This window comes from Bradyrhizobium sp. Ken64 (genome assembly GCF_055807555.1).
Genome location: NZ_JBVVPA010000028.1, coordinates 1 through 57671, shown reverse-complemented (window position 1 = coordinate 57671; position 57671 = coordinate 1). Strand labels below are relative to the sequence as shown.

The following is a 57671-nucleotide window of genomic DNA, read 5'->3' as shown; positions in this document are numbered from 1 at the left end:
CCGCGCCCGGCGTCGACATCATCGTCAGGAATATCTTGCCCACGGTTGAGGCATTCCTTGGCACCATAGCTGAGCAACGGCGTTGAAAAGCAGGCAACGCTAACCGTAATTCCCAGGGTTTTACCGGAGTGAGGCGCGCGATGCTTCGCAGAGTCACACAACTGCGATAGGAATTAAGGTACCGGTGATTCGTCGCCGGCTCTAAAATTTGGATATGATCTTTCCCTGGGATCATACCCAAGCATCGGGAGTGCGAAACGATGCCGCGTTTGTTCACTGGTCTGGAAATTCCGGCCGAGATTGGCCAGTCGCTTTCCAATTTGCGGGGCGGCCTTCCCGGCGCCCGCTGGATCGATCCCGAAAATTACCACGTCACCCTGCGCTTCATCGGCAATATCGACGGCATGTCCGCCAACGAGATCGCCTCGATGCTGTTTCGCGTCGACCGCAAGCCGTTCGAGGTGAAGGTGCAGGGCTTGCAGAGTTTCGGCGGACGCAAGCCGCGCGCGGTGGTCGCCACCATCGTGCCGAGCAAGCCGCTGATGGAATTGCAGGCCGAGCTCGAGCGCCTGATGCAGCGGATCGGCCTCGACCCTGAAGGCCGCAAGTTCATCCCGCATGTCACGCTGGCCCGGCTGCACGACGCCACCGACCGTGACGTCGCCGATTATCTTTCGCTGCGCGGCTATTTTCCCAGCAAGGCGTTCACGGCCGAACGTTTTGTTCTGTTCTCGTCCCGCGCCTCAACCGGCGGCGGCCCCTATGTGGTGGAGGACGCCTACGAGCTGTGTGAGTAGGTTCTTCTTCACCTCTCCCCGCTTGCGGGGAGAGGTCGAATTCGATCGCAGATCGAATTCGGGTGAGGGGGTACAGGTCTTTACGACGCATCTCATGTGCGGAGAGGCCCCTCACCCCAACCCTCTCAGCGCGAGCGAAGCTCGTCGCGACCCCGTAAGAACGGGGCGAGGGAGAAAGCGCATAGCGCCCCGCCCCAATTGACGGCTTGCAATTTTCGCCCATCTCTGGCGGTAAGGAGCATGCTCTCGACCCCCAGTTCCTCATTCCGCGAGGCCTATCAGGCCCAGATCGCGTCCGGTGCGATCGAGCCCGACGCTGCGCAGGCCGAAATCGCCGACGCCTATGCGGCGCTCGACCAGCGGCTCGCCGATTACAAGCCGGCGCGCAAGCAGGGGCTGCTCAGCCGCCTGTTCAGCAGCGACAAGGACGAGGCGCCGCACGGGCTCTACGTCCATGGCGAGGTCGGCCGCGGCAAGACCATGCTGATGGATCTGTTCTTCCAGCACTCGACCGTCGAGCACAAGCGGCGCGCGCATTTTCACGAATTCATGGCTGACGTGCACGAGCGCATCTACGATTATCGCCAGGGCATCGCACGCGGCGAGATCGCCGATGGTGACGTCATCGCGCTGACCGCGCATGCGATCTTCGAGGAGAGCTGGCTGCTCTGTTTCGACGAATTCCACGTCACCGACATCGCGGACGCGATGATCCTCGGCCGCCTGTTCGCAAAGCTGCTGGAGCTCGGCACCGTGGTGGTCGCGACCTCCAACGTCGCGCCTGACGACCTCTACAAGGGCGGTCTGAACCGTTCGCTGTTCCTGCCCTTCATCCGGCAGATCACCGACCACATGGACGTGCTGCGGCTCGACGCGCGCACCGACTTCCGGCTGGAAAAGCTTCAGGGCGTGCCGATGTGGCTGACTCCTGCAGACGCTGAGGCTGACACCGCGCTCGATCGCGCCTGGTCGAGGATGTCAGGCGGCGCCAAATGCAAGTCGCGCGATATTTCGATCAAGGGCCGCATCCTGCACGTGCCGTGCTCGGCCCACGGCGTAGCGCGCTTCGCGTTCGCCGATCTCTGCGAGAAGCCGCTCGGGGCATCCGACTATCTCAGGCTGGCGCACGATTATCATACCATTCTGGTCGACCATATTCCAGTGATGGACATCTCCCAGCGCAACGCCGCCAAGCGCTTCATCACGCTGATCGACGCGCTGTATGACAATGCCGTGAAGCTGATGGCCTCGGCCGATGCCAACCCGATCTCGCTCTATCTTGCCAACGAGGGCAACGAGGCCAACGAGTTCAAGCGCACGGCGTCGCGCCTGATCGAAATGAGCTCGGAATCCTATCTGGCGCTGCCCCATGGCCGCAAGGATTCCACAGCCAGCGGCTCGACCAAAGGTTTGGTTGAGACTTAAGTCCTATACGGCCGTCATTCCGGGGCGTCGCGAAGCGACGAGCCCGGAATCCATACCCCGATCGTGGTTATGGATTCCGGGCTCGCGACTTCGTCGCGCCCCGGAATGACGGCTCGGGTATGCTGGCCGGATTTTCGGCAAGCCCGACAATTGGGCAACCCGTGACTTGAACGGGGGAGGCGAAAGGGATAACCACCCGTCTCAGTTTTCCCCTCCTTACGTGTCTAAAGGACAGGCTCACATGGCGCGCGACAAGATTGCTTTGATTGGCTCCGGTCAGATCGGCGGAACGCTGGCTCATCTCATCGGCCTGAAAGAGCTGGGCGACGTGGTGATGTTCGACATCGCCGAGGGCGTGCCGCAGGGCAAGGCGCTCGACATCGCGCAGTCCTCGCCGGTCGACGGCTTTGACGCGCACTACACCGGCGCCAACTCCTACGAGGCGCTCGACAACGCCAAGGTCTGCATCGTCACCGCCGGCGTGCCGCGCAAGCCCGGCATGAGCCGCGACGACCTCCTCTCGATCAACCTCAAGGTCATGGAACAGGTCGGCGCCGGCATCAAGAAATACGCCCCCGACGCGTTCGTCATCTGCATCACCAACCCGCTCGACGCGATGGTCTGGGCGCTGCAGAAGGCTAGCGGCCTGCCGCACAAGAAGGTCGTCGGTATGGCCGGCGTGCTGGATTCGTCGCGCTTCCGCTACTTCCTGGCCGACGAGTTCAACGTTTCGGTCGAAGACGTCACCGCCTTCGTGCTGGGTGGCCATGGCGACACCATGGTGCCGCTGGTAAAATACTCCACCGTCGCCGGCATCCCGCTGCCCGATCTCGTCAAGATGGGCTGGACCTCGCAGGCGCGCCTCGACGAGATCGTCGACCGTACCCGCAACGGCGGCGCCGAGATCGTCAACCTGCTCAAGACCGGCTCGGCTTTCTATGCGCCGGCGGCTTCCGCGATCGCGATGGCCGAGAGCTATCTGCGTGACAAGAAGCGCGTGCTGGCCTCGGCCGCCTACCTGAACGGCGAATACGGCGTGAAGGACATGTATGTCGGCGTGCCCGTCGTGATCGGCTCCAAGGGCGTCGAGCGCGTCGTCGAGATCGAGCTCGTCGGCAAGGACCGCGAAGCCTTCGACAAGTCGGTCGGCGCAGTGCAGGGTCTGGTTGACGCCTGCAAGAAGATCGCGCCGGATCTTCTGGGCCGCTAAACCCAACAATTCCCGCCGAAGACCGAAACCCGGTCTTCGGCGGTTTCACTTCCGGGCCCCGGCTGTTCAGGCGGGCTCGGATCGGCAGTCCAGAGATCGATGTCAGAGAATCCGGGTTGCAGTTCCTGTGGTATATGGTATGCCAGCCACAAGACTGAGGTGGGCCTACGAGGTCACCGCCCGCGGGTTCAGGGAGCGACCATATGAATATCCATGAATATCAGGCCAAAGCGCTGCTGAACGAGTTCGGCGTCGCGATCTCCAAGGGCGTTCCGGTCCTGAAGGCGGCTGATGCGGACGCAGCGGCAAAGGCACTCCCTGGCCCGGTCTGGGTCGTGAAGAGCCAGATCCACGCCGGCGGCCGCGGCAAAGGTAAGTTCAAGGAGGCCTCGGCGGGCGACAAGGGCGGGGTGCGCATCGCCAAGTCGGCCGCGGAGGTTTCCGAATTCGCCAAGCAGATGCTCGGCGCCACCCTCGTCACCATCCAGACCGGCCCCGCCGGCAAGCAGGTCAACCGCCTCTACATCGAGGACGGCTCCGACATCGACAAGGAATTCTACCTCTCGATCCTGGTCGACCGCGAGACCTCTCGCGTCTCCTTCGTGGTGTCGACCGAGGGCGGCGTCAATATCGAGGACGTCGCGCACAACAGCCCTGAGAAGATCGTGACCTTCTCGATCGATCCCGCGACCGGCATCATGGGCCATCACGGCCGCACCGTCGCGAACGCGCTGAAGCTCTCCGGCGATCTCGCCAAGCAGGCCGAGAAGCTCACCGCGCAGCTCTATGCGGCGTTCGTCGCCAAGGACATGTCGATGCTGGAGATCAACCCGCTGGTCGTGACCAAGCAGGGCCAGCTCCGCGTGCTCGACGCCAAGGTGTCGTTCGACGACAACGCCCTGTTCCGTCATCCCGAGGTGCTCGCGTTGCGCGACGAGACCGAGGAAGACGCCAAGGAAATCGAGGCGTCGAAATACGACCTCAACTACGTCACCCTCGACGGCAATATCGGCTGCATGGTCAACGGCGCCGGCCTCGCGATGGCGACGATGGACATCATCAAGCTCTACGGCATGGCGCCGGCGAACTTCCTCGACGTCGGCGGCAGCGCCAGCAAGGAGAAGGTCGCGGCCGCCTTCAAGATCATCACCGCCGACCCCAACGTGAAGGGCATCCTGGTCAACATCTTCGGTGGCATCATGAAGTGCGACGTGATCGCCGAGGGCGTCACGGCTGCGGTTCGTGAAGTCGGCCTCAGCGTGCCGCTGGTGGTTCGCCTCGAAGGCACCAATGTCGAGCTGGGCAAGAAGATCATCCGTGAGTCCGGCCTGAACGTGGTGCCGGCCGACAATCTCGACGACGCCGCGCAGAAGATCGTGAAGGCCGTCAAGGGAGGCTGAGGCCATGACCCAGGACCATCTTGCTGCATCATCCCCGCTGCCGGAGCACGCGCGTCTTGCCGCGTTCGCCGGTGAATGGAATGGCGAAGAGGTGGTCTTTCCGTCGCGCTGGACAGAGGGCGGGACGGCGACCTCTCGCGTCGTGGCCCACATGGATCTCAATGGCTTCTATCTGATCCAAGACTCGGTCCAGACCCGCGACGGCAAGCAGAGCTTCGCCACCCACGGCATCTTCACCTTCGACCGCGAAGACCGGACCTACAAATTGTTCTGGTACGATTCGCTCGGCTACACGCCGCCCTCGCCCGCCTCCGGCGGGTGGGTCGGCAAGACCCTGACGCTGGTGCGCGGCTCGCTCCGCGGCAATGCGCGCCACGTCTATGAAATCATCGACGACGATTCCTATTCGTTGAAAATCCAGTTCTCGCCGGACGCGGAAGGCTGGGCCGACGTGCTCACCGGCGTCTACCGCCGCATCCACTGACCTCTCACTCGTTAGTTTCGCGAAAGCAGACCTCATGTCCATCCTGATCGACAAGAACACCAAGGTCATCTGCCAGGGCTTTACCGGCAAGAACGGCACCTTCCACTCGGAGGCCGCGATTGCCTATGGCACCAAGATGGTCGGCGGCACCTCGCCCGGCAAAGGCGGCGCGACGCATCTGGGCCTGCCGGTGTTCGACACCGTGCGCGAGGCGCGTGAGAAGACCGGCGCCGATGCGTCGGTGATCTACGTGCCGCCGCCGGGCGCGGCCGATGCGATCTGCGAAGCCATCGATGCCGAGATCCCGCTGATCGTCTGCATCACCGAAGGTATCCCGGTCATCGACATGGTCCGCGTGAAGCGTTCGCTGGCCGGCTCCAAGTCGCGCCTGATCGGGCCGAACTGCCCGGGCGTCATGACTGCCGGCGAGTGCAAGATCGGCATCATGCCGGCCAACATCTTCAAGACCGGCAGCGTCGGCATCGTCTCGCGCTCGGGCACCCTGACCTACGAAGCCGTGTTCCAGACCACCCAGGAAGGCCTCGGCCAGACCACGGCAGTCGGCATCGGTGGCGACCCGGTCAAGGGAACCGAGTTCATCGACGTGCTGGAAATGCTGCTCGGCGACCCCAAGACCGAATCGATCATCATGATCGGCGAGATCGGCGGTTCCGCCGAGGAGGACGCTGCCCAGTTCCTCAAGGACGAGGCCAAGCGCGGCCGCAAGAAGCCGATGGTCGGTTTCATTGCCGGTGTCACGGCCCCTCCCGGCCGCCGCATGGGCCACGCCGGCGCGATCATTTCGGGCGGCAAGGGGGACGCCGGTTCCAAGACCGACGCGATGAAATCGGCTGGAATTACAGTGTCGCCATCTCCCGCGCGGCTCGGGCACACGCTTGCCGAAAAATTGAAAGCCTGATTCATACCTTCGTAATTTTCCGGGCGAAGTTTCGCAGCAAATAGGGTAAATGGTGCCTGTCGCGCTGGTCCTCTGCCGGGGAGCCCAGCGCCAGCGCCGTTTGTTATGCGCGAACCGAAATCGCCAGGAACTCAAGTATGTCTCGCCAAGACGCGAACGCAGCCTTTGCCCTCTCCTCCTTTTTGCAGGGCACCAACGCCACCTACATCGACGAAATCTACGCCCGCTACGAGAAGGACCCGTCCTCGGTGGATGCCGAGTGGCAGGACTTCTTCAAGAGCCTCAACGACCAGCCGGGTGACATCAGCAAGAACGCCCAAGGCCCGTCCTGGGAGCGCGCCAACTGGCCGCTGACCCCGCAGGACGATCTGACCTCCGCGCTCGACGGCAATTGGGCGGAAGTCGAGAAGACGGTCGGAGCCAAGATCGCGGCCAAGGCGCAGGCCAAGGGCGGCGACAAGGGCGGCGGCCTTTCCTCCGCCGACCTGCTCCAGGCCACGCGCGACTCGGTCCGCGCGCTGATGCTGATCCGGTCCTACCGCATGCGCGGCCACTTCCACGCCAAGCTCGATCCGCTCGGCATCGAAGCCCAGCGCAATCGCGAAGAGCTCGATCCGCGGACCTACGGCTTCAGCGAAGCCGATTTCGACCGCAAGATCTTCCTCGACCATGTGCTCGGTCTCGAATACGCCAGCTTGCGCGAAATCACCGCGATCTGCGAGCGTACCTACTGCCAGACGCTCGGCGTCGAGTTCATGCACATCACCAACGCGGCGCAGAAGGCGTGGATCCAGGAGCGGATCGAGGGGCCGGACAAGGAAATCTCCTTCACCCGCGAAGGCCGCCGCGCCATCCTGATGAAGCTGGTTGAAGCCGAAGGCTTCGAGAAATTCTGCGACACCAAGTTCACCGGCACCAAGCGCTTCGGCCTTGATGGCGCCGAGTCACTGATCCCCGCGCTTGAGCAGATCATCAAGCGCGGCGGCAATCTCGGCGTGAAGGAGGTCGTGCTGGGCATGCCGCATCGCGGCCGGCTCAACGTGCTGACCCAGGTGATGGGCAAGCCGCATCGCGCGCTGTTCCACGAGTTCAAGGGCGGTTCGGCCAATCCTGATGCGGTCGAAGGCTCGGGTGACGTCAAATATCACCTCGGCGCGTCCTCGGATCGCGAGTTCGACGGCAACCGCATCCATCTGTCGCTGACCGCCAACCCCTCGCATCTCGAGATCGTCGATCCCGTGGTGCTCGGAAAAGTCCGCGCCAAGCAGGATCAGCACGGCGATCCGCCGGATATGCGCATCTCGGTGATGCCGCTGCTGATGCATGGCGACGCCGCGTTCGCCGGCCAGGGCGTGGTCGCGGAATGCTTCGGCCTGTCGGACCTGAAGGGCTACCGCACCGGCGGCTCCGTGCACTTCATCGTCAACAACCAGATCGGCTTCACCACCTATCCGCGTTATTCCCGTTCGTCGCCTTACCCGTCCGACGTGGCGAAGATGATCGACGCGCCGATCTTCCACGTCAACGGCGACGATCCGGAAGCCGTCGTGTTCGCGGCCAAGGTCGCGACCGAGTTCCGGCAGAAATTCCACAAGCCCGTCGTCATCGACATGTTCTGCTACCGCAGGCATGGCCATAACGAGGGCGACGAGCCGGCTTTCACCCAGCCGGTGATGTACAAGAAGATCGCGGCCCATCCGTCGACGCTCGAGCTCTATGCCCGGCGCCTCATCAGCGAAGGCGTGCTGACCGAGGGCGAGGTCGAGAAGGCCAAGGCCGACTGGCGCGCGCGGCTCGATGCCGAGCTCGAAGCCGGCTCCGGCTACAAGCCCAACAAGGCCGACTGGCTCGACGGTAAATGGGCCGGCTTCAAGATCGCGGATCAGGAAGAAGATGCGCGGCGTGGCGTCACCGGCGTCGACATCGCCGCCCTGAAGGACATCGGTCGCAAGATCACCAAGGTGCCCGATGGCTTCCGCGTCCACCGCACCATCCAGCGCTTCCTCGAAAACCGCGCCAAGGCGATCGATGGCGGCACGGGTATCGACTGGGCGACCGGCGAGGCGCTGGCGTTCTGCACGCTGCTCAACGAGAACCACCATGTCCGCCTGTCCGGACAGGATTCGGAGCGCGGCACCTTCTCGCAGCGCCACTCGGTCCTGATCGACCAGGAAGACGAGAGCCGCTACACGCCGTTCAACCATCTCGGTCACGAGCAGGGCCATTACGAGGTCATCAACTCGCTGCTGTCTGAAGAGGCCGTGCTCGGCTTCGAATACGGCTATTCGCTCGCAGAGCCGAACACGTTGACCCTGTGGGAAGCGCAGTTCGGCGACTTCGCCAACGGCGCGCAGGTCGTGTTCGACCAGTTCATCTCCTCGGGTGAGCGCAAATGGCTGCGCATGTCCGGCCTCGTCTGCCTCCTGCCGCACGGCTATGAAGGCCAGGGACCGGAGCACTCCTCGGCGCGTCTGGAGCGTTATCTCCAGATGTGCGCGGAAGACAACATGCAGGTGGTCTATCCGACCACGCCAGCGAACTACTTCCACGTGCTGCGTAGGCAGCTCCATCGCGAGATCCGCAAGCCGCTGATCGTGATGACGCCGAAGTCGCTGCTGCGTCACAAGCGGGCGGTGTCGCGTCTCGAGGAGCTCGCGAAGGGAACGACCTTCCACCGCATCCTCTATGACGACGCCCAGATGCTGCCGGGCGAAGCGGTCAAGCTCGTTCCCGACGAGAAGATCCGCCGCATCGTGCTCTGCTCGGGCAAGGTCTATTACGACCTCTACGAGGAGCGCGAGAAGCGCGGCATGGACGACATCTACCTGATGCGCGTCGAGCAGCTCTATCCGGTGCCGCTGAAGGCGCTGGTGGCCGAGCTGTCGCGCTTCAAGAAGGCCGAAGTGGTGTGGTGCCAGGAAGAGCCCCGCAACATGGGTGCCTGGCACTTCATCGAGCCCTATCTGGAATGGGTGCTGAACCAGGTGAACGGTGCGAGCCGGCGTCCGCGTTATGTCGGCCGCGCCGCCTCCGCCGCGACCGCCACGGGTCTGATGTCGAAGCATCAGGCGCAGTTGAAGGCGTTCCTGGACGAAGCATTGAGCTGAAAGTTTTTTAGGATGCTGTCATCGCCCGCGAAGGCGGGCGATCGAGTAAGCCGTGACGGCCGTGATGACCACGAACGCCGCGGAGTACTGGATGCCCCGCCTTCGCGGGGCATGACACCTGTGAAATTCATGACCGCATTGGCGATCTCCTTAAGGAAAAGACCATGACTGAAATTCGTGTGCCGACCCTCGGCGAATCCGTCACCGAGGCCACCATCGGCCGCTGGTTCAAGAAGGCCGGCGATGCCGTCGCCGTCGACGAGCCCTTGGTGGAGCTCGAGACCGACAAGGTCACCATCGAAGTCCCAGCGCCGTCCGCGGGCACGCTAAGCGAGATCATCGCCGCAGATGGCACGACCGTTGCGGTCGGTGCGCTGCTCGGGCAGATCACCGAGGGCACGGCCGGCGTCGCAAAGACGCCCGCCAAGCCGGCTGCCGCGCCAGCTCCCGCCGCGGCGGCCCCAGCCGCCGCCCCCGCCGCGGCGAAGGCGCCGCCGGCCGACTCGCCGCTCGCTCCGTCCGTGCGAAAGCTCTCGGCCGAGACCGGCATCGACGCCTCGACCGTTCCCGGCTCCGGCAAGGACGGCCGTGTCACCAAGGGCGACATGCTCGCCGCGATCGAGCGTGCGGCCTCGGCGCCGACCCCGGTCAACCAGCCGGCCGCAGCGGTCCAGGTCCGCGCACCCTCGCCGGCCGATGACGCCGCCCGCGAAGAGCGCGTGAAGATGACCCGGCTGCGCCAGACCATCGCGCGCCGCCTCAAGGACGTGCAGAACACCGCCGCGATGCTCACGACCTTCAACGAGGTCGACATGACCAACGTCATGGCGCTGCGCGCCCACTACAAGGATGCGTTCGAGAAGAAGCACGGCAGCAAGCTCGGCTTCATGGGCTTCTTCACCAAGGCCGTCGTGCAGGGGCTGAAGGACATCCCGGCCGTCAACGCCGAGATCGACGGCACCGATCTGATCTACAAGAACTACTATCACATCGGCGTCGCCGTCGGCACCGACAAGGGTCTCGTCGTGCCCGTGGTCCGCGACTGCGACAACAAGTCGATCGCCGACATCGAGAAGGGCATTGCCGATTTCGGCCGTCGCGCCCGCGACGGCCAGCTCAAGATCGACGAGATGCAGGGCGGCACCTTCACCATCACCAACGGCGGCATCTACGGCTCGCTGATGTCGACCCCGATCCTGAACGCGCCGCAGTCCGGCATTCTCGGCATGCACAAGATCCAGGAGCGGCCGATGGTCATCGGCGGCAAGATCGAGGTCCGCCCGATGATGTATCTGGCGCTGTCCTACGATCACCGCGTCATCGACGGCAAGGAAGCGGTGACCTTCCTTGTTCGCGTCAAGGAGAGCCTGGAAGATCCGGCGCGTCTGGTGCTCGATCTCTGATCGCTGATGCTCTGCGAGCGCCGTCGCCTTTCGCGACGGCGCGTGTCGAACCATGGAGGCGCGCGTGACGGATAAAGTCGTTGTCATCACCGGCGGCAGCCGCGGCATCGGGCGGGCGACCGCGATTGCGGCGGCCGCGCGCGGCTTCCGAATCGTCGTCGGCTATGCCAGCAACAAGACGGCCGCCGACGAGGTGGTCGCGGAGATCGCAGCCAGCAACGGCAAGGCCATCGCGGTGAAATGCGACGTCGCCGAGGAAAGCGACATCCTGGCGCTGTTCAAGGCTGCGGACGCGTTCGGCACGCTCGGCGCGCTCGTCAACAATGGCGGCATTGTCGGGACCAGCGGCGTGCGGGTCGACGAGATGTCGGCCGAGCGTATCCAGCGCGTCATGGCGGTCAACGTCACCGGCTCCATCCTCTGCGCGCGCGAGGCGGTGAAGCGGATGTCGACCAGGCACGGCGGCCAGGGCGGCGTCATCGTCAATCTGTCGTCGGTTGCTGCCAAGCTCGGCGCGCCGAACACCTATGTCGACTATGCCGCGTCCAAGGGCGCGATCGATTCCTTCACCATCGGCCTCGGCTATGAGGTTGCCGGCGAGGGCATTCGCGTCGCGGGCATCCGCCCCGGCCTGATCGACACCGAAATCCACGCTGCCGGCGGTGAGCCCGACCGCGCCCATCGTCTGGCCCATATGGTGCCGATGAAGCGCGTCGGGACTGCCGATGAAGTCGCCAATGCCATTGTCTGGCTGATGTCGGACGAGGCCTCCTATGTCACCTCAGCCATTCTCGATGTGTCCGGCGGACGCTGACGCGCCGCGCGGACGCAGACACATCCGTCAACGATAAACTTACGGGACTTTCTCTCATGGCATACGATCTCGTCGTCATCGGCACCGGACCGGGCGGTTATGTCTGCGCGGTGCGTGCAGCGCAGCTCGGCATGAAAGTCGCCGTGGTGGAGAAGAACGCAACGCTCGGCGGCACCTGCCTCAATGTCGGCTGCATGCCGTCCAAGGCGCTGCTGCACGCCTCCGAAATGTTCGAGGAGGCCGGGCATTCCTTCGCCAAGATGGGCGTCAGCGTTTCCGCGCCGAAGCTCGATTTACCCGCGATGATGAACTTCAAGCAGCAGGGCATCGACGGCAACGTCAAGGGCGTCGAGTTCCTGATGAAGAAGAACAAGATCGACGTGCTCAAGGGCGCCGGCAAGATTCTCGGCACCGGCAAGGTCGAAGTCTCCGCCGACGGCAAGTCGCAAGTGATCGAGACCAAGAGCATCGTGATCGCCACCGGCTCGGACATCGCACGGCTCAAGGGCATCGAGATCGACGAGACGCGCATCGTGTCGTCGACCGGCGCGCTGTCGCTGGACAAGGTCCCCGGCAAGCTGCTGATCGTTGGCGCCGGCGTGATCGGCCTCGAGCTCGGCTCGGTCTGGCACCGTCTAGGCGCTGAAGTCGTCGTCGTCGAATTCCTCGACCGCATCCTGCCCGGCATGGACGGCGAGATCGCCAAGCAATTCCAGCGCATCCTGGAGAAGCAGGGCTTTGCCTTCAAGCTCGGTGCCAAGGTCACGGGCGTGGACACCTCCGGCAAGACACTGAAGGCGACGGTCGAGCCTGCCGCCGGCGGCGCTGCCGAGACGCTGGAAGCCGATGTCGTTCTCGTCTGTATCGGTCGTGTGCCGTACACGGATGGGCTGGGCCTGAAGGAAGCCGGCGTTGCGCTCGACAATCGCGGCCGCGTGCAAATCGATCCGCACTTCGCCACCAGCGTGAAGGGCGTCTATGCCATCGGCGACGTCGTCGCGGGCCCGATGCTCGCGCACAAGGCCGAGGATGAAGGCGTCGCGGTTGCCGAGATCATCGCCGGGCAGGCCGGCCACGTGAACTACGATGTTATCCCAGGCGTCGTGTATACCACACCGGAAGTATCCTCCGTCGGCAAGACCGAGGAGGAGCTGAAGCAGGCGGGCGTGGCTTATACCGTCGGGAAGTTTCCCTTTACCGCCAACGGCCGCTCCAAGGTCAATCAGACCACCGACGGCTTTGTGAAGATTCTCGCAGATGCGAAGACCGATCGTGTGCTCGGCGTGCACATTATCGGCCGCGAAGCCGGCGAAATGATCCATGAAGCCTGTGTTCTCATGGAGTTTGGCGGCAGCGCGGAGGACCTCGCGCGCACCTGCCACGCGCACCCGACCCGCTCGGAGGCCGTCAAGGAAGCCGCGCTTGCAGTCGGGAAGCGGGCCATCCATATGTAGGTCGCGCCCAGCGCCGAATCGGGCGGGAAACACATGCTACGCCGCCTGCTTCAACCGGTCTGGGTCCTGCTTGCGATCATCTTCCTGATCGAAGCCTGGCTGTGGGATCATCTCGAACCGATCGTCGCGCGGGTTGTCGCAATCATCCCGCTCGCCCGGTTCAAGCAATGGCTCACGGATCGCGTCGATGCGCTGTCGCCGGCGATGACGCTGATCGTGTTCGCCGTGCCCATCATCCCGCTGTTTCCGCTCAAGCTGGTCGGCCTGTGGCTGCTCACGCACGAATATTGGACCAGCGCGGTCTTCACCATCGTGTTCGCAAAGCTGCTCGGCGTCGGCGTCACCGCCTTCGTGTTCGATGTGACGCGGGACAAGCTGATGGAGATGGCCTGGTTCGAGCGGCTTTATGATCTGATGCTGAAGCTGCGTGCCAAGGCCGCCGAGCTGGTCGATCCGGTCAAGCGGCGCATCAGGGAGCTGATCGCGGGCAACGGCGAAGGCTGGTCCTCCCGCACGCTCCGCCTGATCCAGCGTTTTCGCAAGAGCGTGCACGAAGCGCGCTGATCGTCGCCACTTGTTCAGGTCCCGTAGCCCGGATGGAGCGCAGCGCAATCCGGGACTGTTGCCTGCGGCCCCGCATTCCGCTGCGCTCCATGCGGGCTACAAATCTCGCCTCGTCCCCTCAATGCAGTCGAGTAGCCCGGATGAGCAAAGCGATATCCGGGATTCCTTATTGTGGCTCCCCGCATGTCGCTGCGCTCATGCGGGCTACGAGTCTCAATGCAAATGCAGCAGATGCGGCAACCACAGACCAAGCCCGGTCATGATGAGCCCAGCGATCGTCAGCAGGCCGGCGACATAGGCGAGTGCGATCATGCCGGTGATGATGGTGGCTGAGGCGAGAACGATGCCGATCTGGAAGGCGGCGGACGCGAGTTCGAAGTGATGATATTTCGCAGTCGCCTCGTCGCGCTCATGCTCGGCGTGCTTGGCCTTTTCGGCCAGCTGCTCGGTGCCTTCGCCGGTCTCGGGCTCGGAGCGGTAGCGCTGCGCGGTCTTCTGCCAGTCCTCGATCTGCTTCTGCACGGCCACCTTGTTGGCCTCGTCGCTCGCCGCGCCGAGGATGAGCTTGCCCTGGTCCGCCATGCTCTGCACCATGGTGCGGCGGATACTCTTGGCTTGGAAGAACGCCCAGAGGTTGGAAGCCTCGACGTTCTTGCTGATCGATTCGGTCTGGGCGCCCTTGCCGAGCGTCTCCGAGATCGCCAGGAAAAGCGCCAGAACGGCGATCAGGAGCGCGATCTTCTTGTTCGAGCCGGACGCGTGTTCGGCGTGCTCGGCGTGCTCCATGCTTTCATGTGCGCTCATAAATCCCTCCTGCTCGGTTCCCCACGATTGACCGAACCGCGGGCGCCGCGCAAGAGGCATGCGCGCCGAGAGGCTTGCTATGACAGCTTCATGTCAGCATCAGCGCCGCGGATGCGCGCTGGCATAGACTTCCAGCAGCCGCTCGGCATCGATGCCGGTATAGATCTGCGTGGTCGAGAGCGAGGCATGGCCGAGCAATTCCTGGATCGCGCGCAAATCGCCGCCGCGTGACAACAGATGCGTGGCGAAGGAATGCCGGAGCGCGTGCGGCGTGGCGCTGTCGGGCAGGCCGAGCGCGCCGCGCAGCCGCTCCATCGCGAGCTGGATGATGCGCGGGCTCAAGGGCCCGCCGCGCGCGCCGACGAAGATCGGCCCCTCCGCCGGCAGCGGATACGGGCACATCGAAACGTATTCATGCACCAGTGCGAGCACGTTCTGGAGCACCGGCACCATGCGGGTCTTGTTGCCTTTGCCCGTCACGATCAGCACGTCGCCTTCGCCGGGACGCGGCACCTCGCGGCGCGTCAGCCCCAGCGCTTCGGAGATGCGCAGGCCCGAGCCGTAGAGGAGAGCCATCACCGCGGCATCGCGCGCCAGAATCCAGCTCTCGCGATCCTCGCCGGCGCGCTCGTCGGCGTCCGCAAGACGTTTGGCCGACGCCATCGGCAGCGGCTTTGGCAGGCTCTTGGCGACTTTCGGCGCACGGATTGCCGAGAGCGCCCCGACCTTGCCCTTGCCTTCGCGCTCCAGGAAGCGGCCGAACGAGCGCAGGCCCGCGAGTGCGCGCATCAGCGAGCGCCCGGCAATATCGTCGGCGCGGCGCATCGCCATGAAGGCCCTGATATCGGTGGCCTCCAGCGCGGCGAAACGCTTCAGCGTCACCCGCTCCCCCCAATGGCCGCAGAGGAAATTCAGGCACTGCCGCAAATCGCGGGCATAGGCTTCCAGCGTCTTCGGCGACAGCCGCCGCTCCGCACCGAGATGCGACAGCCAGCGCGTCATCTCCTGCGCGATGTCAGGATCGGCGCTGGCGAGCTCGATCTGTGGGGCGGCCGCTTTGCTCATGCGCTCTGGACGTGGTGATTCCACTCAGTATATCGCATCACACTCGTTTATCGTTCGCTAAGGCCGCCTCAGGGCGCTAGCCTTGAGGCCCCGGGTTCCGATTCCCCCTCCATGGATCACACGTCGCGCAGCAACGTCGTCTCCGCCAACGCGACCCGCATGGTCGACGTGCTGGTGCCGGTCGCGCTCGACCAGACCTATTCCTACAAGGTGCCGCGTGGGATGGAGCTGAAGGCGGGCGATATTATTGGCGTGCCGCTCGGCCCGCGCGAGGTGCTCGCCGTGGTCTGGGCCGAAAACGCCAATCCGGATCCGCGCCTGCACAACCGCCTCAAGGAGGTCAGCGAAAAGCTCGACATCCCGCCGTTGAAGCCCGAGCTGCGTGCGGTCGTGGACTGGGTCGCCAATTACACGCTGAGCCCGCGCGGCATGGTGCTTCGCATGTGCCTGCGCATGGGTGAGAACCTCGGCCCCGAGCGGGTGCGCGCCGGCGTGCGCCTGGTCGGCGATCCGCCAAAACGTCTGACGCCGGCGCGGCAGCGCCTGATCGAGGTGCTGTCGGACCGGCTGCTGCACGGCAAGTCCGAGGCGGCCAAGGAGGCCGGCGTTTCGGCAGGTGTGATCGACGGCCTCGTCGACGAAGGTACGCTCACGGTCGAGCCGATGCCGCCGTCTCCGCCGCCGCCCGCACCCGATCCGGATTTCAGCCGGCCGGATTTTTCGCCGCTCCAGCGCGCCGGGGTCGATGCGATGCGCGCGCTCGCGGCCAACGGCAGCTTTCACGTCGCGCTGCTCGACGGTGTCACCGGCTCGGGCAAGACCGAGGTTTACTTCGAAGCGGTGGCCGAGGCGATCCGCCGCGGAAAACAGTCGCTGATCCTGATGCCGGAGATCGCGCTCACCGGCCAGTTCCTCGATCGCTTCGCGCAGCGTTTTGGCGTGCGCCCTCTGGAATGGCATTCCGAGCTGACGCCGCGCACCCGCGCGCGCAACTGGGCGGCGATCTCCGAGGGCAGCGCGCCGGTCGTGGTCGGCGCGCGCTCGGCGCTGTTTCTGCCCTACGCCAATCTCGGCCTCATCGTCGTCGATGAAGAGCACGACCAGGCCTACAAGCAGGGCGAGGGCGTGCACTATCACGCCCGCGACATGGCGGTGGTGCGCGCCCATATCGCAAAGGTTCCGATCGTTCTGGCGTCGGCGACGCCCTCGGTCGAATCCGAGGTCAATGCACGCAAGAACCGTTATCAGCGCATCGCGCTGCCGTCGCGCTTCGGCGGCCAGCACATGCCGCATATCGAGGCCATCGACATGCGCCGCGAGCCGCCGGCGCGCGGCCGCTTCATCTCGCCGCGGCTGGCCTCCGAGATCAGGACCGCGATCGAGCGGCGCGAGCAGGCGCTATTGTTCCTCAATCGCCGCGGCTACGCGCCGCTGACGCTGTGCCGCGCCTGCGGCCATCGCTTCGCCTGCACCATCTGCGATGCCTGGCTGGTCGATCACCGCTTCCGCCAGCGCCTCGTCTGTCACCATTGCGGCTTCTCGATGCCGCGCCCGCAAACCTGTCCGCATTGCGCGGCGGAGGAATCGCTGGTCGCGGTCGGGCCCGGTGTCGAGCGCTTGCAGGAAGAGGCGGCCGCGCTATTCCCGGAAGCGCGCACCATGGTGCTGTCGAGCGATCTCATCACCTCGATCGAGACGATGCGCTCCGAGCTGAATGACATCGCGGAGGGCCGCGTCGACGTCATCATCGGCACCCAGCTCGTGGCCAAGGGCCACAATTTTCCGCGGCTCAATCTGGTCGGCGTGGTCGATGCGGATCTCGGCCTGTCCAATGGCGATCCGCGCGCCTCCGAGCGCACCTGGCAATTGCTCAACCAGGTGATCGGCCGCGCCGGGCGCGAGCAGGGCCGCGGCGTCGGCTATCTCCAGACCCACCAGCCCGATCATCCCGTGATGAAGGCGCTGATCGCCTGCGACCGTGAAGCGTTCTACGACAGCGAGATCGATTTGCGCGAACGCACGCTCTATCCGCCGTTCGGGCGGCTCGCGAGCCTGATCATTTCCGCCGGCGACCGGCCGAGCGCCGAAGGCTTTGGCCGCCACCTCGTTGCGCTCGCGCCGCGCGACGAGCGCGTGGTGGTGCTGGGCCCGGCGGAAGCCCCGCTCGCGGTCATCAAGGGCCGCTACCGCTTCCGCATCCTGGTGAAATCGGCGCGCGGGTTCGATCTGTCGGATTATCTGCGCAACTGGCTTGCCGTATGCCCGAAGCCGAAGGGCAATCAAAAGCTCGAAGTCGATGTCGATCCGCAGAGCTTTTTGTAGGCCCCACTGTCATTCCGGGGCGCGACCAAGTCGCGAACCCGGAATCCATTCTACCACCGACCCTGCTGTTCGATGGATTCCGGGCTCGCGCTACGCGCGCCCCGGAATGACGAAGCCCGCCGTCCCCCAAGACGGCGGGCTTGTTTCAGGCGTCGCGCCCCTTAGGAGACGACTTCCGCGGTGACGCGCCCGACGCCGGCGCCGGTGAGGCCGATGGCCCGGGCAGCGCCCGTGGAGAGGTCGAGGACACGGCCGCGAACGAACGGGCCACGGTCATTGATGGTGACGATGACGCTCGAGCCGCCATGGGTGACCCGCAGCTTGGTGCCGAACGGCAGCGAGCGGTGCGCCGCGGTCATGGCGTTCTGGTTGAAGCGCTGGCCCGAGGCGGTCCTGCTGCCGGACTCGTTCCCGTAAAAGGAAGCCATGCCGGAGAAGGAACGTCCGGTGCCCTGCGACGGCGTCATCGACGCATTGGCGTTACGCCAGTCGGAGGTCGTGTTGGCATCGTTCTGGGCGTGGTGACGATGATGATGGTGGGAATACCGGTGGTGATGGCGGGATTTGGCGGAAGCTTCGGTGGCAGTTCCACCGATGAGAAGAGTTGCGGCAACAAAGGCGATCGCCGTACGCGGCCGGGTCACAGAGCCCAGCGTCTTCAAACAAAGCATATATTGGTCCCTAAGCTAGTATTGCCACATATGTGGCAAGTGGAGCCCCCGTAAGTTTGCGAGCGGGACCGCGTTTCGATTCCTAATGAGGCGTGAATTGGGCAGTAAATCCGTTCTGTGTCGCCGTGTAATATCTTGTTACCGGCAGAGATATTCAGCCGACATTCCGTAATATTGGAATTTAACGATTCGTTAACCTATATATTACTAGTAAATACTGTAAAACGAAGTCATCGCTCCCCGCATTTAGATTTGGGAAAGTATTCGGCGAGTGAAGTCCGCCCGCCCGGAATCACGCCTCAGCGATCCGTGTTCATGGCCGCTATGCGCTGAAGGCAGGAACCAATTGCCGGCGTCGGCTCGGGGGTGGGCTTAGGAGCTGTGGCAATTCCGCGGCATGGCAGGCCGTCGTGGCGTCGTCGCGGACTGCGACGAACTGGCGACAGAACGTCATGCCTTTAATTTGGCGTCATGTTGCACGTGCGCGCCTGCTATGTTAGCAAAGCCGCGATTTTAACGAGCCCGGCACTTCCGTGCGGGGTCGAAAATCGAAGTCCCGCTTGAATTCCAAGGGCTTGGATCGCTAGGCGCCGCTTCGTGGCGACGGTTTTTCCCTTGCGAGTTTGACAGCAAAAAGAGCACGTCTGTGGCTGCAGAAGATACGTCCGTTTCCGGTGTGTCGGGCCGTTATGCAACGGCCTTGTTTGAACTGGCCCGCGACCAGAAAGTGGTCGACGAGGTCAAAGCCGATCTCGAAAAATTCGAGGGCATGCTGAACGAAAGCGCCGATCTGAAGCGCCTCGTCCGCAGCCCTGTGTTCGCGGCCGACGCCCAGTCCAGAGCCCTCTCGGCCGTTTTGGACAAAGCGGGCATCGCCGGCATCTCGGCCAATTTCCTGAAAGTGCTGACCGCCAACCGCCGCCTGTTCGCGGTGGCTGACGTCATCCGCGCCTATCGCGCCCTGGTCGCCAGGTTCAAGGGCGAGGCGACGGCCGACGTCACCGTGGCGGAGGCGCTCTCGGACAAGAATCTCGACGCCCTCAAGGTTGCCCTGAAGTCGGTGACCGGCAAGGACGTCGCGCTCAACGTGAAGGTCGATCCCTCGATCATCGGTGGCCTCGTGGTCAAGCTTGGCAGCCGGATGATCGATAGCTCGCTTCGCACCAAACTCAATTCGATCAAGCACGCGATGAAAGAGGCAGGCTGATGGACATCCGCGCCGCGGAAATTTCCGCGATCCTCAAGGACCAGATCAAGAATTTCGGCCAGGAAGCTGAAGTCTCCGAAGTCGGACAGGTCCTGTCCGTCGGCGACGGTATCGCCCGCGTTTACGGTCTGGATAACGTCCAGGCCGGTGAAATGGTGGAGTTCGAGAACGGCACCCGCGGCATGGCGCTGAACCTCGAAACCGACAACGTCGGTATCGTCATTTTCGGCGCCGACCGCGAGATCAAGGAAGGTCAGACCGTCAAGCGCACCCGCGCCATCGTGGACGCGCCGGTCGGCAAGGGTCTGCTCGGCCGCGTCGTCGACGCGCTCGGCAACCCGATCGACGGCAAGGGCCCGATCCAGGCCGACAAGCGCATGCGCGTTGACGTCAAGGCGCCCGGCATCATTCCGCGCAAGTCCGTGAACGAGCCGATGGCGACCGGCCTCAAGGCGATCGACGCCCTGATCCCGATCGGCCGCGGCCAGCGCGAGCTGATCATCGGCGACCGTCAGACCGGCAAGACCGCGATCGCGCTCGACACCATCCTCAACCAGAAGCCGCTCAACGCGCAGCCGGACGAGAACATCAAGCTGTATTGCGTCTACGTCGCGATCGGCCAGAAGCGCTCGACCGTTGCCCAGTTCGTCAAGGTGCTGGAAGAGCAGGGCGCGCTCGAATATTCGATCATCGTCGCCGCCACCGCGTCCGATCCGGCGCCGATGCAGTACATCGCGCCGTTCACCGGCTGCACCATGGGCGAGTACTTCCGCGACAACGGCATGCACGCCGTCATCATCTATGACGATTTGTCCAAGCAGGCCGTCGCCTACCGCCAGATGTCGCTGCTGCTGCGCCGTCCGCCGGGCCGCGAAGCCTATCCGGGCGACGTGTTTTATCTGCATTCCCGCCTGCTCGAGCGCGCGGCGAAGCTGAACAAGGATCAGGGCTCGGGCTCGCTGACGGCGCTGCCGGTCATCGAAACCCAGGCCAACGACGTGTCGGCCTACATTCCGACCAACGTCATCTCGATCACCGACGGCCAGATCTTCCTCGAAACCGACCTGTTCTTCCAGGGCATCCGCCCCGCGGTGAACGTCGGTCTGTCGGTGTCGCGCGTCGGCTCCTCGGCGCAGACCAAGGCCACCAAGAAAGTCGCCGGCAAGATCAAGGGCGAGCTCGCGCAGTACCGCGAAATGGCGGCGTTCGCGCAGTTCGGCTCCGACCTCGACGCCTCGACCCAGCGCCTGCTCAACCGCGGCTCGCGTCTCACCGAGCTCCTGAAGCAGCCGCAGTTCGCGCCGCTGAAGATGGAAGAGCAGGTCTGCGTGATCTGGGCCGGCACCAACGGCTATCTCGATCCGCTTCCGGTCAACAAGGTGCGCGCGTTCGAAGACGGTCTGTTGTCGCTGCTGCGCGGCAAGAACGTCGAGATCCTCAACGCGATCCGCGACAGCCGCGACCTCTCCGACGACACCGCCGCCAAGCTGAAGTCGGTGGTCGAAGGTTTCGCCAAGAGCTTCGCGTAAGAGAACGGTCGCAAGGCCGGGCTTCTTGTCCCGGCCTTCCGTGCCTCACTGCATGGAAACGAAGACGTGGATGCCCGGGACACGCCCGGGCATGACGACTGGGATAGGCTAGCGGCTTGATCCAAGGGATCGAACCGCCGGGGTGAACGAAGAATGGCGTCACTTAAAGACATGCGCGTCCGCATCGCCTCCACCAAGGCGACGCAGAAGATCACCAAGGCCATGCAGATGGTCGCGGCGTCCAGGTTGCGCCGCGCCCAGCAAGCGGCCGAGGCGGCGCGGCCCTATGCCGACAAGATGAGCGCGGTGATCTCCAACATCGCGAGCGCTGCCGCCGGTTCGCCCGGCGCGCCGGTGCTGCTGGCCGGCACCGGCAAGGATCAGGTTCACCTGCTGCTGGTCTGCACCGGCGAGCGCGGCCTGTCCGGCGCGTTCAACTCCTCGATCGTGCGCCTCGCGCGCGAGCGCGCCCAGGCGCTGATGGCGCAAGGCAAGGAAGTCAAATTTTTCTGCGTGGGACGCAAGGGCTACGAGCAGCTCCGCCGCCTGTACGACAAGCAGATCGTCGAGCACCTCGACCTGCGCGGCGTTCGTCAGCTCGGCTTCCTCAACGCCGAGGACATCGCAAAGAAGGTTCTGGCCCGCTTCGACAACGGCGAATTCGACGTCTGCACGCTGTTCTACGCCCAGTTCAAGTCCGTGATTGTCCAGGTTCCGACCGCGCAGCAGATCATTCCGCTGACCGTGGAAGAAAAGGCGGCGAACGCGCCGTCGACGTCCTACGACTACGAGCCGGAGGAAGACGAACTCCTCTCCGGCCTGTTGCCGCGGAATATCGCGGTGCAGATCTTCCGCGCGCTGCTGGAAAACAACGCCTCGTTCTACGGCGCCCAGATGAGCTCGATGGACAACGCCACCCGCAACGCCGGCGAAATGATCCGCAAGCAAACCCAGATCTACAACCGAACCCGTCAAGCCCAGATCACCAAGGAGCTGATCGAGATCATCTCCGGCGCCGAGGCGGTCTGACGCACGAACCAAACGACGGTCGTTCAAGTAAAGAATTTCGAAGGAGAGCTTCATGGCTACAGCAGCTACCCAGGTCGGTCGTGTCACCCAGGTCATGGGCGCCGTCGTCGACGTTCAGTTCGAAGGCCATCTGCCGGCCATTCTGAATTCGTTGGAAACCAGGAACGGCAACATCCGCCTCGTGCTGGAAGTTGCGCAGCATCTCGGTGAGGCCACCGTGCGCACGATCGCGATGGACGTGACCGAAGGTCTGGTCCGCGGCCAGGAAGTGACCGACACCGGTCAGCCGATCTCGGTGCCGGTGGGTGCGGGCACGCTCGGGCGCATCATGAACGTGATCGGCGAGCCGATCGACGAAGCCGGCCCGATCCAGTCGGAAGGCATGCGCGCCATCCATCAGGAAGCGCCGAGCTACACCGACCAGTCGACCGAAGCTGAAATTCTCGTCACCGGCATCAAGGTCGTCGACTTGCTCGCGCCCTACGCCAAGGGCGGCAAGATCGGCCTGTTCGGCGGCGCCGGCGTCGGCAAGACCGTGCTGATTCAGGAGCTGATCAACAACGTCGCGAAGGCGCACGGTGGTTATTCCGTGTTCGCCGGCGTCGGCGAGCGTACCCGCGAGGGCAACGACCTCTATCACGAGTTCATCGAGTCCAAGGTCAACGCGGATCCGCACAATCCGGATCCGAGCGTCAAGTCGAAGTGCGCGCTGGTGTTCGGCCAGATGAACGAGCCGCCCGGCGCCCGCGCCCGCGTCGGCCTCACCGGTCTGACCGTTGCCGAGCACTTCCGTGACCAGGGCCAGGACGTGCTGTTCTTCGTCGACAACATCTTCCGCTTCACCCAGGCCGGTTCTGAAGTGTCGGCGCTGCTCGGTCGTATTCCGAGCGCCGTGGGTTACCAGCCGACGCTCGCCACCGACATGGGCGCGCTGCAGGAGCGCATCACCACCACGCAAAAGGGTTCGATCACCTCGGTGCAGGCCATTTACGTTCCGGCCGACGACTTGACCGACCCGGCGCCCGCGACCTCGTTCGCGCATTTGGACGCCACCACGGTGCTGAACCGCGCGATCTCGGAAAAGGGCATCTATCCGGCGGTGGACCCGCTCGACTCGACCTCGCGCATGCTCTCGCCGCTCGTCGTCGGCCAGGAGCATTACGACACCGCGCGTCAGGTCCAGCAGGTGCTGCAGCGCTACAAGTCGCTGCAGGACATCATCGCCATTCTCGGCATGGACGAGCTTTCGGAAGAGGACAAGCTGACGGTGGCCCGCGCCCGCAAGATCGAGCGCTTCCTGTCGCAGCCGTTCCACGTCGCCGAAATCTTCACCGGCTCGCCCGGCAAGTTCGTCGACCTCGCGGACACCATCAAGGGCTTCCGCGGCCTCTGCGAAGGCAAGTATGACCACCTGCCGGAAGCCGCCTTCTACATGGTCGGCACCATCGAAGAGGCGATCGAGAAGGGCAAGAAGCTGGCGGCCGAGGCGGCCTAAGCTGCGAAGGACGAGCAGGGAGTAGCGAATAGTCGCGCTGCTCCCGCTCCATTCGCAATTCGCTACTCACTATTCGCAGGTTTCCAATGGCCACCTTCCACTTCGATCTCGTCTCGCCGGAAAAGCTCGCCTTCTCGGGCGAGGTCGACCAGGTCGATATCCCCGGCGTCGAAGGTGACTTCGGCGTGCTGGCGGGACATGCGCCGGTCGTGGCCGCGATTCGGCCCGGCATTCTCACCGTGACCACCGGCGGCAAGCACGAGAAGATCATCGTGCTCGGCGGTATCGCCGAAGTGTCCGACAAGGGCCTCACCGTGCTGGCCGACGTCGCGACCTCGCTGGCCGAGCTCGACCGCGCCCAGTTCGCCGCGACCGTCTCGGAGATGGAAGAGGGATTGAAGGAGCATGAGGGCGACGAGTTCGATCAAGCCATCGCCCGGCTCGACCACTTCAAGAGCATCCAGCACGAGCTCAACACCACGGCTATGCACTAAGCCCCGGTGCACCGCGCCGGGGCTCAGGCTGCAAATTTCAGAATAAGTTCAGCGCTCGTCACGGAAGTGGCGGGCGCTGAAACTTTGTTGCACCGCGCCGGCCTCTCCCGCAAACGGGAGAGGCCGAGCGAGCCCGCGGCTGGTTGTGCGGTCACCCCTGCCCGTCCTAAGCGGTGAAAGGCCTCTGCGTTCTTAGTTTGCGAACGGCGCAAATTGCTGCGCCACCGCGCTGTAGACGTCGCGGCGGAACGGCACCACGACATCGGGGACACGGTCGAGCCGCTCCCAGCGCCAGGCGTCGAACTCGGCGGGCTGCCCGTTGCGCGGCGTCAGCGGATCGATCTCGTCATCCTTGCCGGTGAAGCGCAGCGCGAACCATTTTTGGCGCTGGCCGCGGAATTTCGCCAGCCGATGCGTCTGCGGTCCGTCGTAAGGTGGGAACTGGTAGGTCAGCCAGTCGGTCTCGCCGAGATAGGTTGCGCTCTTGACGCTGGTCTCTTCCCAGAGCTCGCGCAGCGCGGCATCGCGCAAATCCTCGCCCTCGTCGACGCCGCCCTGCGGCATCTGCCAGTCCAGGCCCGGCAAGATGATCTCGGGTCCGTCGCCCTTGAAGCGATGCCCGATCAGCACGCGGCCATCCGCATTGAACAGCGCGATTCCGACATTGGGACGGTAGGGTTTTTCGGTGCTCACGCGTGGATCTCTCGTCGTCATTTCAGGCTGTGCATTAGAGCGTTTTCGAGCGAAGTGGATACCGGTTCGCGTCAAGAAAACGCGTCAAACTAAAACTAGAGCCCCGTTCCGATTCCATCGGAACGGAACTGGCTCTAGCATCAACCTGGAAAGGCGACTTGAACTAATCCTGCGCCAGCGCGGAAAATTCCTTCACCACGCGCTCGTAGACCGGGCGCTTGAACGGAATGATCAGCCCGGTCAGATTCTTCATCGGCTCCCAGCGCCAGCTCACGAACTCGGCCTTGTGGCCGCCGCCGGGCTTTTCGACATTGATCTCGCTGTCCTTGCCGGTGAAGCGGACCGCGAACCATTTCTGGCGCTGGCCGCGGTAGCGGCCCTTCCAGGCGCGCCCGGCGACCGTGCGCGGAATGTCGTAAGTGAGCCAGTCCGGAACCTCGCCGAGCCGCTCGACCGAACGCACGCTGGTCTCCTCATAGAGCTCGCGCTTGGCGGCCTCCCAATTGTCCTCGCCGGGATCGACGCCGCCCTGCGGCATCTGCCAGACATGGGTGTCGTCGACATGCTCGATACCGCCGGCACGCCGGCCGATGAACACCAGTCCGTCCTTGTTGAGCAACATCACGCCGACGCAGGTCCGGTAGGGCAGATCCTCGTAACGCGCCATTCCGCCAGACCTCTCGCATGCCGTCGGTAAGGCTGAAGCAGGCCCCGCGGGCCTGTGCCATACCAATCCGTTGATTTAGCTGGATTTTGATTTCAGCATCGCGGTTGTCAATGGCACCAAAAGGATACCTCGGTCGCCCAATGTCTTGGTCCAGGCGCCGATGCGTTCGATCGAGACGGGGAGGGCGGAGGCGGTGCCCACGGCCACGCCGCGCTCGCGCGCCGCCGCTTCGAGCTTGGTCAGGGCGCGGTCGATCTCGGCCGGGGTCGGCACCGCGTCGATCGCGATATCGCCCTTGCCGAACGGCATCGCCAGGCTGCCGGCAGCCTGGGGCGCGATGCTGCGGGGCGATGAGCCGTCGTCGAAGAAGCCGAGGCCGCGCTTGGCCGCCTCGCGGATGATCGGCTGCATCGCCGGCTCCGTTGCGATGAAGCGGGCGCCCATGAAATTGGTGAGGCCGGCATAGCCCTGCATCCGGCTCAGATGCCAGTACAGGCGGTCCATGTTCTGGTCGGCACTCAGCGAGGTCAGCAGCGTCTGCGGTCCCGGATCGTTGTCGGGGAAGTCATAGGGCTCCATCGGGATCTGGAGGAAGATCTCGTGGCGCTGGGCGCGGGCGCGCTCGGCGAGTTTTCCTGGATCGGACCCATAGGGCGTGAAGGCCAGCGTCACCGCCGGCGGTAGCCGCATGATGGCATCGGTGGTCTTGGCGGCGCCGACGCCGAGGCCGCCGATCAGGATCGCGACCACCGGCATCTTGGCGGCCTTGGCGCGGTCGGCATCCGCCGCATAAACGTTGAACGGCTTCAGATCCCCGGACATCGCCGGGATCATGCCATAGCGCGATTTCTCGAGGAGTTTTGAGTCGATCCCGGCCATCACGGGCGGCGGTGCGGAAGCCGAGGCCGCCTCGCTTTTGCCGGCGGCATCGCCGCCGATCACCACGTCGTGGCGGGTGCCGGTGGACCCGTCGATCATGGTGACGGTCTTCTGCTCGCCCGCCTGCTTCGGTGCGTCCCTGGTCTCTTGCTTGCTTTCCTGCTTGCTGTCCTGGCCATGGCCGGAAGCGGCCGGCTTGTCGACGCCGGCCTTGTCTGCGGCACTGGGCTCGCGGATCGCGAGCCGCGTCATCGGCTCGCCGCCGAGCGGATCCTTGTTGAAGATGGCGAAGCCGGCAAATGTGATCAGGAACAGGCCAAGCAGGACCGCGAGCAGCTGCATGACGGTGAACGGCAGCCGCAGCCGGCGCTTCCGGCGCGGCTTGTCCCGTCCGAGCGGGGCGCTCAGATCATCGGCCGTTTCAGTCATGCGCGATCCCGAATCACTCGAGATGACGATACCACGCCGAGGTCAAGCGGCGGCAGGCCGGGATAGGCCGGGGATAGCAGGAGTTCCAAGCAAAAAGGGCGGCTCCGGGAGCCGCCCTTTCGTCAGATCGCGATGCGCCGACTTTAGTTTGCCGCTTTGGGCTTGTCGGTCGTGGCCTTGTCGCCGCCCGGGGTGGGCGCCGCCGAGGCGCTGTTCTTGATGCCGTGGAGCAAATCGTCGGCGAGCTTGAGCGCCTTGTCGTCCTTGGCGTCCGGCGGAACGTAGGACTGCGAGCCGGTCTTCTCGTCGCCGTCGTTCTTGAGATGGCCGCGCAGCGATGCTTCGCCCTTGGTGTCGGTGCGCGACTTCAGCTCGTCCGGCACGTCCTGCAGCACTTCGATGTCGGGCACGATGCCCTTGGCCTGGATCGACTTGCCCGACGGTGTGTAATAGCGCGCCGTGGTCAGACGCAGCGCGCCGTTGCCCGAGCCGAGCGGAATGATGGTCTGCACCGAGCCCTTGCCGAACGAGCGCGTGCCGACGATGGTCGCACGCTTGTGGTCCTGCAGCGCGCCGGCGACGATCTCCGATGCCGAAGCCGAGCCGCCATTGACCAGCACGATGACCGGCTTGCCCTTGGTGAGGTCGCCCGAATGCGCGGTACGGCGCTGGGTCTCCTCGGCATTGCGGCCGCGGGTCGAGACGATCTCGCCCTTCTCCAGGAACGAGTCGGAGACGGTGACCGCTTCCTCGAGCAGCCCGCCCGGGTTGTTGCGGAGGTCGATGACGTAGCCCTTCAGCTTGTCGCCGATCTGATTCGAGAGGTTGGCGACCTCGCGCTTCAGACCTTCGGTGGTCTGCTCGTTGAAGGTGGTGATGCGGATATAGGCGATGTCGTCGGCCTCGATGCGGGCGCGTACCGAACGGACGCGGATGTTGTCGCGCACCAGCGTGACGTCGATCGGATTGTCCTGGCCCTTGCGGATGATCTTGAGCTTGATCTTGGTGTTGACCGGGCCGCGCATCTTCTCGACCGCCTGGTTCAGGGTCAGGCCCTGCACCGCTTCGTCGTCGAGATTGGTGATGATGTCGTTGGCCATGACGCCGGCGCGCGAGGCCGGGGTGTCGTCGATCGGCGAGACCACCTTGATCAGGCCGTCTTCCATCGTGACTTCGATGCCGAGGCCGCCGAACTCACCGCGGGTCTGCACCTGCATGTCGCGGAAGCTCTTGGCGTCCATGTAGCTCGAATGCGGATCGAGACCGGTGAGCATGCCGCTGATCGCGGATTCGATCAGCTTGGTGTCGTCGGGCTTCTCGACATAGTCCGAGCGCACGCGCTCGAAGACGTCGCCGAACAAATTGAGTTGGCGATAGGTGTCCGCGGTGGCGGCTCGCGCGCTGGAGCCCATGAAGATCGCGCGCGGTTGCGTCACGAACAGCGTCAGCGCCGCACCGGTGGCCGCGCTGAGGAGGATAACTGAAGTCTTGCGCATCATCCGCGAACCTTCTCGCCTTCATTTGCGGCCCACCATGGGCCTGGATCGATTGGAGTGCCGTCTTTGCGGAACTCGACATAGAGCACAGGTTGACTCGCGTTCGTGGCGAGAATGGAGGCGACTTGAGAAGTCGACCCCATGGTCGCGACAGGCTCCCCCGTGAGCACAAACTGACCGATGTTGACCGAAATGCGCTCCATCCCGGCGATCAGCACATGATACCCGCCCCCGGCATTGAGGATCAAGAGTTGTCCATAGCTGCGGAAGGGGCCGGCATAGACAACCCAGCCATCACACGGCGTCGTGACCTGGGAGCCGGGCCTGGTCGCCAGCGAAATGCCCTTCTGGACCCCGCCGAGCCCGTCGGAACCGCCGAATTCCCTGATCTTGTTACCGTTAACCGGAAGAGGCAGGAGGCCCTTGGCCGCGGCGAAGGCCATCGCAGGGGTGGTTCGGGAACGATCCTTGAAAGCGCCGGGGCCGGTCTTGGCGCTGGCGGCCGCGTTTGCAGCCGCCTTGGCCTCGGCCTGCCTGGCGGCCTCAGCCGCCTTCTCGGCCGCCTTGGCGGCGCTTTGCAGATCCTGCTCCATCTTGGCGATCAGCCCCTGGAGATCGCCGACCTGTCGTGAGAGCGCGACGGCGCGCGCGTTCTCGGCGTCGAGATCCTTTTCACGCGACGCCTGCTGGCGCTGCCGCTCGTCGACCAGAGCCGCGAGCCGGGTCTGGTCGTTGCGCACCTTGTCGCGGTCGGAGGCGAGCTGGTCGCGCTCGGTCGCGATGGTCTTGCGCAAGGCCACGAGCTCGCCGAGCTCGCCCGCGATTTTCTCGGCGCGGCCGCGCAATTCCGGCACCACGGCACCGAGCAGCATCGCCGTGCGCAGCGATTGCAGCGCATCTTCGGGCCGTACCAGAAGTGCCGGCGGCGTCCGCCTTCCGGCGCGCTGCAAGGCCGCCAGCACCTCGACGATATCGGCGCGGCGTAAGTCGAGCGAGCTGCGCATCGCCTGCTCGCGGCCGTTCAGCGATCGCAACCGCGCTTCGGCCTCGTCGATCTTGATCTCGACGGTGCGCACATTGGCGGCGGTGTCGATCAACTGCTGATTGAGCTGAGTGCGGTCCTGGCCGAGCGAGGTGATCTCGGCCTTGAGCTTGGCCTGCGCTTCCTCCGCGCTCTTCTTGCTGGCGCGCGCGGCTTCGAGCTCCTGCTCGCGCTGCTTGATCGCATCGGGCGCGACGGCCGCAGTCTGCGGTGCGGGCGTCTGAGCTTGCGCGAGGCTTGCGCCCAAGATACTTGCGCCCAAGATACTTGCGCCGGCAACGCCGGCGATCAGCAGCAGGTTGAGGACAGGCGCTCGCATCGCTTTATGCAAAGGTGCTCGTTGTGGCGCGGGTCACGCGCGGTGATAGGGGTGGCCGGCCAGAATGGTGGCGGCCCGATAAAGCTGTTCCAGAAGCATGACGCGGACCATTTGGTGCGGCCAGGTCGCAGAGCCGAACGCGATCGCGAGCTTGGCCTTACGGCGCAATTCGGGCGAAAGTCCGTCCGCCCCTCCGATCATGAAGATAGTATGACCGGCACCCTCGTCGCGCCAGCGCCCGAGATGCCGTGCGAATACGGTCGAATCCAGATTCTGGCCGCGCTCGTCCAGCGCCACCAGCACCGATTTTTCGGGAATATGGGCGGAGATCGCCGCGGCCTCCTCGGCCATCCGCGTCGCCGTATCGCGCGCGCGGCTTTCGGGCAATTCGTGGATGGCGAGCTCGCGGAATCCGAGCTTCCGGCCGGCCTCGTCGAACCGCTCGAAATAGCGGTCGGCAAGCTCCCGTTCGGGGCCCTGCTTCAGCCGGCCCACCGCAATGACGGCTATGCGCATGACATGTTCAGGGTCGCGTTTTCTGGACCGCGCGCGATATGCGCGCGCACGACGCTAGCATGCGCGTCAGCCGATTCGAAATCGGCCAGCAGCCTCTCAGATCGCCTTGGCCGCCCCTGGGCCCTGCGTGTACAATCTCTCGAGACTGTAGAACTCGCGGACCTCGGGTCTGAACACGTGCACGATCACATCGCCGGAATCGATCAGCACCCAGTCGCAATTGGGCAAGCCCTCGACGTGGATGTTCTTGATGCCGTTTTCCTTGAGGCCTTTGGCGACGTTCTCCGCGATCGCGCCGACGTGCCGGTTGGCCCGGCCAGTGGTGACGATCATGTAGTCGGAGTAGGCCGATTTGCCGCGAAGGTCGATGGTAACCGTCTCTTCCGCCTTCATGTCGTCGAGGCGGGAGAGGATCAGGCTCAGCGTCTTGTCGGCGTCGGGTTGCGCCTTCAAGGCCGCAGCTTTGGTCGATGTTTTACGCGTCGGCTTGGCAACCTTGGGTAAAACAGACTTCGGTGAAGCCGTCTTGGGTGAGGCTGTCTTGGACAATACAGATGTGGTCAGGGACCATTCCTTTCACTGTATCGCGAACGCCGAATCCGGCGCCCACTGGTTACACTACATCATGTGGGGTTAAGGGTTTCAATATGCCAGAGAGCCCGAAGGCCGCATGGCGTTCGCACAATCTGACTCACTTCGTACCTTTCCAGCTTCCGTCCGGGTTCCGTAAGCCGGTCGACGAGAGATTCAGCTTCATTCCGGTCAGGAACACCCAGGCTGGCGCGGCCCGGTCCGCAAGCAAGGCGGCCTCGTTCTCCGGCAAGCGATAGCGCCTGAGCGCCTGGGCGGCGGGAGAGGCGAGGGCGCGAAAACTCTGCGGCGGGCGATCGATGACCGCGATCGGCACCTGATCGGCGATGCGCCGCCAGTGCTGCCAACGATGGAATTGAGCGAGGTTGTCGGCGCCCATGATCCAGACAAAGCGCAAGCCCGAGAGGCGGCGGCGCAAGGTGTTGATCGTGTCGATGGTATAGCGCGTGCGAATGACGGATTCGAGACAGCTCACCTCGATCCTGGGATCGTCCGCAATGTCGCGCGCTGCCTGCATGCGCGCGCCGAGCTCGTGCAGCGCGCCGTTTTCCTTCAGCGGATTGCCTGGCGTCACCAGCCACCACACGCGATCGAGCTGGAGACGTTTCAGCGCGAACTGGCTGATCGCGCGATGGGCCTGGTGCGGCGGGTTGAACGAGCCGCCGAGCAGGCCGATGCGCATGCCCGAGGTATGGGTCGGTATGGCCTGCGCGAAGAAACGTGGCGCGACGAAATTGTTGCTCAATGCCCCGCGCCCTGCGTCGTCTACGGCCGCGTCTGCCCGGTGCCGTGAACGCGATATTTGAAGCTCGTTAGCTGCTCGGCGCCAACCGGGCCGCGGGCATGGAATCTGCCGGTGGCGATGCCGATCTCCGCGCCGAAGCCGAACTCGCCGCCGTCGGCGAACTGTGTCGAGGCGTTGTGCAGCACGATCGCGGAATCGACCTCGCTCAGGAATTTCTTCGCAGCGGTCTCATCGGCGCTCACGATCGCATCGGTATGGTGCGAGCCGTGGTTCTGGATATGCGCTATCGCGCCGTCGACGCCGTCCACCACCTTCGCCGCGATGATCGCATCGAGATATTCGGTGTCCCAATCGTCCGCGCTCGCGGGTTTGACGCGCGCATCGGTCTTTTGCACGGCGTCGTCGCCGCGCACTTCGCAGCCGGCCTCGATCAGCATCTCGATCAGCGGCTTCAGGTTTTTACCGGCAGCCGCGCGATCGACCAGCAGCGTCTCGGCGGCGCCGCAGACGCCGGTGCGGCGCATCTTGGCGTTGAGCACGATCGACTTCGCCATGGCGAGGTCGGCGCTGCCGTCGACGTAAACGTGGTTGACGCCTTCGAGATGCGCGAACACCGGCACGCGCGCTTCCTGCTCGACGCGCGCGACGAGGCTCTTGCCCCCGCGCGGTACGATCACGTCGACGGCGCCGTTCAATCCCGACAGCATCATGCCCACCGCCGCGCGGTCGCGCGTCGGCACCAGCGTGATTGCAGCCTCGGGGAGGCCCGCTTCGCGCAGGCCCTGCACCAGGCAGTCATGGATCGCGCGGCAGGAGCGGAAACTATCGGAGCCGCCGCGCAGGATCACGGCATTGCCCGACTTCAGGCACAGCACGCCGGCATCCGCCGCAACGTTCGGCCGGCTCTCGAAGATCACGCCGACGACGCCGAGCGGCACGCGCACGCGCTCGATGGTCATGCCGTTCGGCCGTTGCCAGCTCTCGGTGACGATGCCGACTGGATCGGCAATGCCGCGCACGATACCGATGCCCTCGGCCATGCCCTCAACCCGCGCCGGCGTCAGCGTCAGGCGGTCGATGAAGGACGAGGTGGCGTTGCCGGAGGCGCGGGCCTCGGTGACGTCCTCGGCATTGGCGGCGAGGATCGCGGCTGCATTGTTGCGGATCGCCCGCTCCATGGCCTCGAGCGCCCGGTTCTTTTGCTCCGGCGGCGCCAGCGCCAGCACGCGCGCGGCAGCGCGGGCACGGGTACCGAGATCGGTCATCAGCGCCTGAAGATCGGCATTGCCGTCGACGGCTTTGAGGGGGGCGGCCATGGGGAGTTCAACCTTCTGCTAAGGCAGTGTCCTAGCACGGAAATCCCGCTTTTGCGAAGGGCCGGTAGGGTATGGCAGGTCTCCCCGGCCGCACCGGGCTAGGTCTTTGGCTTACCAACATCCTCGGAAAAGGACCGCTGCTGCCCCTACCCGCCCACCACCAGATCATCGCGGTGGATCATCTCGGCGCGGCCGCTGATGCCGAGGATGGCCATGACATCGGGGGAGGAGCGGCCCTTGATCCGCTCGGCGTCGTCGGCGTCGTAGGCGATCAGGCCGCGGCCGACCTCGCTGGTGTCGGGGCCGCGCACGATCACGGCATCGCCGCGGGCGAACTGGCCCTCGACCTTGATCACGCCGGCCGGCAGCAGGCTGGCGCCGGCACGCAGCGCCGCGACCGCGCCGGCGTCGATTGTCAGCGTGCCCTTCGGCTCCAGCGAGCCCGCGATCCAGCGCTTTCGCGACGTGATGGGATTGGCCGGCGTCAGGAACCAGGTGCAGCGGCCACCATCGGCGATCGCCTGTAACGGATGCTCGATCTTGCCCGAGGCGATCAGCATATGCGTGCCGCCGGTGGTCGCGATTTTTGCGGCTTCGACCTTGGTGCGCATGCCGCCGCGCGACAACTCGGACTCGGCGTCGCCTGCGACAGCCTCGATCTCCGAGGAGATGCTGTCGACGATCGGAATGAGCCTGGCGTTCGGGTTGTTCTTCGGCGGGGCGTCGTAGAGCCCGTCGATGTCCGACAGCAGCACCAGCAGGTCGGCGCTCGCCATGGTGGCGACGCGCGCGGCGAGGCGGTCATTGTCGCCGTAGCGGATCTCGTTGGTGGCGACCGTGTCGTTCTCGTTGATCACGGGGATCGCGCGCCACTCCAGCAGCTTGCCGATGGTGGAGCGCGCGTTGAGATAGCGGCGGCGCTCCTCGGTGTCCTGCAGCGTCACCAGGATCTGGCCGGCGCCGATGCCGTGGGCGCCAAGCACCTCCGACCATATCCGCGCCAGCGCGATCTGACCGACGGCGGCCGCCGCCTGGCTCTCCTCCAGCTTCAGCGGGCCGCGCGGCAATTTCAGGCGGCTGCGGCCTAGCGCGATCGAGCCGGAGGAGACGACGAGAACGTCACGCCCCTCCCGATGCAGCTTGGCCATGTCGTCGGCGAGCGCGGCAAGCCAGGACGCCCGTACCTCGCCCTTGTCGGAATCGACCAGCAGCGCGGAGCCGACCTTGACGACGATGCGGCGGAATTGACTGAGTTCGGGGCTGGCCATGTGTGTATGTGGTGTGTGTACGTGCTGGAGAGCGGCGCCGGTAAGGCCTGCTTTTGCAGCAGGACGATGGCTGGCGCAAGGCGGCAGGCCCCGTAAACGGCGCTTGTCCGGAGCGCCCATCTGGCTCTAACTGTCGCCAACCATAATGGGCTCAAAGGGGGAAACCAATGGATCGCCGCAACTTCATCGCCGGATGCCTCGGGTTGCCGCTGTTGGCGCAGGTGGGCGGGTCGCAAGCTCAGACCGGGCTGACGAAAATGATCTTCCCGTTCGCGGCGGGAGCGGGCGGCGACACCCTGTGCCGGCTGATCGCGCAGGAGATGGCACCGGCGCTGCAGCGGACCATCGTGGTCGAAAACCGCACCGGCGGCGACGGCCTGATCGGCATCAAGGCGGTGAAAGGGGCCAGCCCCGACGGCAGCATGGTGCTGGTGACGACCGGGCCCACGATGTACCTGCTGCCGATGGTGGAGACGACCCCGAACTTCGATACCGCAAAGGATTTCGTCCCGGTATCGCTGCTGGCGCGGTTCGAGTTCGCCGTCGTGATCAGTCCGACGATCGATGCCGCGGATTTCAAGGGATTTGTCGCCTGGCTGAAGGCGCATCCGGACAAGGCGTCGTTCGGCGTGCCGAGCAACGGCACCATCCCGCATTTCATGGGCTCCAAGCTCGAGAAGGACCTCGGCATTCCCATGACGCGCGTGCCCTATCGCGGCAGCGCGCCCATCATCAACGACATCATCGGCGGCCATGTCTCGTTCGGCATCGTCACATTGGCGGACGCGCTGCCGCAGCATCGTGCCAAGGGCGTGAAGATCATTGCGGTCGCGAGCGCCGAACGTTCACCCTTTGCCTTGGAGGTACCGACCTTGAAGGAGAGCGGCATCGATCTCGTCGCGGACGCCTGGTACGGCATGTGGCTTCCCGCCGGCAGCTCGCCGGAATTAGCGAGCAAGCTCGGCGCGGCAGCAAGCGCCGCGCTCGCCAAGCCCGAGGTGAAGGAAAAGCTCACCGCGATCGGGCTGATCCCGGTCGGCAGCAGTGCGGAAGGTCTGACCAAGGAGCTCGCCGCGAACACCGCCTTTTGGCAGCCGGTCGTCAAGGCGACGGGATACAAGATCGAGAATTGAGGTTTTCTCCCTCTCCCCGTTCTTACGGGGAGAGGGTTGGGGTGAGGGGCTCTCACCACAATCACAGTGGCAGACGGACTCGCGGAGAGTCCCCCTCACCCGGAATCCGCGCTTTCAGCGCGCATTCCGGCCTCTCCCCGCAAGCGGGGAGAGGCGAAGCAACCTACAGCTTCGCGCGCTGCGCGATGCCGTCCTTGATCGACGCCAGCTCGGCTTCATCCCAGATCCCGATCAGGATGCCGCCCTTCACCTGGAGCTGGTTGTCGGCATAGGCCGCGATCTTCTCGCGCGGCGTGGTGATGTGGTCGTTGGGATGCAGCGCCCAGTCGAACAGCTCAGCCTGCAACCGCGCGATGATGCCGGCGCATTCGGGATCGTCGCCGCGATCCAGAAACTCTTCCGGATCGGCTTCGAGGTCATACAGCATCGGGCGGAAGCCCGAGGCGTGGATGTATTTCCAGCGGCCGTCGAACACCATGAACAGGCGGCAGCGTTCGATCGGCTGGTTCAGCTTCAGCCGCACGTCCTGCATGACATAGTCGTATTCGGAGAACGCCACCTTGCGCCAATCGGGCGGGCTCTCGCCGCGGAGCAGCGGCAGCAGCGAGCGTCCTTCGAGGATGTGGCCCGGCACCTTGCCGCCGAAATAATCGACGAAGGTCGGTGCGAGATCGATGGCTTCGACCAGCGCATCGTTGCGCGTGCCGCGCGTCGCATCGGCCTCCTTCGAGGGATCGATAATGATCAGCGGAATCTTCGCCGACTGCTCGTGGAACAGATCCTTCTCGCCCATCCAGTGATCGCCGAGATAATCACCGTGATCGGAGGTGAACACGATCATGGTGCTGTCCAGCAGATCGCGCTCCTCCAGGAACTTCATCAGCACGCCCATCTGGTCGTCGATCTGGGTGATCAGGCCCATATAGGTCGGGATCACCTTCTCGCGGGCATCATTGCGCGCCATGTTGCGGGAGTAGCGCATGTCCATATAGGCGCCGAACACCGGATGTGGATTCTGCCGCTCGCGCTCGGAGCGGATCACCGGGATCATGTCCGATGTCGAATACATGCTGGCGTAGGGTTCGGGCGCGATATAGGGCCAGTGCGGCTTGATGTAGGACAGATGCAGGCACCACGGCCTGCCGTCGGTCTCGGCCTCGCTGATGAAGTCCATCGCGCGCCGCGTCATGTAGGACGTCTCGGAATGCTCGTCCGGCACGCGCGCGGCCTTGTCGGCATGCACGAGCAGCCAGCCGTTCTGGAGCGAGCCGTCCTCGGCCGCGCCTGAATTGGCCCAATGCTCCCATGGATTGGGCGCATCAAACCCCTGCTGGCGCAGATATTCGTCGTATTTCGGACGCGGCCGCCCCGTGGGATGCAGGCCGTCGTCGCGCTCATAGGGCTCGAACCCGCATTCGGCGACGTGCACGCCGATCATCGATTCCGGCGGGATGCCGAGCGCCTTCATGCCTTCGAGATCGGGCGCCATGTGGGTCTTGCCGACCAGCACGTTGCGCACGCCGAGCTTCTTGAGGTGATCGCCGAGGGTGGGCTCGCCGACGCGCAGCGGCCAGCCGTTCCAGTGCGAGCCGTGCGAGCGCATGTAGCGCCCGGTGTAGAACGACATCCGCGAGGGGCCGCAGATCGGCGACTGCACATAGGCCTTGCTGAACAGCACGCCGCGTTTCGCCATGGCGTCGATGTTCGGCGTCTTCAGCGTGGGATGGCCGGTGCAGCCGAGATAGTCATAGCGAAGCTGGTCGCACATGATCCAGAGAACGTTCTTCGCGCGCGCCATGAATCATCCCTGCCGTTTCTTGATGGGTCGATGCTGCGCTATCGAGGGCGCGAAGACAAGCAGGGCGGTGACGCGCGAGGTCGTGGCTGCACATTCCGGCGTCGTCCCGGCGAAGGCCGGGACCCATAGCCACAGGGAGTAGTTTGGCGAAGACTAGTAGTTCGGTACTAAGACCATCCCCAACCGACAGATCACGCGGTATGGGTCCCGGCCTTCGCCGGGACGACCGTGGGGAGAGCGTTCAAACCGACCAAGGCTCCGCTTCGGCCGCGCTCTTCGCTTTCGCGGAGACCGGGCTCTCGCCGATCACATCCGCCAATGCGCGCAGCGCTTCCTGCACGCCATCGCCGGTGACGGCGGAGAGCAGCAGCGGCGTCTTCTTGGCGGCGCGCTTCAGCCGGTCCTTCTGCTTCTTCAACTCGTCCGGCTCGACCGCGTCGATCTTGTTCAGCGCGACGATCTCGATCTTGTCGGTGAGCTGCCCGGCATAGGCGTCCAGCTCGGTTCGCACCGTCTTGTAGGCCTTGCCGGCGTGCTCGCAGGTCGCATCGATGAGATGCAGCAGCACGCGGCAGCGCTCGACATGGGCGAGGAAGCGGTCGCCGAGACCGACACCTTCATGCGCGCCTTCGATCAGGCCCGGAATGTCCGCCAGCACGAATTCGCGGCCGTCGGCATTCACGACGCCGAGCTGCGGATGCAGCGTGGTGAAGGGATAGTCGGCGATCTTCGGCTTGGCCGCGCTGACCTTGGCGAGGAAGGTCGATTTGCCGGCATTGGGCAGGCCGACGAGGCCGGCATCCGCGATCAGCTTCAGCCGCAGCCAGATCCACCGCTCCTCGCCGGGCTGGCCAGGATTGGCATTGCGCGGCGCGCGGTTGGTCGAGGTCTTGAAATGCGCGTTGCCGAAGCCGCCATTGCCGCCTTCGGCCAGCACGAACTTTTCGCCGACCATGGTGAAATCGTGGATCATGGTCTCGCGATCTTCATCGAAAATCTGCGTGCCGATGGGGACCTTCAGCACGATCGACTTGCCATTGGCGCCATGGCGGTCCGAGCCGGAGCCGTTCTCGCCCTTCTGGGCCTTGAAGTGCTGCTGGTAGCGATAGTCGATCAGCGTGTTCAGGCCGTCTGCGACCTCGATGATGACATTGCCGCCGCGGCCGCCATTGCCGCCGGAGGGACCGCCGAATTCAATGAATTTTTCGCGGCGGAACGCCACGCAGCCGTTTCCGCCGTCGCCGGAGCGGATATAGACCTTTGCTTCGTCAAGGAATTTCATGGGCCATAGGTAGGCCAGCCGGTCCCGCGCGGCAACCCGGATAGACCCGCAAATCGGCCGAAACCCGGCGATTTGTGGCCTTGCTTAACCAGCTGGCCGGCGCCCCTACGTGTCGTCCCGGACAAGCGAAGCGCAGATCCGGGACCCATAACCACAGGGAGGAGTTTGGCGAAGACCGGCAGTGGACTGGTCTACACGCGGTTAGGATGGCCGGCGCCGGATCAGGAATTTCTGCATGCCCTCCAGCACCAGCTCCTTGCGCTGGTTGAACACGGTGCTTTTGAGCGTCACCGCGCCGGTCGAGCGTCCCGGCACCAGCTCGATGACCTCGAGCGCGGGATAAATGGTGTCGTCGGCGAAGACAGGTTTGAGGAACCGGCTGGATTGCTCGAGGAAGCCGACCAGGGAGTCCTCGACCATGAACGGAAACAGGCCTGCGCCGGGTGCGGTGTGGATCAACGTCTGGAAACCGTGGGCGAGCAGATGCGGCATGCCGCGGCTGCGGCAATACTCCACATCGTAATGCACCGGATGAGTGTCGCCGCTCGCGGTCTGGAACGCCGCGAACACCGCCGTCGTCTGCGTGCGGCTCGGCAGCACGAAACGCTCGCCGACCACGAAATCCTCAAACCAGCGTTGCGCGGGGATCATGCGATGCCGGGCCGGGTCGAAGTCGGTCATGGCGAAGCTCTTTCCTGGCTCTTTCGTTCGGGTGACGCCTATGGCTACCGCGACGCGAAGAGTGCGGCAATCCGTTCAATTCGTCTTGCGTGGGCTTGTCGCGGGCGCTCACGTCATTAAAACGACCGCAAGCGACTCTGGTCGCCGTTCCCAAGCTCTCTCCGCTCGTCATTGCGAGCGAAGCGAAGCAATCCAGACCGTCTCCGCGGCAACAGTCTGGATTGCTTCGTCGCAAGAGCTCCTCGCAATGACGAGTTTCCACGAACGACAGCAATGCCCCTCTTCAAAAATCTCTCGGCCTATGACGAACGCTCGGCGCGGCTCGCCGGGATTGCGCTCATGGTGCTGTCGATCTTCATGTTCTCGTTCGGCGATGCCATGGGCAAGTTCCTGGTCGGGACTTATTCGGTGGGGCAGCTGCTGTTCCTGCGCGCCTGCGCGGCGCTGCTGCTGCTGTCGCCGCTGGTCTGGCGGCAGCGTCACCAGTTCCTGAATCTGGAGCGGCCGGGCCTCCAGCTCTTCCGTGTGGTGCTGTCGACGCTGGAAGTGGCGGCCTTCTTCCTTGCGACGGTTTACCTGCCGCTCGCCGACGTCATCACCTATTATCTCGCGGGCCCGATCTTCGTCACAGCGATGTCGGCGGTCTTCCTGGGCGAGAAGGTCGGCTGGCGGCGCTGGACGGCGATCCTGATCGGCTTCTGCGGCGTGCTGATCGCGCTGCGGCCGTCGGCGCAGACGGTGAGCCTGCCGGCGCTGATCGCGCTCGGCGGCAGTCTTTCCTTCGCAACGCTGATGCTGATCACGCGCAGCCTGCGCAAGACGCCCGACATCGTGATGGCGTCGTCGCAATTCGTCGGCACGTTCTTGCTGGGCGCGGTGCTGTCGGCGTTCCACTGGGTGCCGCCGACATCGGGCAGCCTCGTGATCTTCGCGCTGGCGGGATGCGTCTCGGTCACGGCGCTGTTCTGCGTCAACCGCTCGCTCAAGCTCGCGCCGGCCAGCGTGGTCGTGCCCTATCAATATTCGATGATCGTCTGGGCGGTGATCTTCGGCTTCGTCGTGTTCGGAGACGTGCCGCAGGTCGCCACCATCGTCGGCGCCGCCATCATCATCGGCGCCGGGTTCTATATTTACTTGCGTGAGCGCGATCTCGGGCGGGGGGACGTGGATGTGAATCCGCCGGCGTAACCACAACCACAGACGTCGTCCCGGCGAAGGCCGGGACCCATACCCACAGGGTGCAGTTTTGCGAAGACTCGGAGTGGGCACTTCGCCCCACACTCCTCCCTGGGGTAATGGGTCCTGGCTTTCGCCAGGACGACAGTTGAGCCGCCTCCGCCTACCTCACCCGCCTCGCACTGCTCCAGCTCTTCAGCGACGCCCACACGCCGCGTGACAGGCGGAAGCAGTCGACCGGCGTGGACGAGCCCAGCGCCAGGAAGCGATGCAGCTGGACGCCGCTCCACTGGAAGCCGCACTTCTCCAGCACGTTGCGCGAGGCCGGGTTGGTGACGCGCGCACCTGCATAGAGATGATCGTCCTCGAACTCCTCGAAGAAGAAGTCGATCGCGCCGCGCGCGGCTTCGGTGGCAAAGCCCCGGCCCCAATGTTCGACGCCGAGCCAATAGCCGAGCTCGGCATTGTCCGCCGTCGAGCAGTCGATGCCGACCATGCCGATCGGGCCGCTGTCATGCTCGATCAGGAACGCCGTCTCGCTGCCGCGCGCGGCGGTGGCGCGGATGAAGGCGATGGCGTCGTCCTGCGAATAGGGATGCGGGAGCCGCCTCGTGTTGTCGGCGACGCGGCGGTCGTTGGCGAGAAGGGCGATGGTCCTGACGTCGGCGAGGGTCGGCCGCCGCAAGGTCAGCCGCTCGGTGGCGACGACGCTGGGTCTCGCCTCCTGCAAGGTCACGCTTGAAAAGTCCTGCAACATGTCCGGCTCCGTCGAAGTCACTAAGTGAAAACTCAGCACGCAAACGAAAGGGGAGGCCGGTTTCCCGCCTCCCCTGGAGCCTTCGATCTCTTTTGATCTCAAGGACTCCGCCGGTTCGGTCTGGGACCCGGCGGACTCCAAATTTGATCCACCGTCTATTCAGCCGCCTCTGCGAGCGGGAGCACCGAGATGAAGGTACGGCCGTTGGCTTTGGCCTGGAACGTTACGCGGCCCTCGATCTTGGCGAACAAGGTGTGGTCCGTGCCCATGCCGACATTAAGGCCGGGATGCCAGGTGGTGCCGCGCTGACGCGCAATGATGTTGCCGGGAATCACAACTTCCCCGCCGAACGCCTTGATCCCGAGGCGCTTGCCCTTGGAATCGCGACCGTTGCGCGATGAACCGCCTGCTTTTTTGTGAGCCATGGCTCGTCTCCGAAATTCTACGTATGTCTAGATCAATTCCTTGACGGAATCATTTCACAATTTCTCACGCATCAATTCGTGATGGCGCGTGATCAAATTATGCGGCGGCCTCTTCGGTCGTGGTCTCTGGCTTGGCGACCTTCTCCCGCTTCGGACGCGGCCCCTTGGTGGGCTTGGCGCCGTCCGTCAGGATCTCCGAGATGCGCAGCACGGTGATCTCGTCGCGATAGCCGCGCTTGCGGCGCGAGTTCTTGCGGCGCCGCTTCTTGAAAGCGATGACCTTGGGACCGCGCTTGTGGTCGAGCACCTCGACCGCAACGGAGGCGCCTGCGACCGTGGGCAGACCCAGGATCGGCGTGTCGCCGCCGACCAGGAGAACTTCATTGAGCTGCACGATCGAGCCGACTTCGCCTTCGATCTTGCCTACTTCCAGGACATCATCCGGAACGACGCGGTACTGCCGGCCGCCGGTTTTGATGACTGCGAACATCGTTGTTTTCCTTCGTGTTCATTCCCGGCCTCGCGACAGAGTGTCGGGGCCGGCTTTTTGTCAGTCGTTATGGGTTTATGCGAGTTTTGTGCGGGCGGGAGTTATCCCTTTGAAAACCCACGCAAAAACAAGCGGCGCGAGAAACGCCCCGCGCCGGTTGCGGGATTTATAGCGGCTGATGGTCGGGAGTCAAGGAAAAGCCGGCGAAAACGGCCCGGATTTGAAGCATTTGGGCCCGATCCGGCCCCGCAGGCGAATTTCGGACCGCGCCGCAACCAACAGGTTCCCCCGCCGTTGTCCCCGCGATTTCAGTCACACGGGCAAGGGGCTACCATGGCAACAGACGAGCTGGTCAAGACGACGACGGGCATCGCCCATCACGGCGCGGAGCGGCTGCCGTCGGTGGATATCGACAGCTTCAACATCGAGATGAAGGACGACGACGGCTTCATCGGCGACCGCGCCAGCAAGGGCGCGTTCAGGGAGATCCTCGAGCGCTGGCGCAAGCCGCTGCGCAAGTCCGGCGAGGACCCGTTCGGCAAGGAGCCGTCGGACGAGATCAGCAAGAAGACGCTGGACGCCATCCTGGTCGGCGACGACACCGAGGCCTGGGCGGTGGTGCATAGCGCGATCGAGGACTTTGCCCAGGAGCTCGCTTACGTCACCCGCCGCTTCCTCAAGTCCAAGGCCTGGGCCAAGACCGAGCGCATCGTGGTCGGCGGCGGTTTTCGCGATTCCCGGCTCGGCGAGCTCGCGATCGCGCGCACCGAGATCATCCTCATGGCCGAGGATTTCAAGATCGACATGATGCCGATCCGCCATCATCCCGATGAGGCCGGCCTGATCGGCGCGCTGCATCTGGCGCCGTCATGGATCTTCGAGGCCCATGACAGCATCCTCGCCGTCGATATCGGCGGCACCAACATCCGCTGCGGCCTGGTGGAGACCAGCTGGAAAAAGGCAAAGGACCTGTCGAAAGCCAAGGTCGTGAAGTCCGAGCTGTGGCGTCATGCCGACGACGAGCCGACGCGCGAAGGCGCGGTGAAGCGGCTGACCAAGATGCTGAAGGGGCTGATCACCGAGGCCGAGAAGGAAGGCTTCAAGCTGGCGCCGTTCATCGGCATCGCCTGTCCCGGCGTGATCAACGCGGACGGCTCGATCGAGAAGGGCGCGCAGAACCTGCCGGGCAATTGGGAGAGCAGCAAGTTCAACCTGCCGGCGAGCCTGCTCGAGGGCATCCCTTCCATCGGCGAGCACGACACGGCGATCCTGATGCACAATGACGGCGTGGTTCAGGGCCTCTCCGAGGTGCCGTTCATGCAGGACGTCGACCGCTGGGGCGTGCTCACCATCGGCACCGGGCTCGGCAACGCCCGCTTCACCAACCGCCGCAAGGACAACGGCAAGGACAAGGATAACGGAAAAAACGGGGATTCCACGGGCAACGGGAAGGAATCCGGCAAGAAAAAGGGCAAGGGCGACTGAGCGTAAAGGGCGACTCAAGCGAGGAGGCTCTTGGCTAAATCCACCGGCCGCGGGCTTGCTCCGCCTCTCCCGCGTGCGGGAGAGGCCGACGCGCCCCGGGCGATGCGAAGCATCGTCCGCGCGCGGCGGGTGAGGGCTCTCTCCACACGGGGGTTCTCAGACACGGTCGCCAGAGTAACCTTGACTGGTTAGGTTAAGGACCGGATTGCGTTGCGGTGCACCGGCCGCACGCTACGGTCGGAACCGTCGCCTCACCTGGCTGGCGAAGCCGCCCTTCCCAGCCAGTATTTCAATGAGCGGCACCGGGACCGCCAGTGTTTACCGCGTCTGGCGGTCCCACCCTTTTTTTCCAACATGCGATCTCAGTGCCCGCCCCAACCGGTGGTGCGCTCCCTCCCCGCGCTTGTCTCGCCGAAGCCCGCCTTCGGGCGAAGGCGGATGCCGGGAGGGCCGGGGAGAGGGTGTCTCCGCATTGGGGTCGCGATCGGACTCCACCTCGCGCCCGACAAAAACGCGTCAAACCGGCAATGGGGCCGCCTTTCCCTCGCGTTCGTGCCTGGAAGGGGCGGGCCGGGCCGAAACAGGCAGCGGATTTTCGCCCTCGCAAGCCTTGTCTGGCCCGCCATCCTCGCCTATTAACGCCCGAACCACAGGGGCCCAGCTCCTTGACTTGGCGCCTTCAGGAGAGGTGGCAGAGTGGTCGAATGCACCGCACTCGAAATGCGGCATAGGTGCAAGCCTATCGGGGGTTCGAATCCCTCCCTCTCCGCCAATATCATCGCGACGCGCGAAAGCCAGAGAAGCAGGACGGTCCAACAGCCATCGGTTTAGCTGGGGGAGTGCTGTGGTTAATATCCTGCAATTGTAACATTCGATCCGCGCGGATGGGACCCCCGCAAGCGGTTCGGTCCGGAGATTGTCATTCAGATCCGATTTCGACTATCTCTGGTAGATGAAGGGCATCGGGAACAAGTGCTCGGTATTCATGGAGACGACTGTTGAGGGGACCGGTAGATGCCAAGGCCGGCACTGACGAGACGCCCGTCGAACGTCTTACGGAGTTGCTCGACTACGTCGGACAGGTGATCAAGCTGGACGAACGAGCGACGTTCAGACTTTCCGAGTATCGCCTCGCCAACGGTCAGACCTTCACGTTCCATGAACATGAGTTTCACGCGCTTCCGGGCATAACCCACGACCTTACCGACGACGACGGCGCGATCTGGTTGAGCGCTGAGCGCCTGAAGCGAAACGATCCACCTCCGCCACTCGATGGGTTGTCACCATGGGTCGAGCTTTCGCCGGATCCCGACAAGGCGCCGGTGACGCGCGACCATGTGCTGATCACGGTCGGCAAGGCCGAGCGCGATGAATTCGTCGCCTCCGGCCGGGCCCGCGCGGAAGATTGCGCCGAGTCGTTTGAGGTTGGCGCAAAGGGCCAATTCGATATCAGACTGCGGTTGGAAGATTGGCCCGAGATCGCCAATGATATCGAAGGCTACATCTCGCAGTCTTGGCTACCGTGGTCCGTTGCCGAGAGGCCGCGGAGGCGCTCGATCGCGCTTTACCAGAAGCTTTTCGAGCTCGCGCAGCTTTCGGAGATGGGAGGCGCCGAACAGGCCATTGAATTAGTCTGGGGGATCGGCCTGTCACGCTGGATGTTCGAAGGCACGTTGATCGATCTTCCGTTGATCGAGCGCTTGGTCGAGATCGAGATCGACGAAGGCGCTGCGGGCACCATCCGGATCCGGCCCAGGCAAGCGCCGGCGTCCGTGAACCTGAGGCCCTATGATGAATTGAAAATCGACGGCGTTCCCACGGCGCAGGATGCTGCACGCCGGGCACTTGCGATGGCGGACGACGAGGTCGGCGTAAGCCCGTTCGATCGCGACGCCTTCGAGCTGGTTCTGCGTGCATGCCAGACCAGGCTCGATCCCGAAGGCATCTACCTTCCCGATAACGAGCGCATCGAGCCCACAGCGCCACCGCCCCCAGCGACGCAGAACCTTGTCGTCACTGACCGATGGGTGCTGGCGGCGCGGAAGCGATCCGACAACTTCCTTCTTCAAGACATTGAAAATCTCAAACGCGCAATCGAAGTGTCGTCCGCCAATCTCCCGGGACCATCACGGACATTGGTGATGGGCCCGGCGCCGTCCAATTCCAATCGTTGGAGCGCGCTGCCGGGTTCCCTAGGAGGGATGACCGGCCCCGCACCGTCGGAAGAGCCGATCGCACCGCTAGGCGACCTCTTCTTTCCAAAGCCCTTCAACGACGAACAGATCGAGATCGTCAGGCGATTGGAAAAGAACGACGGGGTCGTGGTCCAGGGCCCGCCGGGCACCGGAAAGACGCACACAATATCGAACATCATCTGTCACTATCTGGCGCTCGGGCGCCGCGTGCTCGTCGTATCCCATGGCGAGCCCGCGCTGTCTGTGCTTCGCGATCAACTGCCGGCAGAAGTCCGCGATCTGGCGATCAGCATTACGACGTCAGAAAAGGAGGGCTTCAAGCAGCTAGAGGGAGCAGTTCGGCTGCTCCAATCTATCATCGAAAGTATCCGCCCGGGCGAACAGCTTCGATTGATAGGCGATCTCGAAACTGCGATCATCGGCATGCGCAATCGGATCGCCGTGATTGACGCTGAGATAGGTAGGTTCGCGGAGAGGCAGCTCTCATCTGTACCCGGAAGCGACCTGCGGCCGGCTGAATTGGCCGCCGCCGTCGTCGCGAATGGTGATAAGTATTCATGGTTCGTCGATAGGCCGAACTTGTTCGCGACGGACACGAGGCACACCGATGCCGACTTCGCACGGGTCCGGGAAGCGAGGCTTGCGCTTGGCGCACGCGTCGAACATCTGGGCGTCGAACTTCCGTCGATATCGGATCTGCCCAGCGGCCGCGCACTCGCCAATCTTCACCGCGATATCCAGCGTGCAGATGCACTGAACGCGGAAGCTGCGAAGGACGCGTCCCTTGTTCTGCGGCTGCATTCCGTCGAAGCTCTCAAGAAAGCCGAGCGTGCGGCCGACGCGCTGGACGTTCTGGTCGAAGCGTGTCGTCATCTCGAGCGTTTTCCGTTCCTACGGTCAATCTGCACGGCCTCGCAATTCGGCGAAGACGCCCCCGCGATGCTGGCGTTGCGGTCATTCTTGCCGGAGGCAAGGTCGATCGTGGAGGAGCACGTAAGATATCTGCAGAAACCGGTCAGGGTGCAGGATGACCTGTCTCCAGAAATGGAGGATTTAATCACGCGCGCCGCCGCCGGAGACAAGATCTTCGGCGTGTTCGCATTCAAGGAGAGGGCTCTTCGACCTGCGATCGAGGCCATCCGAATACTGTCACGAGCGCCATCGACCCCCGAAGAGTGGTCGCACGTTCGTGACTATGTGGCATGGCGCAGACGGTTCGCGGATCTGCGCCTGCAATGGAACGGACTGGCCCCAGAACTCGCGGCCAGGGGCGTGGGCATCGGGGCGCCTAGAGAGCTGTCCGAACTGTCGGATGCGCTCGAGGGCGCTCTCGTTTTCGCTCCGAGAGTACACGACGGCCTTCAGACTGAGCTCCGCGACGTGGCCATCGGCGAAACGGCTGGATTGTGGCCCGACGAGGCCAGGCTGCGTGCCGTCCGCACGACGCTCCGGAACGCCGTCGCGGCGGTGCGGCTCGCCGCCGCTCGGCAGGAAGTAGCGCGGCTCTCCGAGCTCTTCGGGGAAAGCGGGGGGAAGTTCGGTCGATTGGCGAAGTCGTTCTTGGACGAGGTGGTCGGACGCGGCGACCTTCCCGAAGCGCGCGTGGAAGAGACTTGGACGAAGCTCCTGCAAGCGATCGATGACCTCGCCCGTCACCGTTCAAACTTCGAAACGCTGCGTGAAGGCGCGGACGAAATCGAGGCGGCCGGTGCACCAGCCTGGGCCGCGAAGCTGCGCACTGAGGCTGTATTGGACGGGCAAGATCGCCAAATGCCCGCCGATTGGCGCAAAGCATGGGACTGGGGCGCGGCTCAAGGCTACCTGTCATCGCTGAATCAGAGGGACCATATCGGCCGCCTCGCGACCGAACGTTCCAAGCTCGAAACGACGATCGCGAAAAGCTTCGAACAGCTCGTGCGGGAGCGCACGTTCTACGCACTCGCCAGCTCGATGACTGGCCCGGTCCGCGCGGCCCTGATGATGTTCGCGACTGCCCTGAGAAAGGTCGGCAAAGGCACGGGAAAAGGTGCAATGCGCCACCGCCGCGATGCCCGCAAGGCAATGGCGGCCTGTTACGATGGGGTGCCGTGCTGGATCATGCCTTCCTGGCGCGTCGCCGAGCAGCTTCCAGGCGAGCTGGGCACCTTCGATCTCGTCATTATGGACGAGGCGTCGCAGTCCGACATCAAGGAGGTGACCGCCCTTCTCCGTGGCCGCAAGATTCTCGTCGTGGGAGATGACAAACAGGTCAGTCCGAGCGCGGCCTTCATCGACAATGCGAAGATCGAGAGGCTAGAGCGCACGTTCCTAACCAATCAACCGTTCAAGACGCTGCTGCTGCCGGGGGCGTCCCTGTACGATCTTGCCAAGGTAATGTTTCCCGACAAGTTCGTCATGCTGCGCGAGCACTTCAGATGCGTCGAGCCGATCATCCGGTTCTCGACTCAGTTCTACACAGAAGCGCTCGTCCCGCTGCGAATTCCGACTACCCATGAGCGCATCGATCCGCCCTTGGTAGACATCTACGTTCCGGACGGCAAACGCACAGGCGATAAGATCAATCTTCGTGAGGCGGAGATTGTCGTGTCGGAAGTCTTGAAGATCATCGAAACTCCGGCGCTTTCGAAGATCGGCGACGGCGACCGCTGGAGAAGTATCGGCGTGATCTCCCTGATCGGTTCGAAGCAGGCGGCACTGATTAACCGGATGCTGCTCGATGCTGTTGGGGAAGCAATATATATGCGCCACCGGATCGCGTGCGGCGACAGCGCGACATTCCAGGGTAACGAACGTGATATCGTCTTCCTTTCGATGGTCGCAGATTCGACGCACAAGCAGTCGCAGACGGCCCTGCACTTTGAGCAGCGATTCAACGTCGCCATGTCTCGCGCGCGGGATCGGCTCTACCTCGTGAGATCCGTCCGCGAGGAAGAGCTCAAACCCGAAGACCTAAAGACCAAGGTTCTTCGGCATTTCCGGGATCCCATGAAGGGCAGCCAGCGTCCTAAGGGTGATTTAGCATCTCTGTGCGATTCCGACTTCGAGCGAGCTATTCTCGGTCGGCTCCTGGACCGTGGATACCGCGTGATCCCGCAGGTGGGTGCCATGGGCTTCAAGATCGACCTGGTGGTCGAAGGCGTCGGCGATCGGCGGCTGGCGATCGAATGCGATGGCGACCGGTACCACGGCCCGGAGCGCTGGGCCGACGACATGTCGAGACAGCGCGTGCTTGAACGCGTCGGCTGGCGCTTCTGGCGTTGCTGGGCCTCCAGCTTCACCGTTGATCCAGATGGCTGCATGGCCGACCTTTTCCAGATCTTGGATGCGAACGGCATTCAGCCGGCTCCAGCGGACTATCTTCCGGAGCGTTACACCGAGCATCGCGTCGCGGACGCGAAGTCCCGCGTAGAGCCAAAGCCGGACGAGGTCGGTGCGACCGCAAATGGGCCGGAGGGTGGCATCAAGATCGGCGACAGCATCGTCGTGCGGTACCTCGATGACAACAAGACGAGCAGCTTCGTATTGAGCCGCGAACGCCACGACCCGGTGAACGGACTGGTGGGCGCGGAAACCGCGCTCGGAAGACAGATACTCGGTTTCAACGAGGAAGACGAAATCGAGATCGACGATGCCGGGCGAAGACGGCGCGTTCTCATAGTGCGAGCTGCCAAGCAGGGTGCCAGCCCGCATTAATGTCTATTCTCGCGACGGCGGACGCCAGAGAAATCGGATCATTGACAGAATACCCCAGCCTCAACTGGGAATCGACCGCGAGCTCTTCGCGCCTTACCAGAAACTGGCGCAACTGTCGGTCACCAATCACACACCCTACAATGATGACATGCTGCTCCTGTTTTGCCCGACGAGTCAATCACGCGCGACGCTGTCTGAAACCCGCCGCCACCATGAGGGCTACTGCATCCGTCAATTCCGCCCCCGCGTAAGTCATTGATCTTGCAGCTCCCGTCTACTGTGCATGGGGTTGTTTTCGCGCTTTTTGTTGTTGGGCCGTCGAAAACTTACAGGTAATCGTCACGCCACCCCGGCTGGCTCTCCAGTTGGGATCACCACCCACAAGACGAGACCACCATGCAATCTTCCGGCAGCGGCTGGGGCAACGGGCTTCTTGGCGTCATCATCTTCAGCGGCTCGCTGCCGGCGACGCGCGTGGCGGTCGGCGGGTTCTCCGCGCTGTTCCTGACCTCGGTGCGCGCGGTCATCGCGGCGCTGATCGGCGTGGCCGTGCTCGGCCTGCTCCGTCAGGCGCGGCCTCAGCGCAAGGATCTCGTCTCGCTCGCCATCGTCGCCGTCGGCGTCGTGGTCGGCTTTCCCTTGCTGACGGCGCTTGCGCTCCAGCACATCACCTCGGCGCATTCGATCGTCTTCATCGGGCTCTTGCCGCTGTCGACCGCGATCTTCGGCGTGCTGCGCGGCGGCGAACGGCCGCAGCCGATGTTCTGGCTGTTCGCGATTTTGGGCAGCGCCACTGTCGCGGGCTTTGCGCTGTCCAATGACGGCACCGCATCGCTCACCGGCGATCTCCTGATGGTCGCGGCGATCGTGCTGTGCGGGCTCGGCTATGCCGAAGGCGCCGCGCTGTCGCGCCGGCTCGGCGGCTGGCAGGTGATCTCCTGGGCGCTGGTGCTGTCGCTGCCGCTGATGGTGCCGGTCGCGATCTGGAGCTGGCCGTCGACGTGGAGCGGCGTCGGCGCGCCCGCCTGGATCGGGCTCGCCTACGTCTCGGTGTTCAGCATGTTCGTCGGTTTCATCTTCTGGTACCGCGGCCTTGCGATCGGCGGCATCGCCCGTGTCGGCCAGTTGCAGCAGCTCCAGCCGTTCTTCGGCCTCGCGCTGGCAGGCTGGCTTCTGCACGAACCGGTGGCCTGGAGCATGATCGTGGCGACCGCGCTGGTGGTCGCCTGCGTCTTCTTCGCGCGGCGGTTTGCCTGAGGCCGCCTCACTCTCACCCCATCACCGTCCGCGTCAGGGTGCTCCGCGCAAACTTCTTCAGCGGCATCGGCTTGCCGAACAGAAAACCCTGCACGAGGTCGAAGCCGAGCTCGTTGGCGGCGACCAGGTCGGCGCGGCTCTCGACGCCCTCGGCGACGGCGTGCACGCCATAGCCATGCGACAGCTCGACGATGTGGCGGCACACCGTGCGCTTGAGGCGATCGGTGCCGCTGCCGGTGACGAAGTGCCGGTCGGCCTTCAGCTTGATGAAGGGAAGCTTCTCCATGTCCATCAGCGACGGCCAGTTGGCGCCGAGATTGTCGATCGACAGGCCGATATTGTGCAGGCGCACTTCGCGGGCGACCTCGACCAGGAGATCGAGGTCGCGGATCGCCTCCTCGCTGTCGATCTCGATCGTCAGCCCGCCGAACGCCGGATGCGTCGGCATGCGGCGGCAGAGATCGCGCACGGCCTGCGGCTCCTTCAGATATGACGACGGCAAATTGATCGCGAGATCGACCGGGCTCTGCTGCTCCAGCAGATAGTGCCAGTCCTGCATGGCGCGCTCGATCACGAATTCGGAGAGGTCGCGCAGATGCGGGTCGTGCTCTTCGGGGATGAAATAGGCCGGCGGCACCACGCCCCAGGTCGGATGCCGCATCCGCACCAGCGCCTCGGCGCCGTTGCGGATCAGCGTGCGCGCGTCGATCTTGGGCTGGTACCAGAGCTCGAGCCAGCCGGCGTGCAGGGCCTCGCCGACATGCACGGCCGGGCTCGGCGCCGGCTCCTCCGGCAACAGCATCGCGACGCGGTCGCGCAGCGTCTCCGCGGCAAAGGGCGTCGTCAGCGGCGGCAGCATTTTGAGGCCATATTCCTCGCCGACCTGCTGCACCGCCTTGACGATGATCGACTCGCGGGCGCCCACAGTCAAAACCCTGCCGTCGAAGGCCTCGCGCACCAGCGTCTCCAGAAATTTGCCGGGCTCGATGCCGTCGGCGGCGATGCCGAGCAGGATCAGGTCGGGCAATTCGCTCGTCAGCACGCTCTGCAGCTCCTCGGCGCTGGCGCATTCGGTGGTGACGAAGCCGAGATCCTCCAGCACTTCCGCGAGAAACGCGCGAAGATGGCGCTTGCCGTCGGCGACGCAGGCGCGCGGCTTCACCTTTCGCCGTCCGAAGGTTTTCGGCCTTCGTTCGGCGAGTTCTACAATGTCGTCGTTCATCGCAAGCCACTCCCGTTCCGTGCCGGTGTGTTAGCGACGTGAGCAGTTTCAAATATGGAAGGCTTCAGTCGATTGTCGAATTATCTGGGTAACGTTAAAGCACCCACCACGTCTAAAATTGTCCGGGTCTCGTTCGAGAAGTTTTTACGTCTGCCCGCGCGTCGCGCGCAGCAGCGCGGCAATCGCCGGAGATTTCCGCGGCGTGCCGTGCGGCTGCATGCACGCGCACTGTCCTGCAATTGGACGCCGCCGCGCGCGCCTCGCCCAATTGAATAAGGCAGCGCCTCAATTGCGCGCGATGCGCGCATTTTTCCCGGTTCGCGCGTGACGGTTCTGCGACAATGCGTCGGCGCGCGCCGGCGCCAATGTGAAGCAGATCACAAGCGGATTGCTGCAGGTGCGCTATTGCTTCGGACAGCCGGTGGTGGGCTGTTGAGGATCACAGCAATGACGTCGCGGCGAATAATGTATTGGTGGTTCAGGTTCGTGCTGTCAGGGCGATTTCTCGATCGCTTCCTGTGCCTGCCGCGCGCGCATTAGCGCGGGATCAGGTTTGGCCGATCAGCTTGCGCAACGCGGCGGCGCCGTCCTCGATCGCATCGCGTCCCTTCCAGGCCAGATAGGACAGCTTTCCACCGAGCGTGTCGTGGCTGCGCAGCCGGCGCGAACCGAGAATGTGGCCGACATTGGAGGGGAAGCGGCTCACCTCGGCCGATACCAGCGCCGCGATCGCGTCCATCAATTGCTGCAGCCGAATGCCCCACTCACACTGCTCGATGCCGTCGATCCGCACCTTGAGCGCATATTCGGTGTCGTAGATCTCGGTGAGCAGGTCGCGCGCAATCAGCACCCGGTTGTGCCGGAGCGCGATGCGCAAGGCGAGGCGTCTGTCGTCGAGCTGGTCCAGCACCATGTGGACGACGCAGGCATAGGGCGTGGCGGCGATATCGGCGGGGCTCTTGCTCGCAGCGGCCTTGGTGGCAAGGCGCACCAACTGCCAGAACGTCTTCAGCCGGTTCGACACCAGCGTCAGCGCGAACGGCAGCGCCTCGGGATGGGCCTTCTTGAAGGCGTTCAACCGTGCGGTGATCTGGTCAACCTGACCGTCGTCGAATTTCGCGATCTTCTCGGGCAGCCTTTCGTTGAATTTCGGCAGCGCGGCGCCGGCGCGCAGCACATGCTGCATCTTCTTCACGTCGTCGAAGGCGGTGCGCGATGCCGTGTATTGCGCGAGCTTGCCGCGCGCGAACTCGGTGCTCTCCGCTGATGCGAGGGTGCTCTCGAGAACCTTGACGACCTTGGTCTGGAAGGTCGATGCGATCTTTTGCACTTCCTTCGGGTTGTTGGCGGCGACCTGGTCGTTGATCGCCTTGATGTAGTCGCGCGCCATGGTCGGCAGCAGGTCGCGGCAGATCCACTCCCAGATCGGGGTGAGGGTGTTGCGCGAGATCCGCCCCATATTGGCATGCTCGGGCGCGCCGTCGATCAGAAGCAGCTCAAGCGGCGCAAAGAAATGGCGCGAGGGACTGGTGGCGCGCGCCTGGCTCGATCCGTCCTTGCGAAATTCGGCCCGCAACCGGGATTGGAGGTCGGATGAGCCCGGCATGTCGATGCCGCACAGCTCCAGCCGTTCGAGCTCGCTGAGCAGGCAGCTGCGCGACAGCGGCGTCAGCTTCTGCAGGAAGTCCGATAGCTGGTCGATCTCGTTCATCGCACGCAATCTTCCGCAACGTTTCCAGCAGGCCTACCGGCCGCATGCATGGAGGCATTTGCGCGCTCTCAATTGCGACATAGAGAAGCAAGCCGCCGTTAATATATCCGTAAAATCCGGGTCCGCAGGTAATCGGCACGGATCGGCGTTAAGAAGACTTCGTGTCATCCGCCCATCGGTTGGGCAGATTCAGCAACCTAGGAATGTTGAGAGGCGCTGCTACTCAAGCATAAAGTGTGCCTGTGCCGGGCTTTCAGCACAAAACTGCCAAATTCACCGTAGTCTTACGGAGCAAAAAGTTAACTACAGATCGCGTTGGGTTCCGCTAAACGAGTGACATGGGGTCACAGAATGATACGGCCACTGATTCGCGGCCGTCGGAATGGTACGAAAGCAACGCCGCTCCAACTCAAGAGCTCGATGTCGTCCGCCTGAACGCCGCCCGTGCCAAGGCGGCTGACGAAATGGCCGCCGCCATCGCCCGCGAGCTCAACGGTCCCCTCACGGCGCTCCTGCTCTACATGGGCGAGATCAAGCATCACAGCGATCAGCTCGCGCCCGTAACGGGCGACCGTGCCTATTTGCAGCGCGTCGTGGAGAATGCGCTGGTGCAGACCGAGCGGGTTTGTGGCCTCGTCAAACAGCTTGCCGGTTCTCACACGGGTGGCCTGCCGATCGCGTCCAGGGCCGAGGACGCCGAATCGAAGCTCGCGCGCGCACCACAGCCGCAGCGCGTGCCGAGCGCCGAAATGCACGGCCTGTCAGGCCAGAAGCGGCTGACCAAGCGCGAGCGCGAGGTGCTGAGGCTGATCAGCGAGGGATATTCGAACAAGCAGGGTGCGCTTCGGATGCAGATCAGCCCGCGCACCTTCGAGAGCCATCGCGCCGAGGCGATGCGGAAGCTCGGTGCGCGCAACACGGCGGACCTCGTCCGTGCGGCGCTGCTGCATTCGATCGACTGAAGGCTCTTGCCTCGGGCCGCCCGCCAGCGGCGAGGGCCAAGGTGAGACACCTCTCGAGAAAGGCCCGGGGCTTCGATTACGCTCAGAAATAATCTTCGGCGAAGGGACGCGCGCGCGGCGAGGGCCGCAGCGGCTTGAGCTCTTCCTTCGGCACGTTGGGAATGATCGTGATGGTCCAGCGGGGCGGCATGCTCGATTCCTGCTCCAGCACCGAGCGCACGAAGCCCGTCACCGTCGCCTCGCCAGCGGCCACCGTCGCCATCCGGCCGTTGAACTGTGCGATGCGGAAGCGGCGAACTTCTTTCTGGTCCGCGGTCTCGTAGGTGAACATGGAAACCCTCCTGGTTTCCGGCGACTATCGCTGCCTATGATTAGCCATCTGTGAAAATCCCAAGCCGTAGAAGTACGGCGGGCATGCACGCGTGAGTGGTTACGGCGTTTTCGAGCGAGCGCGTCAGCCCTCCGGCTCCTGCGCGCGCCCGGCGGCATAGGCCGCATCCATCAGGTCCAGGAGGTCGCGAAATCCGGCGTCGCCGAGGCTCTCCGCGGTCTTCTCCAGCCGCAGCGCCAGCGCCGCGAGCCGGACATAGCCGAACGTCCCGGCCGCGCTCTTCAGCGAATGCGCTTCGCGCGCGATCCTGCCGTGATGCTGCGCGAGCGCGAGCGTGCGGAGCAGTTGCAGGCGCGCGCAGGTGTCGCTCCAGAACACGTCGCGCACTTCGCAAGCACCGTCCTCGCCGATCTCGCGCACCAGCGCCTGGTACGCACCCGGCTCGCGCGCGGGCTCGGCATCAAGCGCCGTCTGCGCAGGCGCGACGGTGACTTCGAACATGGTTTGGCCTGCCTTGATCACGGTTCCTTTGCCGCCGGCCCGTACAGGCGCGCGCGGCACGTTGCGTGTCTACGGCATCCGCATTTCAGTTCCGGTAGCAGGGCAATCCGTGTTTGCGGGCCGGAATTAGCGGACGGTTTACCACGCCGCAGCACCAGTCAGCGCGGGCCGAGCAGCCGATCATACTGCGCCTTCACGGTGGCGTAGCATTCGCACGCCGTCTGGCGCAGGCCGTCCAGGTTGAGGATCTGGATGTGTCCGCGGCTGTAGTTAATGAAATTCGCCTGCTGCAAGGTATTGGCGACCAGCGACACGCTGTTGCGCCGAGCGCCGATCATCTGCGCCATTGCCTCCTGGGTCAGCAGCAGCCGGTAGTCGCCAGAGAGGTCATGGGTGTGCAGCAGGCAGCGCGACAGCCGCGACTCTACCGGATGGGCGGCGTTGCAGCCCGCGGTCTGCTGCACCTGCGCGTAGACCGCCAGTCCGTGACGCGCCAGAAGCGTCCGCAGGGTGCAGCTCTGGTCGGCCGCGACGCGCAGCCGGTCGAGGTCCATCATCGAGGCGGAGCCTGGAACCAGCACGATGGCCGTGTTCAGCGCGCAGGCATCGCCCATGATCGAGAGCGTTCCGAGCAGGCTGTCGCGACCGATCATGGCGACTTGCACGTGCTCGCCCCTGGCGAGCTCCACCACCAGAGAGATGACGCCGCGATGGGGAAAGTAGGCTCGCTTGAGCGTTTCGCCGGTCTCGACCAGCACCGCGTCATGCGGCAGATCGCCCGTACGCAGGTGCGGGCGGATCAATTCATAATCGTCTGCCGACAGCGCGGACAGGAAGCCGTTGGAGGAACGCACCATCGTTTCCAAAGTAGCCTCCTGTCTCCCTGACCAGTGGGCCGCAGCACACGAAACTGCTTTCCGTCCGGGCAAGTTCCATCATGTTCCCACCGGGATATATTGGCAATTGGGACAAGTTGTCCGATCGGCGACCGCCGCCCGACGCCGGGGTCGCCAAGACAGATTCCCTGACCATTTCCAAGGTACCGAGTTGGAGACCCAGCAGATCCCGATCGATCGACTGGAGCATCGGTTGGAGAGTGGTCGCGGTCATGGTTGATCCCCATGCGTTTCGACGTGATCCGCGCCGCGTCCGGTTCGTCATCCGGTTGTGCGGCGACAAATATTGTTATAATGGTTGTGTCGGTCTGCGTATACCCGTTGGGGGGCAAACAAGCTGGGCCATTTGCGGCGGAAATGAGAATGGCACGCTGATTCGCTCATGAGCCGGCGCGCCAGCCCTGCGAAGTTGTGCAGGTAAAAGCGGCAAGGGGGCCTTCATGGGCCGGAGGCGCTACATCCGCACCGCGTCCGTCGTCTTCCCCGCTCCGCCAACGACCTTCGCGACTGTCCATTCCTCGAGCAAAGGAGCATGGCGTGCGCCACGGTTCAATTATTGAATCGCCGATTCGGGAAGCTCAAGCTGGGACAGAAGGTCTGCGCCATATTCTCGTCGTCGACGACGACCCGATGGTCTGCATGGCCATCGAGGTCTATCTCCAGCGCAACAATTTTCAGGTGACGATCGCCGAAGGAGGGGAAGCCGGACTTCGCGCGCTCGAACACCAACAGTTCGATCTGATGATCATCGATATCTTCATGCCGCACATGCGCGGGTTCGAATCGGTCCGGATCTTTCACGAGCGGGCGCCGGACGTTCCGTTGATCGCGATGTCCGGCTACGCGTTCGCAAATCTGAATTCGCCAGCCCCCGATTTCCTCCGGATGGCGCTGGAGCTCGGTGCGACGCGCTGTCTGCGCAAGCCGTTCACGCCGCACGCGCTGCTCGCCGCCGTAAACGATTGCTTGGCGGAGCACCGTCCTCACGACGACCTTGTCTCGGCCGCGCGCCTGGGTTAGCGCCGGCACCGGCCGCGGTGGACGCGGGTAACCGTTCGTTTACCGCGAATGCGGGTCTTGCGTATCTCGGCAAAGCACCAAGCGAAAGTGGCGAGACCGCCCCGGATTGCAGGCGGCTCGATACAATTCCGCGAAGAGCGCGGATATCGTCCTTCACAAGCAGGGCTTTCCCGCGCGCCTGGTCCCGCTGCTATCGGCACGTTCACCTCACGCATCTCGCCGTTGCGGCGTGGTGCCGGATTTGCCGAAAAACGCTGTCGCATGCGGTCGAACGGCAAACTTGTCTTCAATATCCGTATTAGCACGGAGGATGAAATTAACGGGACCGTGAAAGGGGATGTCTAACGATCCAAGGCGGGGGACTTCCGTTCATGCCAAGCGCGGCTCGGGCGTCGAGGTCCAGATCCAGGTCAGTAAGGCGTAGCTCATGGATGATCTGTTGCGGGAGTTTTTGACGGAAACCAGCGAGAGCCTGGACACCGTGGACAATCAGCTGGTGAAG

The 57671-nt window shown here is 64.1% G+C and carries 49 protein-coding genes and 1 tRNA gene (1 of these 50 running past the window's edge); 26 read left to right on the top strand and 24 right to left on the bottom strand.

Annotated elements, in window-relative coordinates:
• The 12 genes from AC0L2F_RS31370 to AC0L2F_RS31315 all read left to right on the top strand — a co-directional run.
• Positions 1-86: the 3' portion of an arylesterase gene (locus tag AC0L2F_RS31370; RefSeq protein ID WP_473251027.1), read on the top strand. 550 nt of this gene lie to the left of the window's left edge; only the last 86 of its 636 coding nucleotides appear in the window; its start codon lies beyond the left edge, outside the window; its stop codon occupies positions 84-86.
• A 174-nt stretch (positions 87-260) separates the two neighbouring features.
• Positions 261-797, top strand: coding sequence for an RNA 2',3'-cyclic phosphodiesterase (thpR, locus tag AC0L2F_RS31365; protein ID WP_007598862.1), 537 nt, complete (start codon positions 261-263; stop codon positions 795-797).
• Between the two features lie 240 nt (positions 798-1037).
• Positions 1038-2222, top strand: coding sequence for a cell division protein ZapE (gene zapE, locus AC0L2F_RS31360; RefSeq protein ID WP_473251024.1), 1185 nt, complete (start codon positions 1038-1040; stop codon positions 2220-2222).
• A 241-nt stretch (positions 2223-2463) separates the two neighbouring features.
• A complete protein-coding gene (gene mdh / locus AC0L2F_RS31355; protein WP_007598869.1) occupies positions 2464-3432 on the top strand; it encodes a malate dehydrogenase in 969 nt (322 codons plus the stop codon).
• Between the two features lie 203 nt (positions 3433-3635).
• Positions 3636-4832: an ADP-forming succinate--CoA ligase subunit beta gene (sucC, locus tag AC0L2F_RS31350; protein ID WP_007604323.1), complete on the top strand. Its 1197-nt coding sequence runs from the start codon at positions 3636-3638 to the stop codon at positions 4830-4832.
• 4 nt (positions 4833-4836) lie between these two features.
• Positions 4837-5316 (top strand): DUF1579 family protein, encoded by a 480-nt coding sequence (locus tag AC0L2F_RS31345; protein ID WP_007604324.1) that lies wholly within the window; start codon positions 4837-4839, stop codon positions 5314-5316.
• Between the two features lie 34 nt (positions 5317-5350).
• Complete coding sequence (gene sucD / locus AC0L2F_RS31340; RefSeq protein ID WP_007604325.1) at positions 5351-6235, top strand: succinate--CoA ligase subunit alpha; 885 nt, start codon at positions 5351-5353, stop codon at positions 6233-6235.
• 137 nt (positions 6236-6372) lie between these two features.
• Entirely contained in the window at positions 6373-9342 is a 2970-nt protein-coding gene (locus AC0L2F_RS31335; RefSeq protein ID WP_007604326.1) for a 2-oxoglutarate dehydrogenase E1 component, read from the top strand.
• Between the two features lie 164 nt (positions 9343-9506).
• Complete coding sequence (gene odhB, locus AC0L2F_RS31330) at positions 9507-10745, top strand: 2-oxoglutarate dehydrogenase complex dihydrolipoyllysine-residue succinyltransferase (protein ID WP_473251023.1); 1239 nt, start codon at positions 9507-9509, stop codon at positions 10743-10745.
• Between the two features lie 52 nt (positions 10746-10797).
• Positions 10798-11559, top strand: coding sequence for an SDR family oxidoreductase (locus tag AC0L2F_RS31325; protein ID WP_473251022.1), 762 nt, complete (start codon positions 10798-10800; stop codon positions 11557-11559).
• Positions 11560-11615: 56 nt separating this feature from the next.
• Positions 11616-13013 carry a dihydrolipoyl dehydrogenase gene (gene lpdA / locus AC0L2F_RS31320; protein ID WP_473251021.1) on the top strand — a complete coding sequence of 466 codons (1398 nt, stop codon included), beginning with the start codon at positions 11616-11618 and terminating at the stop codon, positions 13011-13013.
• Between the two features lie 33 nt (positions 13014-13046).
• Complete coding sequence (locus AC0L2F_RS31315) at positions 13047-13577, top strand: hypothetical protein (RefSeq protein WP_473251020.1); 531 nt, start codon at positions 13047-13049, stop codon at positions 13575-13577.
• Positions 13578-13790: 213 nt separating this feature from the next.
• Here the strand turns inward: AC0L2F_RS31315 and AC0L2F_RS31310 are convergent, their stop codons facing one another.
• Both AC0L2F_RS31310 and AC0L2F_RS31305 read right to left on the bottom strand, forming a co-directional pair.
• Complete coding sequence (locus AC0L2F_RS31310) at positions 13791-14381, bottom strand: DUF4337 domain-containing protein (protein WP_007604332.1); 591 nt, start codon at positions 14379-14381, stop codon at positions 13791-13793.
• Positions 14382-14480: 99 nt separating this feature from the next.
• Positions 14481-15446 (bottom strand): tyrosine recombinase XerC, encoded by a 966-nt coding sequence (locus AC0L2F_RS31305; protein ID WP_007604334.1) that lies wholly within the window; start codon positions 15444-15446, stop codon positions 14481-14483.
• Between the two features lie 111 nt (positions 15447-15557).
• Here AC0L2F_RS31305 and AC0L2F_RS31300 point away from each other — a divergent pair, with 111 nt between their 5' ends.
• Positions 15558-17768 carry a primosomal protein N' gene (locus AC0L2F_RS31300; protein ID WP_473251019.1) on the top strand — a complete coding sequence of 737 codons (2211 nt, stop codon included), beginning with the start codon at positions 15558-15560 and terminating at the stop codon, positions 17766-17768.
• 161 nt (positions 17769-17929) lie between these two features.
• Here AC0L2F_RS31300 and AC0L2F_RS31295 read toward each other — a convergent pair whose 3' ends face one another.
• A complete protein-coding gene (locus AC0L2F_RS31295) occupies positions 17930-18439 on the bottom strand; it encodes a septal ring lytic transglycosylase RlpA family protein (RefSeq protein WP_007604338.1) in 510 nt (169 codons plus the stop codon).
• Positions 18440-19085: 646 nt separating this feature from the next.
• On the opposite strand from AC0L2F_RS31295, the gene AC0L2F_RS31290 reads away from it, so the two are divergent.
• The 5 genes from AC0L2F_RS31290 (at position 19086) to AC0L2F_RS31270 (ending at position 24193) form a co-directional block, all read left to right on the top strand.
• A complete protein-coding gene (locus AC0L2F_RS31290) occupies positions 19086-19646 on the top strand; it encodes a F0F1 ATP synthase subunit delta (protein WP_007604340.1) in 561 nt (186 codons plus the stop codon).
• Positions 19646-21175: a F0F1 ATP synthase subunit alpha gene (atpA, locus tag AC0L2F_RS31285; protein ID WP_007604342.1), complete on the top strand. Its 1530-nt coding sequence runs from the start codon at positions 19646-19648 to the stop codon at positions 21173-21175. Before AC0L2F_RS31290 ends, atpA begins: the two co-directional genes overlap by 1 nt.
• A 153-nt stretch (positions 21176-21328) precedes the next feature.
• Positions 21329-22204, top strand: a complete 876-nt coding sequence (locus AC0L2F_RS31280) for a F0F1 ATP synthase subunit gamma (protein WP_473251018.1) — start codon at positions 21329-21331, stop codon at positions 22202-22204.
• Positions 22205-22256: 52 nt separating this feature from the next.
• Positions 22257-23699: a F0F1 ATP synthase subunit beta gene (gene atpD, locus AC0L2F_RS31275; RefSeq protein WP_473251017.1), complete on the top strand. Its 1443-nt coding sequence runs from the start codon at positions 22257-22259 to the stop codon at positions 23697-23699.
• Positions 23700-23785: 86 nt separating this feature from the next.
• Positions 23786-24193: a F0F1 ATP synthase subunit epsilon gene (locus tag AC0L2F_RS31270; protein WP_007604349.1), complete on the top strand. Its 408-nt coding sequence runs from the start codon at positions 23786-23788 to the stop codon at positions 24191-24193.
• 192 nt (positions 24194-24385) lie between these two features.
• Here the strand turns inward: AC0L2F_RS31270 and AC0L2F_RS31265 are convergent, their stop codons facing one another.
• The 10 genes from AC0L2F_RS31265 to proB all read right to left on the bottom strand — a co-directional run bounded on the left by AC0L2F_RS31265 (position 24386) and on the right by proB (position 34154).
• Positions 24386-24886 carry an RNA pyrophosphohydrolase gene (locus AC0L2F_RS31265; RefSeq protein WP_473251016.1) on the bottom strand — a complete coding sequence of 167 codons (501 nt, stop codon included), beginning with the start codon at positions 24884-24886 and terminating at the stop codon, positions 24386-24388.
• Between the two features lie 163 nt (positions 24887-25049).
• Positions 25050-25553: an RNA pyrophosphohydrolase gene (locus AC0L2F_RS31260; RefSeq protein ID WP_007604352.1), complete on the bottom strand. Its 504-nt coding sequence runs from the start codon at positions 25551-25553 to the stop codon at positions 25050-25052.
• Positions 25554-25628: 75 nt separating this feature from the next.
• Positions 25629-26861 carry a divergent polysaccharide deacetylase family protein gene (locus AC0L2F_RS31255; protein ID WP_473251015.1) on the bottom strand — a complete coding sequence of 411 codons (1233 nt, stop codon included), beginning with the start codon at positions 26859-26861 and terminating at the stop codon, positions 25629-25631.
• Positions 26862-27004: 143 nt separating this feature from the next.
• Entirely contained in the window at positions 27005-28360 is a 1356-nt protein-coding gene (locus tag AC0L2F_RS31250; protein WP_007604359.1) for a S41 family peptidase, read from the bottom strand.
• On the bottom strand, positions 28357-29718 hold the full coding sequence (locus AC0L2F_RS31245; protein ID WP_473251014.1) for a murein hydrolase activator EnvC family protein: 1362 nt from the start codon (positions 29716-29718) through the stop codon (positions 28357-28359). The genes AC0L2F_RS31250 and AC0L2F_RS31245 overlap by 4 nt, the downstream gene beginning before the upstream one ends.
• A 33-nt stretch (positions 29719-29751) precedes the next feature.
• The gene (gene rlmH, locus AC0L2F_RS31240) at positions 29752-30234 is read right to left on the bottom strand and encodes a 23S rRNA (pseudouridine(1915)-N(3))-methyltransferase RlmH (protein ID WP_007598905.1); all 483 of its coding nucleotides are present in this window, start codon (positions 30232-30234) and stop codon (positions 29752-29754) included.
• 96 nt (positions 30235-30330) lie between these two features.
• Positions 30331-30687 carry a ribosome silencing factor gene (gene rsfS / locus AC0L2F_RS31235; protein WP_007604366.1) on the bottom strand — a complete coding sequence of 119 codons (357 nt, stop codon included), beginning with the start codon at positions 30685-30687 and terminating at the stop codon, positions 30331-30333.
• Between the two features lie 238 nt (positions 30688-30925).
• Positions 30926-31570, bottom strand: a complete 645-nt coding sequence (locus tag AC0L2F_RS31230; RefSeq protein ID WP_473251013.1) for a nicotinate-nucleotide adenylyltransferase — start codon at positions 31568-31570, stop codon at positions 30926-30928.
• A 20-nt stretch (positions 31571-31590) separates the two neighbouring features.
• Entirely contained in the window at positions 31591-32886 is a 1296-nt protein-coding gene (locus tag AC0L2F_RS31225) for a glutamate-5-semialdehyde dehydrogenase (RefSeq protein WP_473251012.1), read from the bottom strand.
• A 146-nt stretch (positions 32887-33032) separates the two neighbouring features.
• Positions 33033-34154 (bottom strand): glutamate 5-kinase, encoded by a 1122-nt coding sequence (proB, locus tag AC0L2F_RS31220; RefSeq protein WP_473251011.1) that lies wholly within the window; start codon positions 34152-34154, stop codon positions 33033-33035.
• 167 nt (positions 34155-34321) lie between these two features.
• Here proB and AC0L2F_RS31215 point away from each other — a divergent pair, with 167 nt between their 5' ends.
• The gene (locus AC0L2F_RS31215) at positions 34322-35287 is read left to right on the top strand and encodes a Bug family tripartite tricarboxylate transporter substrate binding protein (protein ID WP_007604374.1); all 966 of its coding nucleotides are present in this window, start codon (positions 34322-34324) and stop codon (positions 35285-35287) included.
• Between the two features lie 163 nt (positions 35288-35450).
• Here AC0L2F_RS31215 and AC0L2F_RS31210 read toward each other — a convergent pair whose 3' ends face one another.
• The 3 genes from AC0L2F_RS31210 to AC0L2F_RS31200 all read right to left on the bottom strand — a co-directional run bounded on the left by AC0L2F_RS31210 (position 35451) and on the right by AC0L2F_RS31200 (position 39048).
• Complete coding sequence (locus AC0L2F_RS31210) at positions 35451-37085, bottom strand: alkaline phosphatase family protein (RefSeq protein WP_473251010.1); 1635 nt, start codon at positions 37083-37085, stop codon at positions 35451-35453.
• Between the two features lie 241 nt (positions 37086-37326).
• On the bottom strand, positions 37327-38367 hold the full coding sequence (gene obgE / locus AC0L2F_RS31205; protein WP_473251009.1) for a GTPase ObgE: 1041 nt from the start codon (positions 38365-38367) through the stop codon (positions 37327-37329).
• A 201-nt stretch (positions 38368-38568) separates the two neighbouring features.
• Positions 38569-39048 carry a MaoC family dehydratase gene (locus tag AC0L2F_RS31200; protein WP_007604386.1) on the bottom strand — a complete coding sequence of 160 codons (480 nt, stop codon included), beginning with the start codon at positions 39046-39048 and terminating at the stop codon, positions 38569-38571.
• 273 nt (positions 39049-39321) lie between these two features.
• Between AC0L2F_RS31200 and AC0L2F_RS31195 the strand changes: the two genes are divergently transcribed.
• Positions 39322-40236: a DMT family transporter gene (locus tag AC0L2F_RS31195; protein ID WP_473251008.1), complete on the top strand. Its 915-nt coding sequence runs from the start codon at positions 39322-39324 to the stop codon at positions 40234-40236.
• Positions 40237-40387: 151 nt separating this feature from the next.
• Here the strand turns inward: AC0L2F_RS31195 and AC0L2F_RS31190 are convergent, their stop codons facing one another.
• The 3 genes from AC0L2F_RS31190 to rplU form a co-directional block, all read right to left on the bottom strand.
• Positions 40388-40981, bottom strand: a complete 594-nt coding sequence (locus AC0L2F_RS31190) for a GNAT family N-acetyltransferase (protein ID WP_473251007.1) — start codon at positions 40979-40981, stop codon at positions 40388-40390.
• Positions 40982-41136: 155 nt separating this feature from the next.
• Positions 41137-41406, bottom strand: coding sequence for a 50S ribosomal protein L27 (gene rpmA / locus AC0L2F_RS31185; protein WP_018459863.1), 270 nt, complete (start codon positions 41404-41406; stop codon positions 41137-41139).
• 97 nt (positions 41407-41503) lie between these two features.
• Complete coding sequence (gene rplU / locus AC0L2F_RS31180) at positions 41504-41896, bottom strand: 50S ribosomal protein L21 (RefSeq protein WP_007604396.1); 393 nt, start codon at positions 41894-41896, stop codon at positions 41504-41506.
• 333 nt (positions 41897-42229) lie between these two features.
• Between rplU and AC0L2F_RS31175 the strand changes: the two genes are divergently transcribed.
• The 4 genes from AC0L2F_RS31175 to AC0L2F_RS31160 all read left to right on the top strand — a co-directional run bounded on the left by AC0L2F_RS31175 (position 42230) and on the right by AC0L2F_RS31160 (position 50526).
• Positions 42230-43381 (top strand): ROK family protein, encoded by a 1152-nt coding sequence (locus AC0L2F_RS31175; RefSeq protein WP_473251006.1) that lies wholly within the window; start codon positions 42230-42232, stop codon positions 43379-43381.
• Positions 43382-44063: 682 nt separating this feature from the next.
• Positions 44064-44153, top strand: a tRNA-Ser gene (locus AC0L2F_RS31170).
• A 226-nt stretch (positions 44154-44379) separates the two neighbouring features.
• Positions 44380-49269: an AAA domain-containing protein gene (locus tag AC0L2F_RS31165; RefSeq protein ID WP_473251005.1), complete on the top strand. Its 4890-nt coding sequence runs from the start codon at positions 44380-44382 to the stop codon at positions 49267-49269.
• A gap of 396 nt (positions 49270-49665) precedes the next feature.
• Complete coding sequence (locus AC0L2F_RS31160) at positions 49666-50526, top strand: DMT family transporter (protein WP_473251004.1); 861 nt, start codon at positions 49666-49668, stop codon at positions 50524-50526.
• A gap of 13 nt (positions 50527-50539) precedes the next feature.
• Here AC0L2F_RS31160 and AC0L2F_RS31155 read toward each other — a convergent pair whose 3' ends face one another.
• Positions 50540-51748, bottom strand: a complete 1209-nt coding sequence (locus tag AC0L2F_RS31155) for an EAL domain-containing response regulator (RefSeq protein ID WP_473251003.1) — start codon at positions 51746-51748, stop codon at positions 50540-50542.
• A 547-nt stretch (positions 51749-52295) separates the two neighbouring features.
• On the bottom strand, positions 52296-53459 hold the full coding sequence (locus tag AC0L2F_RS31150; protein ID WP_473251002.1) for a hypothetical protein: 1164 nt from the start codon (positions 53457-53459) through the stop codon (positions 52296-52298).
• A gap of 338 nt (positions 53460-53797) precedes the next feature.
• Between AC0L2F_RS31150 and AC0L2F_RS31145 the strand changes: the two genes are divergently transcribed.
• Positions 53798-54421 carry a helix-turn-helix domain-containing protein gene (locus tag AC0L2F_RS31145; RefSeq protein WP_063992381.1) on the top strand — a complete coding sequence of 208 codons (624 nt, stop codon included), beginning with the start codon at positions 53798-53800 and terminating at the stop codon, positions 54419-54421.
• 82 nt (positions 54422-54503) lie between these two features.
• Here AC0L2F_RS31145 and AC0L2F_RS31140 read toward each other — a convergent pair whose 3' ends face one another.
• The 3 genes from AC0L2F_RS31140 to AC0L2F_RS31130 all read right to left on the bottom strand — a co-directional run bounded on the left by AC0L2F_RS31140 (position 54504) and on the right by AC0L2F_RS31130 (position 56110).
• Complete coding sequence (locus AC0L2F_RS31140) at positions 54504-54752, bottom strand: hypothetical protein (RefSeq protein ID WP_007604412.1); 249 nt, start codon at positions 54750-54752, stop codon at positions 54504-54506.
• Positions 54753-54875: 123 nt separating this feature from the next.
• Entirely contained in the window at positions 54876-55253 is a 378-nt protein-coding gene (locus AC0L2F_RS31135; RefSeq protein WP_063996539.1) for an Hpt domain-containing protein, read from the bottom strand.
• Positions 55254-55411: 158 nt separating this feature from the next.
• Complete coding sequence (locus AC0L2F_RS31130) at positions 55412-56110, bottom strand: Crp/Fnr family transcriptional regulator (protein ID WP_179950131.1); 699 nt, start codon at positions 56108-56110, stop codon at positions 55412-55414.
• A 576-nt stretch (positions 56111-56686) separates the two neighbouring features.
• Here AC0L2F_RS31130 and AC0L2F_RS31125 point away from each other — a divergent pair.
• The gene (locus tag AC0L2F_RS31125; RefSeq protein ID WP_473251001.1) at positions 56687-57169 is read left to right on the top strand and encodes a response regulator; all 483 of its coding nucleotides are present in this window, start codon (positions 56687-56689) and stop codon (positions 57167-57169) included.
• The last annotated feature ends 502 nt before the right edge of the window (positions 57170-57671 follow it).

Excerpts from the sequence above, each read along its gene's own strand:
- thpR (WP_007598862.1), top strand. The coding sequence starts at position 261 with ATGCCGCGTTTGTTCACTGGTCTGGAAATTCCGGCCGAGATTGGCCAG.
- zapE (WP_473251024.1), top strand. The coding sequence starts at position 1,038 with ATGCTCTCGACCCCCAGTTCCTCATTCCGCGAGGCCTATCAGGCCCAG.
- mdh (WP_007598869.1), top strand. The coding sequence starts at position 2,464 with ATGGCGCGCGACAAGATTGCTTTGATTGGCTCCGGTCAGATCGGCGGA.
- sucC (WP_007604323.1), top strand. The coding sequence starts at position 3,636 with ATGAATATCCATGAATATCAGGCCAAAGCGCTGCTGAACGAGTTCGGC.
- AC0L2F_RS31345 (WP_007604324.1), top strand. The coding sequence starts at position 4,837 with ATGACCCAGGACCATCTTGCTGCATCATCCCCGCTGCCGGAGCACGCG.
- sucD (WP_007604325.1), top strand. The coding sequence starts at position 5,351 with ATGTCCATCCTGATCGACAAGAACACCAAGGTCATCTGCCAGGGCTTT.
- AC0L2F_RS31335 (WP_007604326.1), top strand. The coding sequence starts at position 6,373 with ATGTCTCGCCAAGACGCGAACGCAGCCTTTGCCCTCTCCTCCTTTTTG.
- odhB (WP_473251023.1), top strand. The coding sequence starts at position 9,507 with ATGACTGAAATTCGTGTGCCGACCCTCGGCGAATCCGTCACCGAGGCC.
- AC0L2F_RS31325 (WP_473251022.1), top strand. The coding sequence starts at position 10,798 with ATGGAGGCGCGCGTGACGGATAAAGTCGTTGTCATCACCGGCGGCAGC.
- lpdA (WP_473251021.1), top strand. The coding sequence starts at position 11,616 with ATGGCATACGATCTCGTCGTCATCGGCACCGGACCGGGCGGTTATGTC.
- AC0L2F_RS31315 (WP_473251020.1), top strand. The coding sequence starts at position 13,047 with ATGCTACGCCGCCTGCTTCAACCGGTCTGGGTCCTGCTTGCGATCATC.
- AC0L2F_RS31310 (WP_007604332.1), bottom strand. The coding sequence starts at position 14,381 with ATGAGCGCACATGAAAGCATGGAGCACGCCGAGCACGCCGAACACGCG.
- AC0L2F_RS31305 (WP_007604334.1), bottom strand. The coding sequence starts at position 15,446 with ATGAGCAAAGCGGCCGCCCCACAGATCGAGCTCGCCAGCGCCGATCCT.
- AC0L2F_RS31300 (WP_473251019.1), top strand. The coding sequence starts at position 15,558 with ATGGATCACACGTCGCGCAGCAACGTCGTCTCCGCCAACGCGACCCGC.
- AC0L2F_RS31295 (WP_007604338.1), bottom strand. The coding sequence starts at position 18,439 with ATGCTTTGTTTGAAGACGCTGGGCTCTGTGACCCGGCCGCGTACGGCG.
- atpA (WP_007604342.1), top strand. The coding sequence starts at position 19,646 with ATGGACATCCGCGCCGCGGAAATTTCCGCGATCCTCAAGGACCAGATC.
- AC0L2F_RS31280 (WP_473251018.1), top strand. The coding sequence starts at position 21,329 with ATGGCGTCACTTAAAGACATGCGCGTCCGCATCGCCTCCACCAAGGCG.
- atpD (WP_473251017.1), top strand. The coding sequence starts at position 22,257 with ATGGCTACAGCAGCTACCCAGGTCGGTCGTGTCACCCAGGTCATGGGC.
- AC0L2F_RS31270 (WP_007604349.1), top strand. The coding sequence starts at position 23,786 with ATGGCCACCTTCCACTTCGATCTCGTCTCGCCGGAAAAGCTCGCCTTC.
- AC0L2F_RS31260 (WP_007604352.1), bottom strand. The coding sequence starts at position 25,553 with ATGGCGCGTTACGAGGATCTGCCCTACCGGACCTGCGTCGGCGTGATG.
- AC0L2F_RS31255 (WP_473251015.1), bottom strand. The coding sequence starts at position 26,861 with ATGACTGAAACGGCCGATGATCTGAGCGCCCCGCTCGGACGGGACAAG.
- AC0L2F_RS31250 (WP_007604359.1), bottom strand. The coding sequence starts at position 28,360 with ATGATGCGCAAGACTTCAGTTATCCTCCTCAGCGCGGCCACCGGTGCG.
- AC0L2F_RS31245 (WP_473251014.1), bottom strand. The coding sequence starts at position 29,718 with ATGCGAGCGCCTGTCCTCAACCTGCTGCTGATCGCCGGCGTTGCCGGC.
- rlmH (WP_007598905.1), bottom strand. The coding sequence starts at position 30,234 with ATGCGCATAGCCGTCATTGCGGTGGGCCGGCTGAAGCAGGGCCCCGAA.
- AC0L2F_RS31225 (WP_473251012.1), bottom strand. The coding sequence starts at position 32,886 with ATGGCCGCCCCCCTCAAAGCCGTCGACGGCAATGCCGATCTTCAGGCG.
- proB (WP_473251011.1), bottom strand. The coding sequence starts at position 34,154 with ATGGCCAGCCCCGAACTCAGTCAATTCCGCCGCATCGTCGTCAAGGTC.
- AC0L2F_RS31215 (WP_007604374.1), top strand. The coding sequence starts at position 34,322 with ATGGATCGCCGCAACTTCATCGCCGGATGCCTCGGGTTGCCGCTGTTG.
- AC0L2F_RS31210 (WP_473251010.1), bottom strand. The coding sequence starts at position 37,085 with ATGGCGCGCGCGAAGAACGTTCTCTGGATCATGTGCGACCAGCTTCGC.
- obgE (WP_473251009.1), bottom strand. The coding sequence starts at position 38,367 with ATGAAATTCCTTGACGAAGCAAAGGTCTATATCCGCTCCGGCGACGGC.
- AC0L2F_RS31200 (WP_007604386.1), bottom strand. The coding sequence starts at position 39,048 with ATGACCGACTTCGACCCGGCCCGGCATCGCATGATCCCCGCGCAACGC.
- AC0L2F_RS31195 (WP_473251008.1), top strand. The coding sequence starts at position 39,322 with ATGCCCCTCTTCAAAAATCTCTCGGCCTATGACGAACGCTCGGCGCGG.
- AC0L2F_RS31190 (WP_473251007.1), bottom strand. The coding sequence starts at position 40,981 with ATGTTGCAGGACTTTTCAAGCGTGACCTTGCAGGAGGCGAGACCCAGC.
- rpmA (WP_018459863.1), bottom strand. The coding sequence starts at position 41,406 with ATGGCTCACAAAAAAGCAGGCGGTTCATCGCGCAACGGTCGCGATTCC.
- rplU (WP_007604396.1), bottom strand. The coding sequence starts at position 41,896 with ATGTTCGCAGTCATCAAAACCGGCGGCCGGCAGTACCGCGTCGTTCCG.
- AC0L2F_RS31175 (WP_473251006.1), top strand. The coding sequence starts at position 42,230 with ATGGCAACAGACGAGCTGGTCAAGACGACGACGGGCATCGCCCATCAC.
- AC0L2F_RS31160 (WP_473251004.1), top strand. The coding sequence starts at position 49,666 with ATGCAATCTTCCGGCAGCGGCTGGGGCAACGGGCTTCTTGGCGTCATC.
- AC0L2F_RS31155 (WP_473251003.1), bottom strand. The coding sequence starts at position 51,748 with ATGAACGACGACATTGTAGAACTCGCCGAACGAAGGCCGAAAACCTTC.
- AC0L2F_RS31150 (WP_473251002.1), bottom strand. The coding sequence starts at position 53,459 with ATGAACGAGATCGACCAGCTATCGGACTTCCTGCAGAAGCTGACGCCG.
- AC0L2F_RS31145 (WP_063992381.1), top strand. The coding sequence starts at position 53,798 with ATGGGGTCACAGAATGATACGGCCACTGATTCGCGGCCGTCGGAATGG.
- AC0L2F_RS31140 (WP_007604412.1), bottom strand. The coding sequence starts at position 54,752 with ATGTTCACCTACGAGACCGCGGACCAGAAAGAAGTTCGCCGCTTCCGC.
- AC0L2F_RS31135 (WP_063996539.1), bottom strand. The coding sequence starts at position 55,253 with ATGTTCGAAGTCACCGTCGCGCCTGCGCAGACGGCGCTTGATGCCGAG.
- AC0L2F_RS31130 (WP_179950131.1), bottom strand. The coding sequence starts at position 56,110 with ATGGTGCGTTCCTCCAACGGCTTCCTGTCCGCGCTGTCGGCAGACGAT.